62 protein-coding genes and 3 tRNA genes (2 of these 65 only partly in view) are annotated in these 56120 nt (G+C 69.5%); 34 read left to right on the top strand and 31 right to left on the bottom strand.

Going from position 1 to position 56120, the window contains the following annotated elements:
- The 11 genes from OG439_RS40615 to OG439_RS40565 all read left to right on the top strand — a co-directional run.
- Positions 1–1805 carry the 3' portion of a cell division protein FtsK gene (locus OG439_RS40615; protein ID WP_326945777.1) on the top strand. It extends 364 nt beyond the left edge of the window, so the window shows 1805 of its 2169 coding nt (coding positions 365–2169); the start codon falls outside the window, past its left edge; its stop codon occupies positions 1803–1805.
- A 278-nt stretch (positions 1806–2083) separates the two neighbouring features.
- Positions 2084–2257 carry a hypothetical protein gene (locus OG439_RS40610; RefSeq protein WP_247060150.1) on the top strand — a complete coding sequence of 58 codons (174 nt, stop codon included), beginning with the start codon at positions 2084–2086 and terminating at the stop codon, positions 2255–2257.
- A 61-nt stretch (positions 2258–2318) separates the two neighbouring features.
- Positions 2319–3410: a hypothetical protein gene (locus OG439_RS40605; RefSeq protein WP_326945776.1), complete on the top strand. Its 1092-nt coding sequence runs from the start codon at positions 2319–2321 to the stop codon at positions 3408–3410.
- Between the two features lie 74 nt (positions 3411–3484).
- Positions 3485–3943: an NUDIX hydrolase gene (locus OG439_RS40600; protein ID WP_326945775.1), complete on the top strand. Its 459-nt coding sequence runs from the start codon at positions 3485–3487 to the stop codon at positions 3941–3943.
- Positions 3940–4212, top strand: coding sequence for a hypothetical protein (locus OG439_RS40595; protein WP_326945774.1), 273 nt, complete (start codon positions 3940–3942; stop codon positions 4210–4212). The genes OG439_RS40600 and OG439_RS40595 overlap by 4 nt, the downstream gene beginning before the upstream one ends.
- Before the next feature lie 14 nt (positions 4213–4226).
- Positions 4227–5162, top strand: coding sequence for a bifunctional DNA primase/polymerase (locus OG439_RS40590; RefSeq protein ID WP_326945773.1), 936 nt, complete (start codon positions 4227–4229; stop codon positions 5160–5162).
- A gap of 34 nt (positions 5163–5196) precedes the next feature.
- Positions 5197–6228, top strand: coding sequence for an AAA family ATPase (locus OG439_RS40585; protein WP_326945772.1), 1032 nt, complete (start codon positions 5197–5199; stop codon positions 6226–6228).
- A gap of 134 nt (positions 6229–6362) precedes the next feature.
- Positions 6363–7067 (top strand): DNA methylase, encoded by a 705-nt coding sequence (locus tag OG439_RS40580; RefSeq protein WP_326945771.1) that lies wholly within the window; start codon positions 6363–6365, stop codon positions 7065–7067.
- Positions 7068–7118: 51 nt separating this feature from the next.
- The gene (locus tag OG439_RS40575) at positions 7119–8189 is read left to right on the top strand and encodes a DNA-binding protein (RefSeq protein WP_326945770.1); all 1071 of its coding nucleotides are present in this window, start codon (positions 7119–7121) and stop codon (positions 8187–8189) included.
- Positions 8190–8409: 220 nt separating this feature from the next.
- Positions 8410–8616 carry a helix-turn-helix domain-containing protein gene (locus tag OG439_RS40570; protein ID WP_326945769.1) on the top strand — a complete coding sequence of 69 codons (207 nt, stop codon included), beginning with the start codon at positions 8410–8412 and terminating at the stop codon, positions 8614–8616.
- 10 nt (positions 8617–8626) lie between these two features.
- Positions 8627–9952 carry a tyrosine-type recombinase/integrase gene (locus OG439_RS40565; protein ID WP_326945768.1) on the top strand — a complete coding sequence of 442 codons (1326 nt, stop codon included), beginning with the start codon at positions 8627–8629 and terminating at the stop codon, positions 9950–9952.
- A gap of 88 nt (positions 9953–10040) precedes the next feature.
- Here OG439_RS40565 and OG439_RS40560 read toward each other — a convergent pair.
- The 5 genes from OG439_RS40560 to OG439_RS40540 form a co-directional block, all read right to left on the bottom strand.
- Positions 10041–10114 (bottom strand) — tRNA-Phe (locus tag OG439_RS40560).
- A gap of 31 nt (positions 10115–10145) precedes the next feature.
- Positions 10146–10219 (bottom strand) — tRNA-Asp (locus tag OG439_RS40555).
- 37 nt (positions 10220–10256) lie between these two features.
- Positions 10257–10329 (bottom strand) — tRNA-Glu (locus tag OG439_RS40550).
- Positions 10330–10430: 101 nt separating this feature from the next.
- Positions 10431–11225, bottom strand: coding sequence for an SCO6745 family protein (locus OG439_RS40545; RefSeq protein WP_326945767.1), 795 nt, complete (start codon positions 11223–11225; stop codon positions 10431–10433).
- 163 nt (positions 11226–11388) lie between these two features.
- A complete protein-coding gene (locus OG439_RS40540) occupies positions 11389–11643 on the bottom strand; it encodes a hypothetical protein (protein ID WP_247060133.1) in 255 nt (84 codons plus the stop codon).
- A 626-nt stretch (positions 11644–12269) separates the two neighbouring features.
- On the opposite strand from OG439_RS40540, the gene OG439_RS40535 reads away from it, so the two are divergent.
- Positions 12270–12707 carry a hypothetical protein gene (locus OG439_RS40535; protein WP_326945766.1) on the top strand — a complete coding sequence of 146 codons (438 nt, stop codon included), beginning with the start codon at positions 12270–12272 and terminating at the stop codon, positions 12705–12707.
- Between the two features lie 177 nt (positions 12708–12884).
- Here OG439_RS40535 and OG439_RS40530 read toward each other — a convergent pair whose 3' ends face one another.
- A complete protein-coding gene (locus tag OG439_RS40530) occupies positions 12885–13088 on the bottom strand; it encodes a cold-shock protein (RefSeq protein ID WP_003097368.1) in 204 nt (67 codons plus the stop codon).
- Positions 13089–13558: 470 nt separating this feature from the next.
- Between OG439_RS40530 and OG439_RS40525 the strand changes: the two genes are divergently transcribed.
- The 4 genes from OG439_RS40525 (at position 13559) to OG439_RS40510 (ending at position 16280) form a co-directional block, all read left to right on the top strand.
- Positions 13559–14758: a L,D-transpeptidase gene (locus tag OG439_RS40525; RefSeq protein ID WP_247060131.1), complete on the top strand. Its 1200-nt coding sequence runs from the start codon at positions 13559–13561 to the stop codon at positions 14756–14758.
- Between the two features lie 172 nt (positions 14759–14930).
- Positions 14931–15233 (top strand): hypothetical protein, encoded by a 303-nt coding sequence (locus tag OG439_RS40520; protein ID WP_326945765.1) that lies wholly within the window; start codon positions 14931–14933, stop codon positions 15231–15233.
- A gap of 4 nt (positions 15234–15237) precedes the next feature.
- Positions 15238–15789: a SigE family RNA polymerase sigma factor gene (locus OG439_RS40515; protein WP_247060129.1), complete on the top strand. Its 552-nt coding sequence runs from the start codon at positions 15238–15240 to the stop codon at positions 15787–15789.
- The gene (locus OG439_RS40510; protein ID WP_326945764.1) at positions 15786–16280 is read left to right on the top strand and encodes a hypothetical protein; all 495 of its coding nucleotides are present in this window, start codon (positions 15786–15788) and stop codon (positions 16278–16280) included. Before OG439_RS40515 ends, OG439_RS40510 begins: the two co-directional genes overlap by 4 nt.
- Positions 16281–16348: 68 nt before the next feature.
- On the opposite strand, the gene OG439_RS40505 is transcribed toward OG439_RS40510, so the two are convergent.
- Positions 16349–17689, bottom strand: coding sequence for an MFS transporter (locus OG439_RS40505; RefSeq protein ID WP_247063881.1), 1341 nt, complete (start codon positions 17687–17689; stop codon positions 16349–16351).
- Between the two features lie 237 nt (positions 17690–17926).
- On the opposite strand from OG439_RS40505, the gene OG439_RS40500 reads away from it, so the two are divergent.
- Positions 17927–18514, top strand: a complete 588-nt coding sequence (locus OG439_RS40500) for a PaaI family thioesterase (RefSeq protein WP_326945763.1) — start codon at positions 17927–17929, stop codon at positions 18512–18514.
- Positions 18515–18615: 101 nt separating this feature from the next.
- Here OG439_RS40500 and OG439_RS40495 read toward each other — a convergent pair whose 3' ends face one another.
- The 14 genes from OG439_RS40495 to OG439_RS40430 form a co-directional block, all read right to left on the bottom strand.
- Positions 18616–21336, bottom strand: coding sequence for a serine/threonine-protein kinase (locus OG439_RS40495; protein WP_326945762.1), 2721 nt, complete (start codon positions 21334–21336; stop codon positions 18616–18618).
- A gap of 55 nt (positions 21337–21391) precedes the next feature.
- Positions 21392–22312 carry a glutamate ABC transporter substrate-binding protein gene (locus OG439_RS40490; protein WP_326951739.1) on the bottom strand — a complete coding sequence of 307 codons (921 nt, stop codon included), beginning with the start codon at positions 22310–22312 and terminating at the stop codon, positions 21392–21394.
- A gap of 47 nt (positions 22313–22359) precedes the next feature.
- A complete protein-coding gene (locus tag OG439_RS40485) occupies positions 22360–23790 on the bottom strand; it encodes a hypothetical protein (protein ID WP_326945761.1) in 1431 nt (476 codons plus the stop codon).
- Between the two features lie 95 nt (positions 23791–23885).
- Entirely contained in the window at positions 23886–24524 is a 639-nt protein-coding gene (locus OG439_RS40480; protein ID WP_326945760.1) for a response regulator transcription factor, read from the bottom strand.
- On the bottom strand, positions 24521–25642 hold the full coding sequence (locus tag OG439_RS40475; protein WP_326945759.1) for a sensor histidine kinase: 1122 nt from the start codon (positions 25640–25642) through the stop codon (positions 24521–24523). Before OG439_RS40475 ends, OG439_RS40480 begins: the two co-directional genes overlap by 4 nt.
- A 75-nt stretch (positions 25643–25717) precedes the next feature.
- A complete protein-coding gene (locus tag OG439_RS40470; RefSeq protein WP_326945758.1) occupies positions 25718–25897 on the bottom strand; it encodes a hypothetical protein in 180 nt (59 codons plus the stop codon).
- Positions 25898–25963: 66 nt separating this feature from the next.
- Positions 25964–27232, bottom strand: coding sequence for a GAF domain-containing protein (locus OG439_RS40465; RefSeq protein WP_326945757.1), 1269 nt, complete (start codon positions 27230–27232; stop codon positions 25964–25966).
- A 112-nt stretch (positions 27233–27344) separates the two neighbouring features.
- Positions 27345–28343, bottom strand: a complete 999-nt coding sequence (locus tag OG439_RS40460) for an alpha-ketoacid dehydrogenase subunit beta (RefSeq protein ID WP_326945756.1) — start codon at positions 28341–28343, stop codon at positions 27345–27347.
- A gap of 5 nt (positions 28344–28348) precedes the next feature.
- Positions 28349–29218 carry a thiamine pyrophosphate-dependent dehydrogenase E1 component subunit alpha gene (locus OG439_RS40455; RefSeq protein ID WP_326945755.1) on the bottom strand — a complete coding sequence of 290 codons (870 nt, stop codon included), beginning with the start codon at positions 29216–29218 and terminating at the stop codon, positions 28349–28351.
- Between the two features lie 16 nt (positions 29219–29234).
- A complete protein-coding gene (locus OG439_RS40450) occupies positions 29235–30248 on the bottom strand; it encodes an ATP-NAD kinase family protein (protein ID WP_326945754.1) in 1014 nt (337 codons plus the stop codon).
- 284 nt (positions 30249–30532) lie between these two features.
- A complete protein-coding gene (locus tag OG439_RS40445; RefSeq protein ID WP_326945753.1) occupies positions 30533–30757 on the bottom strand; it encodes a heavy-metal-associated domain-containing protein in 225 nt (74 codons plus the stop codon).
- 64 nt (positions 30758–30821) lie between these two features.
- Positions 30822–31025 (bottom strand): cold-shock protein, encoded by a 204-nt coding sequence (locus OG439_RS40440; RefSeq protein WP_247060113.1) that lies wholly within the window; start codon positions 31023–31025, stop codon positions 30822–30824.
- A gap of 204 nt (positions 31026–31229) precedes the next feature.
- The gene (locus OG439_RS40435) at positions 31230–31400 is read right to left on the bottom strand and encodes a hypothetical protein (protein ID WP_247060111.1); all 171 of its coding nucleotides are present in this window, start codon (positions 31398–31400) and stop codon (positions 31230–31232) included.
- A gap of 214 nt (positions 31401–31614) precedes the next feature.
- On the bottom strand, positions 31615–33273 hold the full coding sequence (locus tag OG439_RS40430) for a thiamine pyrophosphate-dependent enzyme (protein ID WP_247063879.1): 1659 nt from the start codon (positions 33271–33273) through the stop codon (positions 31615–31617).
- Between the two features lie 183 nt (positions 33274–33456).
- Here OG439_RS40430 and OG439_RS40425 point away from each other — a divergent pair, with 183 nt between their 5' ends.
- Positions 33457–34689 carry a hydroxyacid-oxoacid transhydrogenase gene (locus tag OG439_RS40425; RefSeq protein WP_442792248.1) on the top strand — a complete coding sequence of 411 codons (1233 nt, stop codon included), beginning with the start codon at positions 33457–33459 and terminating at the stop codon, positions 34687–34689.
- Positions 34683–35096, top strand: coding sequence for an acyl-CoA thioesterase (locus tag OG439_RS40420; RefSeq protein ID WP_326945751.1), 414 nt, complete (start codon positions 34683–34685; stop codon positions 35094–35096). The genes OG439_RS40425 and OG439_RS40420 overlap by 7 nt, the downstream gene beginning before the upstream one ends.
- Before the next feature lie 239 nt (positions 35097–35335).
- Here the strand turns inward: OG439_RS40420 and OG439_RS40415 are convergent, their stop codons facing one another.
- The 4 genes from OG439_RS40415 to lanKC form a co-directional block, all read right to left on the bottom strand.
- A complete protein-coding gene (locus tag OG439_RS40415; protein WP_326945750.1) occupies positions 35336–37633 on the bottom strand; it encodes an ABC transporter ATP-binding protein in 2298 nt (765 codons plus the stop codon).
- Positions 37630–39297, bottom strand: a complete 1668-nt coding sequence (locus OG439_RS40410; RefSeq protein WP_326945749.1) for an ABC transporter ATP-binding protein — start codon at positions 39295–39297, stop codon at positions 37630–37632. Before OG439_RS40410 ends, OG439_RS40415 begins: the two co-directional genes overlap by 4 nt.
- A 128-nt stretch (positions 39298–39425) precedes the next feature.
- Positions 39426–39569 carry a SapB/AmfS family lanthipeptide gene (locus OG439_RS40405; protein ID WP_155548626.1) on the bottom strand — a complete coding sequence of 48 codons (144 nt, stop codon included), beginning with the start codon at positions 39567–39569 and terminating at the stop codon, positions 39426–39428.
- A 37-nt stretch (positions 39570–39606) separates the two neighbouring features.
- Positions 39607–42171 (bottom strand): class III lanthionine synthetase LanKC, encoded by a 2565-nt coding sequence (gene lanKC / locus OG439_RS40400; protein WP_326945748.1) that lies wholly within the window; start codon positions 42169–42171, stop codon positions 39607–39609.
- A gap of 444 nt (positions 42172–42615) precedes the next feature.
- On the opposite strand from lanKC, the gene OG439_RS40395 reads away from it, so the two are divergent.
- From OG439_RS40395 to OG439_RS40385, 3 genes are all read left to right on the top strand, one after another.
- Entirely contained in the window at positions 42616–42981 is a 366-nt protein-coding gene (locus tag OG439_RS40395) for a hypothetical protein (protein WP_247060099.1), read from the top strand.
- A 22-nt stretch (positions 42982–43003) separates the two neighbouring features.
- Entirely contained in the window at positions 43004–43375 is a 372-nt protein-coding gene (locus tag OG439_RS40390) for a hypothetical protein (RefSeq protein ID WP_247063877.1), read from the top strand.
- Positions 43376–43544: 169 nt separating this feature from the next.
- Positions 43545–44249: a S1 family peptidase gene (locus OG439_RS40385; RefSeq protein ID WP_371827612.1), complete on the top strand. Its 705-nt coding sequence runs from the start codon at positions 43545–43547 to the stop codon at positions 44247–44249.
- Here the strand turns inward: OG439_RS40385 and OG439_RS40380 are convergent.
- Both OG439_RS40380 and OG439_RS40375 read right to left on the bottom strand, forming a co-directional pair.
- Positions 44246–44734 (bottom strand): SixA phosphatase family protein, encoded by a 489-nt coding sequence (locus tag OG439_RS40380; RefSeq protein WP_326945747.1) that lies wholly within the window; start codon positions 44732–44734, stop codon positions 44246–44248. The genes OG439_RS40385 and OG439_RS40380 overlap by 4 nt on opposite strands.
- A 515-nt stretch (positions 44735–45249) precedes the next feature.
- Positions 45250–46206: a NaeI family type II restriction endonuclease gene (locus tag OG439_RS40375; protein WP_326945746.1), complete on the bottom strand. Its 957-nt coding sequence runs from the start codon at positions 46204–46206 to the stop codon at positions 45250–45252.
- Between the two features lie 349 nt (positions 46207–46555).
- Between OG439_RS40375 and OG439_RS40370 the strand changes: the two genes are divergently transcribed.
- Entirely contained in the window at positions 46556–46804 is a 249-nt protein-coding gene (locus OG439_RS40370) for a hypothetical protein (protein WP_326945745.1), read from the top strand.
- Positions 46805–46990: 186 nt separating this feature from the next.
- On the opposite strand, the gene OG439_RS40365 is transcribed toward OG439_RS40370, so the two are convergent.
- From OG439_RS40365 to OG439_RS40350, 4 genes are all read right to left on the bottom strand, one after another.
- Positions 46991–47638 (bottom strand): hypothetical protein, encoded by a 648-nt coding sequence (locus OG439_RS40365; RefSeq protein ID WP_326945744.1) that lies wholly within the window; start codon positions 47636–47638, stop codon positions 46991–46993.
- Positions 47639–47641: 3 nt separating this feature from the next.
- Positions 47642–48301 carry a Panacea domain-containing protein gene (locus tag OG439_RS40360; RefSeq protein ID WP_326945743.1) on the bottom strand — a complete coding sequence of 220 codons (660 nt, stop codon included), beginning with the start codon at positions 48299–48301 and terminating at the stop codon, positions 47642–47644.
- Between the two features lie 783 nt (positions 48302–49084).
- Entirely contained in the window at positions 49085–49741 is a 657-nt protein-coding gene (locus OG439_RS40355) for an HAD family hydrolase (protein ID WP_326945742.1), read from the bottom strand.
- Complete coding sequence (locus OG439_RS40350; RefSeq protein ID WP_326945741.1) at positions 49738–50583, bottom strand: GntR family transcriptional regulator; 846 nt, start codon at positions 50581–50583, stop codon at positions 49738–49740. The genes OG439_RS40355 and OG439_RS40350 overlap by 4 nt, the downstream gene beginning before the upstream one ends.
- 140 nt (positions 50584–50723) lie before the next feature.
- On the opposite strand from OG439_RS40350, the gene OG439_RS40345 reads away from it, so the two are divergent.
- From OG439_RS40345 to OG439_RS40295, 11 genes are all read left to right on the top strand, one after another.
- A complete protein-coding gene (locus OG439_RS40345) occupies positions 50724–51065 on the top strand; it encodes a hypothetical protein (protein ID WP_326945740.1) in 342 nt (113 codons plus the stop codon).
- 463 nt (positions 51066–51528) lie between these two features.
- Positions 51529–51678 (top strand): hypothetical protein, encoded by a 150-nt coding sequence (locus OG439_RS40340; RefSeq protein ID WP_326945739.1) that lies wholly within the window; start codon positions 51529–51531, stop codon positions 51676–51678.
- The gene (locus tag OG439_RS40335) at positions 51675–52073 is read left to right on the top strand and encodes a hypothetical protein (protein WP_326945738.1); all 399 of its coding nucleotides are present in this window, start codon (positions 51675–51677) and stop codon (positions 52071–52073) included. Before OG439_RS40340 ends, OG439_RS40335 begins: the two co-directional genes overlap by 4 nt.
- A complete protein-coding gene (locus tag OG439_RS40330) occupies positions 52073–52348 on the top strand; it encodes a hypothetical protein (protein ID WP_326945737.1) in 276 nt (91 codons plus the stop codon). Before OG439_RS40335 ends, OG439_RS40330 begins: the two co-directional genes overlap by 1 nt.
- A gap of 50 nt (positions 52349–52398) precedes the next feature.
- Positions 52399–52614, top strand: coding sequence for a hypothetical protein (locus OG439_RS40325; protein ID WP_326945736.1), 216 nt, complete (start codon positions 52399–52401; stop codon positions 52612–52614).
- A 129-nt stretch (positions 52615–52743) separates the two neighbouring features.
- A complete protein-coding gene (locus OG439_RS40320; RefSeq protein ID WP_326945735.1) occupies positions 52744–54186 on the top strand; it encodes an FtsK/SpoIIIE domain-containing protein in 1443 nt (480 codons plus the stop codon).
- A gap of 23 nt (positions 54187–54209) precedes the next feature.
- Positions 54210–54629: a hypothetical protein gene (locus tag OG439_RS40315; protein WP_326945734.1), complete on the top strand. Its 420-nt coding sequence runs from the start codon at positions 54210–54212 to the stop codon at positions 54627–54629.
- Positions 54626–54859, top strand: a complete 234-nt coding sequence (locus tag OG439_RS40310; RefSeq protein ID WP_326945733.1) for a hypothetical protein — start codon at positions 54626–54628, stop codon at positions 54857–54859. Before OG439_RS40315 ends, OG439_RS40310 begins: the two co-directional genes overlap by 4 nt.
- Before the next feature lie 5 nt (positions 54860–54864).
- Entirely contained in the window at positions 54865–55176 is a 312-nt protein-coding gene (locus OG439_RS40305; protein WP_326945732.1) for a hypothetical protein, read from the top strand.
- Positions 55176–55394, top strand: a complete 219-nt coding sequence (locus tag OG439_RS40300; protein ID WP_326945731.1) for a hypothetical protein — start codon at positions 55176–55178, stop codon at positions 55392–55394. Before OG439_RS40305 ends, OG439_RS40300 begins: the two co-directional genes overlap by 1 nt.
- A 106-nt stretch (positions 55395–55500) precedes the next feature.
- A protein-coding gene (locus OG439_RS40295; protein ID WP_326945730.1) for a DNA methylase crosses the window boundary here: on the top strand, positions 55501–56120 show its 5' portion. It continues 43 nt past the right edge of the window; only the first 620 of its 663 coding nucleotides appear in the window; its start codon is at positions 55501–55503; its stop codon lies off the right edge, out of view.

The raw sequence follows: 56120 nt of genomic DNA, 5'->3' as shown, positions 1-56120 counted from the left end.
CGGAATGGCTGGAGCGCAAAGCGCGGGTGCAGGACGCCCGGCACCGCCGGGTCATGGACCTGCCGAAACTGCTGGTCGGGCTGGTCAAAGCCGGCGTCATCGGGCTCGCGGCGCTGGTGGTGATCGTGCTGCTGATCGGGCTGCTCGTGCAGCTGTCCGGCGCCGGCGAGTTCACCCGCGTCGTCGGCGGGGTGATGGACTCCCTGCGGTTCATCTTCACCGCAATCGCGTGGGCCTGGACCCCCCTCGCCCTGGTCGCGCCCTACGTGATCAGCATGGGTGTGGTGCTCGGGGCGTGGCGCGAAGGCCGCCAGCGGGGCAAGGTCCCGGGCTGGCTGGCCACGTCCTCACAGGACAGTGACGTCACGATCGACGAGACGACCATCGCGCAAGCCTTGGGGGCGCTGCGGATTCCGCAGATCACCAACTACCTCAAGGAAGGCTTGCCGATGCAGTACCTCACCCCAGCCCGCCGGGACGGGCGCGGCACCCACGCCGTCGTGCGGCTCCCGGCCGGGGTGACCGCGGAAAAGGTCGCCCGCCGGCGTGCTGACCTGGCCACGGGCTTGCATCGACTGTCCAAAGAGGTCTGGCCGACCACCGGCAGCGAAGCCGGGATCCTGGACCTGTGGGTGGCCGACAAGGGGGCCTTGTCCGAAGGTGCCGGCGCGTATCCGCTGCTGGAGGACGGTGCGGTGGACGTGTTCAAGGGTGTCCCGTTCGGACGGACGCTGCGCGGGGAGCCGATGTTGGCGCCGCTGCTGGAGCGCAACACGATCTGCGGTGGGATGCCTGGTCAGGGCAAGTCGTCCGCGGCGCGGGTCATCATGGCCGGCGCGGCGCTCGACCCGACGGCCGAGCTGCGGATTTGGGTGCCGGACGCGAACTACGACTTCGAGGTGTTCGTGCCGCGGTGCTCCCGCTACGTGATGGGCGCCGAAGACGAGAAGATCGCCCAGATCGCCGCTGACCTGCGCGAGCTGCACGCCGAAGTGCAGCGCCGCGGTGACCTGCTGGTCAGGTACGAGATTCCGGCGGTGACCAGGGAGTATGCGTCGAAGAACGTCGGGTTGCACCCGATCTTCGCGCTGCTGGAAGAGGCCCACGTGGCGATCCAGCACAAGAAGTACGGCGAGGAGATCGGTCAGCTGCTGGTCGACATCGTCCGGCTGGGCCGCAAGCGCGCCATCCACCTGATCGTCTCGACCCAGGCCCCCACCAAGGACTCCATGCCGAGGGACGTGACACGCAACTGCTCCAACGGGGTCGCGTTCGCTGTCGGCGACCACGTCGCCAACGACGCGCTGCTCGGGCAGGGCGCCTACTCCGCCGGGCACCGCGCCACCGAGCTGATTCCCGGCACCGACAAGGGAACCGCCGTGGTCAAGGGCTTCTCCGGGGAGCGGTCGGAGATCGTGCAGGTCTACTTCCTCGACGTCGCGAAGGAGCACGACCAGGTCACCCCGATCCTCGAACGCAGCCTCGCGGCGATCGCCAAACGCGGTCGCGTCCCCTGGTCCACCAGGGACAACGACCAGATTGAGGCGCCGCCGGCGCCGTGGAACCTGCTCGAAGACCTCGACGAAGTCCTCGGAGACGACCCGGCGCCCGCGGCGAAGGTCGCCCCGCTGCTGATCTCGCTGGCCACCGAGTACAGCGGCCTGACCGGCAAACAGCTGTGCGCCGACCTCGCCACGGTCGGAGTGAAGGTCCCCAGCTCGAAGAACGTCTACCCGGTCGACCCGGTCACGATCCGTAAGGCGCTGGCCGACCAGGCGACCGCCGACCTCGACGACGAGAACTAGCCGAACCGCGCCGGGTTAGCCCGCCACCGGACCGCACGCGGCCCCGGATTCCGGCCGGAAACCCGGCCGCCGGGAGCGGGCTAACCCACCTAACCCAGCTAACTTTCCGCAGGCCAGCGGCCGTACAGCAGCTCTAACCCGCGGGGTTAGAAACCTAACCCGGACTCGCTGACCTAACCCCGCCGATCTAACCCGCCACGCGACCCCACACCGGGTGCTCGCGCCGGCACCCCCTACCTCAAACAGGCACACACCGTCACCGATCGAAGGGAAGTCCGATGGCCAGCACACCTGTTCTGCATCGCGGCCGGAAGTCCTGGTGGTCCGGCAAGGTCACCACGCTCTGCGGGCTCGTGCTGGAGCCCGGCGAGGGCCGCTCGCCCTGGTTCTGGTGGTTCACCCCGAAGTGCCCCGGCTGCGAGGCGGTCCACCAGCTCAAGCAGCGGACGTAGCTGCGCAGGTCAGCACGGGGACACGACAACTTCGACCACGCCGCAACGGGAAGGACTCGCCATGTGTCGCTCCACTTCGGACGGCGGACGCCGCTGCACCGGCAGCAGCCACGCCCGCACCCGCGCACTCGGCACGGCCCGCAAAGCCGTCGAACGCGCAGGCCGCGCCGTCGACCAGGCCCGCGCCGCCGGCGACCAGGCCGCGGTCGACGCCGCGAAGGCCCGGCTCACCGCAGCTGAGCAGCGGCTCGACGACACCCGTGCCACACACCCGCACACTCCCGCCGCTGGTCAGCCGCGGGGACACGACACCGCCGAGGAGACCGAGATGCCCGAAGACACCAGCCCTCGCCACGACGACGGCGCGGACGCCAGCGCACACCGTCCCGACGAAACGCCTGTTCATGACGGGGACACGACACCCGGTGTCATTGACCTCGCCCCCGGCGAAAGCTACCGCGTCGACGACAACGTCATCCACAACGGTGGCAGCGCGCCGACCCAGGTCTACCACTCCGGCGACGGCGACACCCACTTCACGGAATCGTTCGCACCGGCCAGGTCTGACCACGCCGATCGGGCAGACCGCACAGCTGATGCGACCGCATCAGAGCAGCAGAGCCCCGAGCTGAAGGCGCAGCTGAAGTCGCTGGCTCAGGCGCGACGCAACCTCGAAGACTTCGCCCAAGGGAATGCGAAGGCTCAACCCGAGCACCACTACTACGGCGACGGGCCTGTGTTCCTTCACGGTGGCACCGGAGACACCTTCTTCAACGGCGAACGGGTCGGCCCGAGCAGTTCCGACGAAGCACACGGCGCCGACCGCGACGGACCGCAGACCACCAGCCACACCACCACGTCGGACGGTACGACGTTCACCAACGTCAACAACGCCGCACCCGGCGCGGTCGTGGGAATACAGGCCCACACCGTCAACGGCGCGACCGTGGTCATGGGCGGCGGCCCCATCCCGGCGGGCCTGCCCGACCAGCTGCGCCAGGTGCACGAGCAGGTCCAGACCGCGATGGCCAGCGGCCACTACACCGTCCACCACAGCGACGACATCACCGAACCCAGCGGCCCGACCGCTCCGGGCGAACGCGTCGCCTTCCAGGTCGGCTACGTCCACCGGCGCGACAACCCCACCACCTGAGCCCGCCACACAAATGCCCTGCTCACGACAGGGACACGACAACCCCAGATAACTGTCTGGAAAGGACACACGCGATGGAACACACCGATGAGACGGTCCGGCTGACCTCCGACGTGCTCGCGTTCGCCCGCCACAACGACGTCTGGCACATCCTGATGATCCAGCGCCGCTGGGAGCCCTTCCGCGGTCAGTGGGCGTTCCCCGGCAGGCACGTCGACCCCGGCGAGACCTTCCGCGCCGCCGCGGCCCGCGAACTGACCGAGGAAACCGGGCTGCGCCTGTCCGACCTGCGTCAGCTCGGGATCTACGACCAGCCCGACCGCGACCCCCGCGGCCGCTACGTCACCGTCGCGTTCTTCACCGTCGTCCGCCACCAGGTCAAGCCCACCGCCGGCGACGACGCCGCGGCCGCCGCGTGGGTGCCTGTGCCGTGGCTGCTACGCAACCGCGAAGCCCTCGCGTTCGACCACGCCGACATCCTCGCCGACGCCGCCGCGACGCTGACCCACTTCACCCCCGGGGAGGTCCGATGACCACGGCAACCGGGCTGAGGGTCTGGATCGACGAGGACGGCAACTACAACGTGCTTGGGCCGTGCACCCGCGAGCAGGCACTGGACCTCATGCGCGAGTACGCCGTCGCGGTCGACGACCACGACGGCCCGACCGCGCAGAGCCCGGCGGACCTGGACACCGGGTGGGTGCTGAACCCGGTTCCCGGCTTCCCGGACGGAGACGTGATGTACGCGCCCGTCCCGGCCGGCACGCCCGGCGCCCTGCCCGTCACGACGTCGCTCTACTGAACGGGGGAACCACGATGGACACGACCACATTGGACGCCGCCCTGGACGCCGCGGCCCGCGGCTGGCACGTCTTCCCGCTGCGGCCGGGCAGCAAGCGCCCGGCCGGGCACCCGGAGGACCGGTGCCCCGGCACCGGGCGGTGCGCCGGCGGGCACCGGACGTGGGAGCAGCGCGCCACCACCGACCCCAGCAAGATCCGGGCCGCGTGGACGCACGCCCCGTACGGGATCGGCGTGGCGACCGGCCCGTCCGGGCTGTGCGTGCTCGACCTCGACACCGCCAAGCCCGGCGAGGAGATCCCGCAGCGGTGGGCTGCGGCCGGCGCCCGGTCCGGTGAGGACGTGCTCGCCGTCGTCGCCGACGAGGCCGGGCAGGAGCTGCCCGGGGACACCCTCACGGTTCGGACGCCCTCGGGTGGGCTGCACCTGTACTACCGGGTGCCGGGGGACGTGACACTACGGAACACCAGCGGGGAGCGCGGAAACGGGCTCGGCTGGAAGGTCGACACCCGCGCGTGGGGCGGCTACGTCGCCGGCGTCGGCACCACCACCCCGGCCGGGCGCTACGGCTTCCTGTGGGACGGCACTGTGGCGGAGCTCCCGCGATGGCTGGTCTCCCGGCTCACCCCGGCGCCGCTGCCCGCGGCGCCGGTGGTGCCGATTCGCCCGGCCGGCGACCGCCGCTCGCGCTACCTCGACGCCGCGGTGCGGGCCGAAGCCGGGAAGGTCGCCGACGCCAAGACCAGCCGTAACGCCACGCTCTACGCCGCGGCGGTCGCGCTCGGGCAGCTGGTCGAGGGGAACGCGCTCACCGAAGACGAGGTCCGTGCGGCGCTGATGACCGCGGCCGGGCGGCACATCGGCACGCGGCACTTCACCGCCCGCGAGGCCGAAACCGCGATCACGTCCGGACTTCGTGCCGGCGCGAACCGTCCCCGCCGGATCGCCTGACCTGCACGTTGTCACGTCCCTGGAGGTCCGAACCATGACCACGCCCCGGCCCTTGGCCGCCGTCCCGGCACCACCTGCCCGCCGCACCCGGTGGACGGACGCGGAGCTGATGCGAGAGGAGTTCCCGCCGCCGAAGTGGGCCGTGCCCGGCCTGCTCGCGGAAGGGCTGAACCTGCTGGCCGGCGCGCCGAAGCTGGGCAAGTCATGGTTCTCCCTCGGCACCGGCGCCGCCATCGCCAACGGCGACCCCGTGCTGGGCTCGATCGAGGTGGAGCGCGGCCCGGTCCTGTACTGCGCCTTGGAGGACACCGGACGCCGGTTGCAGCGCCGGCGGCGGCAGATGCTCGCCGCCGGCGGCCGGGCCGCGCCGCTGCTCACCCTCGAAACCGCCTGCCCCACCATGACGAACGGCGGGGACGCCGTGCTGGTCGAGTGGCTGGAGGAGAACCCGCACGCCCGCCTGGTCATCATCGACACCTTCGAGAAGATGCGCGGCACGGACGCGGCCGGGTCCTCGGCCTACAGCGCCGACTACGCCGCGGCCGGCCGGTTCAAGCAGCTGGCCGACCACTACAGCGTCCCGTTCCTGCTCATCCACCACGTCCGCAAGCAGAGCGCCGAAGATTGGCAAAACCTCGTCTCCGGCACCGCGGGCATCACCGGCGCCGTCGACGCCACGCTCGTACTCGAACGCGGCCGGGGGCAGGCGGACGGGGTGCTGCACGTGACCGGCCGCGACGTAGAAGAAGCCGACTACGCCATGTCCTTCGACGCGACCGCCGGCGCCTGGACCAAGCTCGACGGCCCCGCCGCGGATCACCTGGTCGCCGACACCCGAGCGGACATCCTGCGCCTGCTGCGCGAGCACGGACCGCTCAAGCCCGCGCGGATCGCTGAAGCGCTCGACACCAACCCAAACACCGTCCGCAAGACCTGCACGCGCATGGCTGACGCGGGACAGCTGCACAAGACGCCCGCAGGCACCTACAGCGCCCCCGGCACCAGCGACAACAGGGACACACCCGAGGTGTCACACCTGTCACCACTGTCCCTCGACGGCACCTGACCAGCACAAACAGGTGTGACAGCAGGTGTGACACCCCGCAGGCCTGTCACACCCCGAGCCGTCACCACCGCTACCGGCCGCCCGCCTGTGGGGACGTGACAAACCCCAGCTCACCGCATCGAGGAAGGACCACAATGGACACGTTCACCCTCCCGGCCCGGCTCCCGTGGACCGGTCCCGGGTCGCGGCCCTGCATCCTGATCGGGTTCTGCTGCCAGGGCGGGGAAGCGATGGGCTACTGGCAGGCCGGGTTCGACGTCACCGGCGTCGACTGCAAACCCCAGCCCCGGTTCCCGTTCACGTTCGTGCAGGGCGACGCGATCGCCTACGCCCGCGAGCACGGCCACACCTACGCCGCCGTCGCCGGCGGGCCGCCGTGCCAGGGCTACTCCCTGACCCACCGCATCCACGGCAACGACCACCCGCGCCTGATCGCCCAGTTCCGCGAGGTGGTGGCCGGGCTCGGGAAGCCGTACGTGATCGAGAACGTCGAAGAAGCCCGCGCCGAACTCCGCAACCCCGTGCTGCTGTGCGGTGCCATGGCCGGGTTCGGGCTGCGCACCTATCGGCACCGGCTGTTCGAGACCAACTGGCCGCTCACCGCCCCCGGGCACGCCGCCCACGGGGACCACCTGGTCAAGATGGGCCGCCCGCTGGAGCCCGGGGACTGGTATCACGCGGTCGGCAACTTCTCCGGCGTCCCTTATGTCCGCGCCGACATGGGCGTCCCGTGGATGAACCGCAACGGCATCCGCGAGTGCATCCCGCCCGCCTACGCCCGCCACATCGGCACCCAGCTGCTCGCGCACCTCGCCGCCACCCGCGCCGCGGCCGCCTAAGCAGGCAGGGACGTGACAAAACCCAGTTCACCAGACCGAAAGGAGACCCGGATGTGCCGTTCATCCGCTGAAGGTGGCCGCCGGTGCAGCGGACGCAGCTGCGGAGCCGCCGACGCCCGCGCCCGGCAGGCCCGCTCCCGCGCCCGCCGCGGCCTGGACGCCGCCTGGGCCGCCGGTGACCCGGACCAGGTCGCCGCGGCCGAAGCCAAGTACACCGCCGTCACCGGCACCCCGCCACCCGCACCCAATGTCGTCGGCACCTTCGCCGGGCAGCTGCCTGCCACGCCCGAACCGACCGCACCGGAGAAGCCCATGCCGAAGCCCGAACCCCAGCCCAGCAAACCGGAACCGGCCGACGCGCCGTCCGGGTCGACCGAGGACCGCGTCCGCGACGCGGTGGCCAAGCTGGCCGCGCAAGGCGAATGGGTCGGCATCATCGACGTCCGGAAAGCCCTCGGGGACGTCGACCACGACGAAGTGAGCCGCGCCCTGAAGGAGCTCGCGCGCACGAACCCCAACGTTCACCTCGTGCCCGAAGACAACCGCAAGGCTCTGACCAGTGAGGACCACGCCGCCGCGGTCGACTACTCCGGAGAATCTCAGCACCTCATCGCCATCGAGCAGCCACGCGACACCAGCGCGAAGGACCGCGTCCAGACCGCCGGCGTCGGCAACGCCACCGACGACGACCTCGCCCAAGTCCTGCGAGATCCGCTGACCCCGTCCCGGACCTATGACGAGATCCGAGCCGAGCAGAAACGCCGTGAGCAGCAGGTTGTCACGTCCCCGACCCCAAGCGACGCGACGCCGGTGGCCGAGACGGCACGCGCCGAATCCCGACCGCCCGCAACGGCCGAGCAGCGCGTCCGCGACGTCTACCGCGAGTTGGCCAGCAGGCCTCAGGGCTGGGTGCGCCTCAGCGACGTCCGCGAGCGACTCGGAGCCACGCTCCCGCGGGAGGAGGTCGACAAAGCCCTGCAGGCCATGACGCGGACCGGGCGGGTCCACCTCTCCCCGGACTCCGACCGCCGTGGCCTCACCCAGGTCGACCACGACTCCGCCGTGCGGATCGGCCGAGAAGACAACCACCTCCTCGCTATCGAGCCAGAAGACGACGAGTAGCCACCTGACCTGCACGTTGTCACGTCCCCGACCGGTGTGACACCCGAGACCACCCCGCAGGTGTCACACCTGCCACTCCGTCACTCAACCCACCCTGACCAGCACAAACAGATGTGACACCACCTGTGACACCCCTAATCGCCGATCACATCGACCGACCGAAGGAGAACGCCGTGTTCATGCCCCGTCGCCTCGCCCGCCACGCCACCTGGAGCACCCCTTGGACACCGCCACGCCTACCGGCCCCCGGACCCTCCTGACCGTCGAAGCCGCCGCGGAACAGCTCAGCATCGGCCGAACCACCATGTACGCCCTGATCAAGGCCGGAGAAATCGCCACCGTCCGGATCGGTCACCTGCGGCGCATTCCGGTCGTCGCACTCGCCGCCTACGTCGACCAGCTCGGCGCCGTCTCGACCGCCGCCTGAAAGGAACCCAATGCCCCGCAAGAACCGCGCCGAAGGCACTCGCGCGCCGAACGGCGCCAGCACCATCTACCTAGGGAAAGACGGAAAGTGGCACGGCCGCGTCACCATGGGCGTCCGCGACGACGGATCCCCGGACCGACGACACGTCGAACGCAAGACCGAAACCGAGGTCATCGATCGCGTCCGCGAGCTGGAAGCCGAGCGCAAGGACGGGACTGCCGGCAAGCCCGGTCAGGGCAGGTGGAAAGTCCGGCAGTGGCTCACGCACTGGATTGAGGACATCGCGCCACTGACCTGCCGATACAAGACCCTCCAGGGCTACCGCACTGCGGTGTACCGGCACCTCATCCCGGGACTCGGTGAGCACTGGATGGAACTCACCGAGCCTGGCCACTTCGAAAAGCTCTACGGCAGGATGCTCGCCACGGGCCTGAAGCCAGCCACCGTTCACCAGGTGCACCGGACCGTGAGGACCGCGTTCGGCGAGGCCGAAAATCGGGACGTCATCAAGCGGAACCCGGTCGCGCGAGCCAAAGCGCCACGGGTCGAAGACGAAGAGATCGAGCCGTACGACGAGGACGAGATCGAGCGCTTGCTGGTGGCTGCCCTGGCTCGCCGCAACGGTGTGCGCTTCGTGGTGGCGCTGGTCTTGGGCACGCGCCAGGGCGAGACGATCGGCTTCAAATGGGACCGACTGAACCGGAAGACCAAGCGCCTGCGGGTCGCGAAGCAGCTCCAGCGCCAGACGTGGCAGCACGGCTGCAGCGACCCGCACGCGTGCGGCGCGAAGTACCACAAGACGAAGCCGTGCAAAGAAGGCTGCAAACGGCACCACCGCAAGCCCTGTCCGTCGCCGTGCCCGTCCGGCTGCACGACGCACGCCCGCTGGTGCCCACAACGGCATGGTGGGGGCCTGGTCGAAGTCGAGGTGAAATCGAAGGCCGGGCGGCGCGGGTTCGCTGTCCCGGACCAGCTGTTCGACCTGCTCATGCTCCACGAACAGCAGCAGGCGGCAGAGCGAGAGCTCGCGGGGTCAGAGTGGCAGGAAGGTGGGTGGATGTTCACCCAGCCCACCGGTAGGCCGATCGACCCGCGCCGCGATCTCGACGAGTGGAAGGCCCTGCTCGAAGCCGCCGACGTCCGGGAAGGTCGGTTGCACGACGCACGCCACACCGCGGCCACCGTGCTCCTGCTACTCGGGGTGCCCCAGAGGATCGTCATGGAGATCATGGGCTGGTCCAACAGCAGCCAGGCGAAGCGCTACCAGCACGTCACCGAGGCGATGCAGTCGAACGTCGCGCAGCAGATCAACAGCTTCTTCTGGAAGGCCGCGTAGGCCGGAACTGAGACGGAAACTGAGACGGGCCAACAACGAAACAGCCCCCGCCGTGTCCGGTGGGGGCTGTTTGTACTGCTCAGAGCGGTGGCCAGGGCCGGGGTCGAACCGGCGACCTTCCGCTTTTCAGGCGGACGCTCGTACCAACTGAGCTACCTGGCCGGGAACGCCGGCCTGGAGCCGAACGATCTTGCGACCCTGACGGGACTCGAACCCGCGACCTTCGCCGTGACAGGGCGACGCGCTAACCAACTGCGCCACAGGGCCTTGCGTACTGCTTTCGTTCCTTTACTACTGTACTGCGTACTCCCAACGGGATTCGAACCCGCGTTGCCGCCTTGAAAGGGCGGAGTCCTAGGCCGCTGGACGATGGGAGCCCGATCAGTTTCGGCTAACCGACCGACCGCGCTCTCAGGTTGTCCCCCGGGAGCGATTACAAGCATAGGGCACGCCACCACCCCTTTGCACCGGGGGTTCCTTAACCCCTCGGCAAAGCCGGGACCTGCGCAAACTCCGCCAGCTCCACCAGGCGACGGCCGAACTCGGCGCGCTCGGGCTCCGTCAGTGCCGGCGTCAGCAGCTCGCCGACGCGCTCGTCGGTCAGCGCCTCGGCTCGGTGCCAGCGATCACGCAGGTCCGGCTTGCGCGCCGCGGACGCCACGAGCTCGTCGGCCGCCTCCGCGGGCCACGCCGTGCGCAGCAGGCGCTCGCGGCCGCCCTCGGGGTCGGCCACCACCGCTTCCGGCACCGACAGGCCCACGGCCCGCAGCGCCGCGAAGTGCAGGCCGCCGCGCAGCTCGCGGAAGACCACCAGGGCGAAGCCCAGCCGTTCCGCGTCGCCCTCCGGGCGCGGGGCGTTCTTCCAGCCGGCGAAGAGCGCGAGGCCGCTCGCGTCCGCCGTGTCGACCACGCGGAACAACAGCTCCGCCAGGCGACCCGGCTCCGGTGCGGCCGAAAGGCTGACGCGGGACCAGCGCGCCGATGACTCCGCGTAGGCGCGGACCGCGGCGGGTGCGTCCAGGGCCGCCGTCGCCGGCGGCAGGACGAAGTCGAACAGCCAGTGCGGGAAGATGCCGAACAGCTCCGCGGCCACCTTCGGCGGGACGTCGCCGAGCACCGCCGAGCGGCCTCGCACGTACAGCGAACGCGGCGGCAGGCCCACCTCGGCTTCGACCGCCGCCAGCTCCGGCGACGTCATGAACCTGCCGCCCAGCACCTGCACCACCGGGCGGATCCGGTTCGCCAACCCGGCCGCTTCCTCGATCGCCAGCATGTCCGGCCCCTTTCGACGCAGCAAACGTAACACTGTTACGAAACCAGCGTCAAGGATCCTGCGAAGACCTGGGATTCATTGCCCGAAACGGGCGGCAACCTGCACGAACATCACCGGAAAGGCCCGGCGGCGACCACCTGGGCCGCCGGACCCGCCGACCACCTCACCGCTGGACCGGCGCCTGCCCGTCTTCATCCAGGTTCAACCCGAGCATCTCCAGCAGCTGGACGCAGTCGTCGACCCCCAGCGCACCGTTCGCCACGGCCAGCCGCGCCCGCCGGACCTGGTCGTCCGACACCCGCTGCGTATCAGCGGCACCACTGCGCTGCGCCGGCAAACCCCCGGCGAGCGCGGCACCACCCCCATCGGCACCTTCGTACCGAAGGAGGAACTCCCGCACTTCGACAGACCCGCTCATAGCCCCTCCACACGGCTCACAACAACTTGGCCGCGAGGCTAACCAGCGCCGGGCGCCACACACAGCCCCCCGGAGAGTGAACCTGAGGCCACGCTCCGCTCAACGCAGCGCAATCAGCACGACCGGAGAACAACACCACCCGAACGAACGTCACCCCAGCGCAAAGTGACACCCCACGCGGAAATTTCCCGCTGTCCACTCGCCCAACCACGCAACTCGTGCAACAATCGAGGTGCTGACACACCCCCGGTCAGCGCCTGTGGAGATCCCCTCCGACCCCCGCGTTCCTCCCCCTGGCGCGGGGGTCCTCCATTTCTCGGGGGGCTTCGGGCTTCGGGCTTCGCCCTTCGCTCCCCGGTCATTTCGGCGTATCTCCCGGGGGGCCGAGCCCCCCGGACCCCCCACGGTGCGGCCGCCGGACTTCCAGCGTTTACCCGGTCACCAAACCACCCTTATTTTTGCGTTGTTTCTTTGGGTGATCGACTCGTACTGTTAGTGACTGATTGCGGTGCGTTTATCTAGGGTTGGGCTGTTCAGGTGGGGGTTGGGCTGATCGGGTAAATAAAGGGGCGTGTCGTGGCTCACAGTGGTTTGTGTGGTGAGACCCAACCGTTATCGTGTGGCTCGTGCCCCTTCCCTCACTCGGCCGCTTAGGCAGCCGCACGAACCTCAAGGCAGTGTCCTCCGGGCGTCACCGCGGTGCCGCCAAGACCGCCGACGACGGTGTTGTCGAGGACAAGGAACTCACGAGCTACCTGGCCGCCCTGGCGCCTGATGCGGACAATGAGAGCACCGGGACCGGCAAGCGCTTCGGTGAGGCGCAGGTGTTCCAGCTGCGCATGAGCCTCATCGCCAGCAAGCAGCTCACCGACGTCGCCGAGGCCCGCGGCATCTCGCCCCAGGCCCTCGCTCAGGAGTGGATCCTCGAGCGGCTCAACTGGGAGGGGCAGGCCGCCTCCCTCCAGGACCAGCGGCAGGTCGGGGCCGAAGAGGTCACCGACCTCACCGACGAGTTCCACTTCCCCGCCGACGCGTTCGACGCGCCGGCCGTCGGACGGCGCTGACCCGCTAGAACTCATGAGAAAGGGCCCCCGGCGGAAGCCGGGGGCCCTTCACTCAGGCCTTGAGAGACGCAAAGGGCCTGCGAGACTTGTTCAGCCGTCGCCCGCCGCAAGGGCGTGCGCACGAACCAGCGGGTCTGTGTGCGGAGCGCGGTGGGCTGACCGGAACAAGCCTCGGTCTCAGATCGCGCGGACCTTCTGGGCCTGCGGGCCCTTCTGGCCCTGGCCGACCTCGAACTCCACTCGCTGGTTCTCCTCGAGGGTGCGGAAGCCGCGGCCCTCGATCTCCGAGTAGTGCACGAACACGTCGCCTTCTCCGCCGTCCTGCGCGATGAAGCCGAAGCCCTTCTCCGCGTTGAACCACTTCACAGTGCCTTGCGCCACCGCTGTTCTCCTCGTTGCACAGATCCGCTTCGAATGCCACCGAAGCGGCACCCCGGCCGTCCCGGGCGGTTCCAACGAGTCGAGTCAAGAGCGTGTCGGCTCCATGGCTCGCGTCAGAAGTTCCGCGAGTGTGAAGCCACGAACACGCAAAACGACGGCCTCCGAGCAGACTACCGGGATCTGGCCAAAGTTGAACCCCGTGATCGAGGCGAAAAACGCCTGCACGGGCCAAGGTCACCGGAACGTCGTAGGGCTCCGCACCCGCTTCTGTCGGACCCACCGGTTAGTCTTGCGCGGCACATCGGCTCCGTGATCACCGGATACGGCTCGGAGTCGGTCGTGCCCCCTCTGTATAAGCCCCTCCGGGCGAGTGTGACGCTCGTCACTCGAACACCGCTCAACGTTCGAGGTCCGCGAGGCGTCTCGTAAGAGGGGAAGCACCAAAGGGGCAAAGGGGATTGGCAGTGACGGTGAGGACTTCCACGCGGCGCCGGGGCGCGGCTGTGGTACTGGGCTTGGTCGCCGTGCTGGCGCTGGGGGCGTGCAGCAGTGAACCCACGGTGTCGGCGAGCGGGACGTCGGGCGGGGGCCCGACACCGGCGCCGGCGCCCGCCGCGCAGCCCGCGAAGCTGGCGGTGACACCGGCCGCGGGCGCGCAGGACGTCGCGCCCGGCGAACCGGTCGGCGTCAAGGTCGACAGCGGCACGATCCTGTCGGTCACGCTGACCAACCCGGACGGCAAGCAGGTCCAGGGGCAGACGTCGGCGGACAAGAAGACCTGGAACACCACCGAGCAGCTCGGCTACGGCAAGACCTACACCTGGTCCGGCCAGGCCGCGGGCGCCGACGGCAAGAACGTGCCCATCGGCGGCACGTTCACCACCGTCAAGCCGAAGCGGCAGACGCAGGCCAGCCTGAACGTCGGTGACGGCCAGACGTACGGCATCGCGATGCCGATCGCCCTGAGCTTCCCGAGCCGCGTCACCGACAAGGCCTCCGTCGAGAAGGCGCTTTCCGTCGAGACGACGCCGAAGACCGAAGGCTCCTGGGCCTGGCTGGACGGCGACACCTCGGTGCACTGGCGGCCGAAGGAGTACTTCAAGCCCAACACGCAGGTGAAGGTCAACGCCAAGATCTACGGCGTCAAGATCGGCGAAGGCGTGTACGGCAAGCAGGACGTGTCGGCCAGCTTCGCGATCGGGCGCTCGCAGATCGTCAAGGGCAACACCACGCAGCACACCATGCAGGTCATCCGGGACGGCCAGCAGATCGCGGACTACCCGGTGAGCTACGGCCTCGACTCCGACCCCGGCCGCGTCACCCACAGCGGCACGCACGTCGTGATGGGCAAGCAGTCCACCTACGCGATGAGCAACCCGAAGTACCACTACGAGAACGTCGTGGTGCCGTGGGCGGTCCGGATCTCCAACAACGGCGAGTTCATCCACGGCCTGGCCGCGTCGGTCTGGGCCCAGGGCAAGAAGAACATCTCGCACGGCTGCCTGAACCTGTCGCCCGCGCGCGCCAAGGAGTACTACGACGGCGTGCTCACCGGCGACCCGGTCGAGATCACCGGCAGCACCCAGACGCTGACCGCCAAGGACGGCGACTACAGCGACTGGACCTACGACTGGGCGAGCTGGCAGAAGCTGTCGGCGCTCGCCGGCTGAGAAAGACCTTCGAGGAACACCGGGCGGCCGGGAAGTCCAGTGCGGACTTCCCGGCCGTTCGTGCTTTCCGCGAAACCCGGGAATCCGATGCAACCCCGGTGAGCACCCACCGCATGACTACGGGCAGAGGCGCGGCGATCGACAGCCGCGTCCGCGAGAATGAGGAGCTGTCTTGCGTATCCGCATCGCCCTGTCCCTCGGCGCGCTCGTGCTCGCCGGTGGCGCCCTGACCGGTGGCGTCGCCATGGCCCAGTCGCAGCCGACCGCGCCGCCCCAGGCGACGACCCGGCCGGCCGAGCCGCCGACCCAGGCTCCGGTCCCGCCCCAGTCCACCCGCAAGCCCCTGCCGGCGCCGAGCGCCGTCCCGGCGACGACGAAGGCCCCGCGCGCCGAGCAGGCTCCGCGCGTCCCCCGCGCCGTTCCGGCCGGCCCGACCGGTGATCTGCACCTGCCGGCCATCGGGGTGACCCGGTAGTCAGGTGATCACCCGCTCCCGTCCGTCGACCGGGCCGGGCTCGCCGTGGGACGGCGAGTTCGCCCGGTACTTCGGCGAGCGCGCGCACAGCCTCCGGTCCACGGCGTACCTGCTCTGCGGTGACTGGCACCAAGCCGAAGACCTCACGCAGGCGGCCCTGATCAAGCTGTACCTCGCCTGGCCGAGGCTGTCGCGCCACGACACCCTGGACGCCTACGCCCGCAAGGTCGTGCTGCGCACGTTCCTCGCCGAGCACCGGCGCAGCAGGTGGAAACGGGAGCGGCTCACCGACACCCTGCCGGAGCTCCCGGCGGAAGCCGGGAGCGAGCAGGACACGCTGGTCCGGCAGGCTTTGGCCGTGCTGGCCCCCAAGCAACGCGCCGTGCTGGTGCTGCGGTACTTCGAGGACCTGAGCGTCGAGGAGACGGCGAAGGCGCTCGGCTGCAGCACCGGCACGGTGAAGAGCCAGGCCTCCCGGGGCCTGGCCACCCTGCGCAACCGGCTCGGCCCGCACTACACCGCGCTGACGTTCAGCGCACCCACGGAGGGGAGGTGACGAACGTGGACCCCGAAGACGACGTCCGCGTGATCCTGACCGGCGCGACCGGTGACACGCCGCCGATGCGGCTGGAAGCCGCCGACGTGATCGAACGCGGCGGCCGGATCCGGCAGCGGCGCAAGCGCCTGGCGGTCGTGGGCACTTCGACCGCGACGGCGGTGATCCTCGCGGTGGCCGGTTTCCTGGCCGGCCACCGCCTCGGGCCGCCGGACCCGGTGCAGCCCGCCGACCCCGGCCTGTCCACGATCGGCACCACCGCTCCCCCGTCGCCGCGGCCGATACCGTCCCAGGAGGAGGTGCCGGCGACGTCCATCGCGCCGCCGGAGGCCCAGCCGGGTCGCTCGGTGCCGAGCACGCAACGGCCGTCGAGCCCGCCGGTCGCCGCGACCACCCGGAAGTCGAAGCAGCCCTCGTCGGTCTCGCTGCCGCCGCCGTCCGCGAACCCGACCGAGACGGCCCCGGAAGCACCGCGGACGACGTCTCGCTGACCCACGACGCACGTGTGCCCCGCCCGGTGATCCGGACGGGGCACACGTATTTCGAGGCGCGGGACCGCTCAACGCTGAGCGGACGCGCCGGTCAGGGACTTGCCGCCCCCGCTGTCCTCGGTGTCGATCTGCTCGATCGGCACCTGCGACGTCTCCGGGATCTTGATGATCGGGATGATCGCGATCAGGGCCGCCGCCATCAGGTAGTACGCGGGCCAGTCCGGGTTGCCGGTGCTCTGGATCAACGCCGTCACGATGACACCGCAGGTACCACCGAACAGCGACGTCGAGATGTTGTAGCCGATCGCGAACGAGCCGTACCGGACGCGGGTCGGGAACATCGCCGGGAACGTCGAGCCGATCACCGCGAGCATCAGCACCAGCAGGATCGCCACGATCAGGAACCCGACGAAGAGCCACAGGATGCTGCCGGACTGCATCAGCTTGAGCGACGGCCAGCTCAGCACCAGGAACCCGATGGCCGCGGTGAGCAGCAGCGGCTTCCGGCCGATCTTGTCGGACAGTGCGCCGAGCGGCACGATGATCGCCATCTGCAGGACCTCGACCGCGATGATGATCAGCGTCGACGTGTTGTCGTTGATCTTCAGCGTTTCCGTGAAGTACGTCGGCATCGTGGTCAGCAGCAGGTAGTCCGCGACGTTCAGCAGCAGCACGATGCCGATCAGGTTGAGGATCATCCGCCAGTTGCGGGTGAAGATCTCCTTGAGCGGCGCCTTGCGCGGCTTCTCGCCGGAGGCCTCCAGCCGGCGGAACTCGGGGGTGTCCTCGAGCTTGTTCCGCAGGTAGAGCCCGACCAGGCCCAGCGGCAGCGCGACGAAGAACGGGATCCGCCAGCCCCAGGCGTCGACCTGGTCGGCCGACAGCGAGAGCGTCACGGCGAGCACCACGAGGTTGCCGAGCACGTACCCGGCGAGCGTCCCCAGTTCGAGGAAGCTGCCGAAGAAGCCCCGGCGTTTCGTCGGCGAGTACTCGGCGATGAACGTCGCCGCGCCGCCGTACTCACCGCCGGTGGAGAAGCCCTGGATGATGCGCAGGAGCAGGATGGCGATCGGGGCCGCGATGCCCATGCTGTAGCCGCCGGAGTAAGTCGGCAGGACGCCCACCAGGAACGTGCAGCCCGACATCAGCAGGATCGTGATGGCCAGGACCTTCTGGCGGCCGATCTTGTCCCCGAGCGGGCCGAAGAACGCCCCGCCGAACGGCCGCACGATGAACCCGACCGCCAGCAGGGCCAGTGACTTGAGCACGGCGTTGCCGTCGCCGGGGAAGAACTCCGAGCCGATGCTGACGGCGATCGCGCCCGACGTGAAGACGCCGTAGTCGTACCACTCGGTGGCGTTGCCCATCGCGGACGCCCACACGGCGCGCTTGACGGTTCTCTCGTCCACTTCCGGTTTGCCCGTCGTAGCTGCTGGTTCGCTCATGCCGGCGACGACCTCCTCCGTAGCGTGCCCGTTGGGCCGTTCGAGCTCATCCAGCCAGTCTCGACCGGTTGCCGCAGGTCGGCAGTCTGAGCCGGAGAATCTCTACAGTGGGGAACTTTCCGGCTACTGAGAGGTGTAGGTTGCCCGGTCACGTCGCGGGCCGGACGAAGCGGACGACTACCCGCGAGTTAACGTCAGCGCATGAGTCGTGTTTCTCAACCCTGGCCGCCGGTACCGGTGGAGCCGGCGGTCCCGCACCCCAAGGCGCCGGAACCCGGCACCGAGCTGGGCGTGCACTTCGGCGAGTGCTTCGGCTGCGGTGACGAGGCCGACGCCGGGCTGCACCTGCGCTCGACCGTCGGCGAGGGCCAGGTCGTGCACTCGCGGTTCACCGTCACCGCGGCCCACCAGGGCGCGCCCGGGCTCGCCCACGGCGGTCTCCTGGCCTGCGCGTTCGACGAGGCGCTCGGCTCGACGGTGGGCAACCTGATGCGCCGCCCGGCGGTCACCGGGAAGCTGGAGACGGACTTCCGCCGCCCGGTGCCGGTCGGCTCGACGCTGTTCATCACCGCGCACCTCGACGGCATCGCCGGCCGCAAGATCTACGTCAGCGCGGACGGCCGCCTCGACGCCGAGGACGGCCCGATCGCGGTGAGCGCCCGCGCGCTGTTCATCGTGGTGGGCTTCGACCACTTCTCCAACCACGGCGACCCGCAGGCGCTGGAGAAGCTGGCCGCCCAGCACGAGAAGAACCAGCGCGAACGCGGCGACTGGGAGATCAACCCCTGACGCGCGTCACTCTCCCGGAGAAAGTGCCCCGTACGTATCTTTCCTAGCGAAAGTGACGCCCCAGGGGCCCTCCGGCGCACCTTTCCCGGGGAAAGTGACGCTCAGGTGAGGGTGCGGGGGCGGATGGCGTTCGCCTTGTCCACCAGCTCCACGCGCTGCTCGACCGTTGCCGCCAGCCTCGCCAGGGCCCGGTAGCAGCGCTCCAGGCCGAAGCGCAGCTCACGCTCCTCCAGCGGGCAGCCCAGCACCCGCGCTCCCGGCGTCGGCGGGCCCTGGCGAGGGCCGCGAAGCCACTCGTACGCGGCTTCGAGCACGCCCGCCGAGAGGCTCGTGCGGCGCTCGGCGTCCAGGCGGAGGCGCTCCAGCCGGGCCGACGCGTCGAGCAGGTCGTGCTCGGCGACCAGTGCTTCCTTGCCCGCCGCCCGGGTCGCGGTCGTCTTGATCTTGATCGCGGCGACCTGCGCGTCGACGTAGTGCGTCGACGACGACGGCACCATCTCGAGCACCTCGACCGCGCTGGTCCGCGCACCCTGCGCGAGGTACACCCGGGCCAGGCCGAACGCGGCGCTGACGTAGCTGCGGTCCGTGCGCCAGACCAGCTCGTAGAACCGCGCGGCCGCGAAGTAGTCACCGACGCCTTCGGCGCTGACGCCCAGCGCCAGCTTCGGCGCGATCTCGCCCGGCAGGTCGTCGTACACCGCTTCGAACGCGACGTGCGCGACGCGCGAGCGGCCGCCCGCCAGCTCGATCAGGCCGCGGTACCAGTCGATCCGCCAGTCGTGCGGGAAGCCGTTCTTGATGGCCAGGTACTGCGCCGCCTGCAGCTGCCGCTGCGCCTCGGACAGCTCGCCCAGCTCGATACGGGCGCGGACGATCCGCAGCCGCACCTCGATCGACTCCCGCGGCGCGCCGGCCAGCGCTTCGATCGCGCCACGCGGTTCGAGCGACGTCGTCGTGGCGAGCACACCCGCCGCCGGGTCGTCCGTGTCGACCTGCGGGATCGGCAGGCCGGCGACGACCTCGGCCGCGCCCGGCAGCGGAACACTCCCGCCGGCCTCCGGCACCACCAGCTGCACGCCGAACGTGCGGCTCTCCGGGCCGAACACCGTGGACGCGCCGGGTCGCGGCTTGCCGGTGCCGAGCGCCATGATCTCGCGCAGCACGCCGGTGAGCTGGTCGGCCATCTCCTCGGCGGAGAGGAACCGCCGGTCCGGGTCGGCGTGCGTCGCGCGCTTCAGGAACCGGTGGTACGAACCGAACAACGCGAACAGCGGGACCGCGTCCGACCCGGGCAGTGTCGTCTTGAACTTGCTCGTGTAGCCGGTGAACTCGAAGCTCAGCACGGCGAGCGTGCGCCCGACGGTGAACAGGTCCGACGCGATCGACGCGCCCTGCGTCGCCAGTTCCGGTGCGCTGTAACCGGTCGTGAAGAACAGCGGGCTCTCGTAGTCGTCGAGGCGCCGGACCGCGCCCAGGTCGATCAGCTTCAGCTGCTCGTTGGTCTGGATCACGTTGTCCGGCTTGAGGTCGCAGTAGAGCAGGCCCTGGCTGTGCAGATAACCCATGGCGGGCAGGATCTCCAGCCCGTACGCGAGCACCTGGCCGATCGGCAGCGGCTCCGGGCGCCGGCTTTCCCGGTGGTGCGCCAGCGCGAGCTGCCGCAGCGACTGGCCGCCGATGTACTCCATCACGATGTAACCGACGGTCGTGCCGCTCTGGCGGTCCGGGTGCTGCACGAAGTTGTGGATCTTGACGATGTTCGGGTGCTCGACCTCGGCCAGGAAGCGCTGTTCGTTGGCCGCGGCCGCCATCGCCGTCGCGTCGCCGGTGTCGATCAGTCCTTTGAGGACGACCCAGCGGTCGGACACGTTGTGGTCCTGTGCCAGGTAGATCCAGCCCAGGCCGCCGTACGCGATCGCGCCGAGGACCTCGTACTGCCCACCGACGAGCTCGTTCGGCTGCAGCTTAGGCACGAACGAGAAGGACGTGCCGCAGTTCTCGCACTTTCCTTCCGCCGCACCGGGTTTGCCGTCCTTGCCGCGACCGACCTTCGCACTGCAGCTGCCGCAGAAGCGCTTTTCCTCCGACACCATCGGATTAGTCAGCACCGCGGACGCCGGGTCGCGCGCCGGGACCGGCGGGACCTCGACCAGGCCGGCGCCGAGCCGGCCGCGGCGCGAGCGGGACGTGCGCGACGACGTCCGCCGCGAAGTGCCGGGGAACGGTCCGGAGCCGGAAACCGCGGCGCTGCCACTGCCGGTTCCGGTACCCGTGCCCGTTCCGGTGCCCGTGTGCCGCCCGTCGCTGCTGCGCTCGGGCAGCACGCTCTCGGTGCCCGGGTCCGGCAACGCGCCCGGTCCGGGCTCCGGCCGCGGGGCCGGCGGCATGATGCTCTGGGTCTCCGGGGTCGGCACCGCGAGCACGCTCGTCGGCTGCGGCGCGTTCGGATCCACCCGGACGGCCTGCGTCGGCTCCACCGACGGCGCGACGGGCGGCGCGACCTGCGGCGTGCCGGGCGGCGGGGTCACCGGGCTCATCCGGCCCGGCGGCCGGGTCGGGTCGTCCGCGCCCGGGATCTGCCCGCGCACGAAGGAGGAGGATGACTGGCCACGCGGCGGTGTCGGCGCAGTCGGCGGACGCCGGACCGGCGCGTGGAAGACGGTGCGCTCGGCGGCGGGCGGTTCGGTGTCGTCGAGGCGGCCGGAGATCGACGGCTCCGGCGTCTCCCACCGCACCGGTGGCGGCGGCTGCCAGCTCGGCGCGGCCACCTGCGGCTCGTCGTCCGGCGCGGCGTGCCGAGGACGGCGCGGCTCCTCAGACACTGCTACCTCCCAGATCCCCGACGACGTACGAGGACCGATCCTAGCCGCGAGCGGCTCACTGGTACTGCGGCGACGGCGGCGACGCCGGCCCCAGCGAGGGCTCCACCCATTTGCGGTAGCTGTCCTGCCAAGCGCCGCTGTTGCGGATGTTGTCGAGCACGGCGTTGACGTACTTGACCATGTCCGTGTTGTCCTTCGGCACGCCGATGCCGTAGTCCTCTTCGGTGAACTGGTCGCCAACGACCTGCAGCGTCGGGTCCTGCGCGGCCATCCCGGCGAGGATGGTGTCGTCGGTCGAGACGGCTTCGACCTGGCCCTGCTGGAGCATCACCAGGCAGTCCGACCAGTTGTCCACCGAGACCGGCACCGGCTTCGCGGGGTCCGTCGCGATCTTCGCCAGCGACGTCGACTTCTTCGTCGCGCACACCCGCTTGCCGCTCAGGTCGGCCAGCTTGGTCACCTTCGACTCCTTGGTGACGAGGATCCGCTGACCGGCCTTGTAGTACACGGAGGAGAACTGGACCTTCGCCTTGCGCGCGCAGGTGATGCTGTAGGTCCGGACCACGATGTCGACCTGGCCCTGCGTCAGGACGTCTTCGCGCTGCGACGACGGGATCGCGCGGAACTGCACACGCCCTTCCGGCGCGCCGAAGATCGCCCGGGCGATCTCGTTGACCATGTCGATGTCGAAGCCCTCGATGTTGCCCGTGGTCGGGTTGCGGAACCCGAACAGGTACGTCGTCTGGTCGACGCCGGCGATCAGCTTCCCGCGTTCCTTGATCTTCGCCATGGTCGAGCCGTCGGCGATGGACGTCCCGCTCGGCGCGAGGCTGGCCTGCGGGTTGCAGCTGGTGTCGGTGCCGCCGCCGGCCGTCGAGTCCGGGCCGCCGACGTGCGCGGGCTGCGGCCAGGCCGCGTTGCTCACCGGCGCCGGGTCGACCGGTTTCCCGGGGCTCCCGCAGGCCGCCGTCAGCATCGCGACGACCGCCAGCGCGCCGATCCGGACCGTGTAACCCCGCCTGCTCACCGGTACTCCCTCAGTCGCTCCCGGATTCCCATGGTGGCCCCCGCCGCGGCGACGATCGCCAGCACGGCCAGGCCCGGCGCGAGGAGCGTCAGCGCGCTGTCGCCGCCGTGGGTGCTGTCGAGGAACTCCTGCCGCCCGACGTCGATCGCGTCCTGGAGGGCGTCGTCGAGCCGCCGGAACGCCGGGGCCGAGCCGTCGGTCTTGTCCTCCAGCACGGCGAAGTCGACAGCTTCCTGGTACTGCCCCGAGTCGTCCTGGGACCGGACCGTCTTGTGCGCCTTGAACCAGTCGTTCGCGGCCTTCGTCGCGTCGACGACCTTCGCGGCGCCGTCACCGTCGGAGATCAGGCTGCGGGCCTCGCCGAGCAGGCCGCCCTGGCCGTCGGTCCCGGCCAGCTGGACGGCGTTGGTGCCGAAGTCCTTTTCGTAGGCCGCGCCGTCGCCGCGGGCGACCAGCGTCAGCGTCTCGTCCGCGCGGGCCTGCAGCGCGGCGATCCGCGCGCGCACGAGGACGTCGACGCGGTGCGAGCCGTCGTCCTGCCCGGCGCCGACCAGGCTGCCCTGCACGACCAGCGCGACCGCGCCCCACAGCAGCGACAGCACGACCGCGACCGTCGCGACGACGAGCCCGACGTTGAGCAGCCGGTTCGTCCGCCGCGTCAGGTAGATCTGGGCGACGACGAGCGCGGCGAGCAGGGCGACCACCAGGATCGTGGCGAGCCACGGGAAGCCGGTGGCGCTGTCCTGCTCCTCGATCAGCTTCTCGGTGTCGACGCGGTAGAGGTCCTGGGCGGCGGGCAGGATCTTCGCCCGCATCAGCTCGGACGCCTCGCGCAGGTAGGACGCGCCGACCGGGTAGCCGAGCCGGTTGTTCGACCGCGCCGTCTCGACCAGGCCGGTGTAGACGGGCAGCTGCTGGTTCAGGACGTCGACCGGACCGGCGGCGTCGGCGACGTCACCGGAGTCCGAAGCGGCCTTCGCGAGCGCCGCGCCGGCCTCGGCGATGTCACGCTCGTAGCGCTGGCGGAGTTCGGGCGGCTCGGTGCCGATGGAGAGGAACGCGCTCGCCGCGGTCGCGTCCGCGTCGGACAGCGAGCGGTAGACCTGCTGGGACGCGGCGGCGAGGGGCTCGCGGTGGTCGATGACGCCGGTGATCGTGTCGTCGCGGTTCTGCACCGACAGCGTCGCGACGAGCCCGGCGACCAGGGCCAGCAGCACCAGCCCGACGGCGATGACGGTGAGCCGGCCGGGGGTGGTCGCGGCGGACCGGATGATCGCGCGTATCCCCTGGCCAGGCAGGTCCAGCAGGCCCAGGAAGCCGCTGCGGCCCCCGGCCCGGTCGCGGCCCTCCGGCGCCGGCGGTGGCTTCGGCGGCGCGGGTCCGGACGCGGGCGCCGGGGGACCCGGCGCCGTCGCAGTGCTGGTCATCCCCGATTCCTCCCCATGAGCCGTACCCGCAGAAAGGTAGCCGAGTCGCCGTGCGCGCAGCCACCGGCACCGCCCGCTGTCATCAGCACGTGATCTCAGAGGTGATGGGCGAGGGCGTACCGGACGGCCTCCGCGCGGTGCCGGGCGCCGATCTTCGCGAAGGCGTTGTTGATGTGGGTTTTGACGGTCGCTTCGCCGATGAACAGCTCGCCCGCGATCTCCGCGTTGGTCAGGCCCCGCGCGATCAGCCCGAGGACTTCGGCTTCACGGGCGGTCAGGCCGTCCGGCAGCTCGGCTTTGGCACGCGACGCGGGCCGGCCGTCGAGCGCGGCGACGAGCCGGTCGGAGACCGCGGCGGTGAAGATCGCCTGCCCGGCGGCCGCGGAGCGCAGTGCGGCGGCGATCTCGGTGCGGCCGGCGTCCTTGGTCAGGTAACCGCGGGCCCCGGCACGCAGCGCGTCCGCGATCGACGTGTCGTCGGCGTACGTCGTCAGCACGACGACGGCGGTGCCGGGGTGGTCGCGCCGGATCAGCCGGGTCGCGGCGACGCCGTCCAGCTCCGGCATCCGCAGGTCCATCAGCACGACGTCGGCGGGGTGCGTGACCAGCGTTTCGACGGCTTCGCGGCCGTTGCCCGCCGAGGCCACGACCGTGATGTCGTCGAGCAGGCCGAGCAGCGCGACCAGGCCTTCGCGGACGGCTTGCTGGTCGTCCGCCACGACCACCCTGATCAACTCCGCACCTCCGCGAGCACACGCCACCGGCCGGCTTCCGGGCCCGACGCCAGGGTGCCACCGGCGAGCGCGAGCCGCTCGCGCATCCCGGCCAGCCCGAAACCTTCACCTGTTCGAGTGAAGTCGCTCGTTGTGTTGACGACGTCCAGCCGGACGACGCCGGGTTCGTACGTCAACCGCATCCGGACGTCCGCACCGGGCGCGTGCTTGCCCGCGTTCGTCAGCGCTTCACGCGCGGTGCCGACCAGCGCGACGACGGCGGCCGACGGCAACGGCCGGGAAGCGCCTTCGGCGGCGAAAGCCACGGAAACCCCGTGGTCACGGGCGTGCGCGGCCGCCACCGCGGCGAGCGCGTCGGCCAGCGGCAGGACGTCCCGGCGCAGCGCGGCGACGGCGTCGCGGGCTTCGGCCAGGCCGTCGTTGGCCAGGCGCCGGGACCGCCGGACGGTCGCGAGCGCACCGTCCACATCGGACTTCTCGGCCAGCAGCACCTCGGCCAGCTCGAGCTGGACGCCCAGCGCCCCCAGCGAATGCGCCAGGACGTCGTGCAGCTCGCGCGCGATCCGGGTGCGCTCGTCGAGCGCGGCGGCCCGGGACTGCTCGGCCTGCGCGAGCCGCGTCTGCTCCAGCAGCGCTTCCGCCTGTTTCGCCTGCACTTCGTACTGCCGCCGGTTGAGCCCGAGCAGGACGAGCAGCAGCATCACGCCCAGGTCGACGAGCCCGAGGCTCTTCCCGGCGATGGCGTACGACGCCACCGCCAGCGCGACGTCGGCCACACCGATGGCGACGATCGCGGCGACACCCACCGTGACCAGCGTCGCGAGCCGGCCCAGCGCCACGACGGACAGCACGATCGCTGACGAGTCCCCGGCCCACCCGAGCACGGCCGCCGGCACCGCACTGGCCACCGCGAGCAGCACCGCCGCCGTCCGCGGCAGCCGGTACGCCAGTACGACGAACCCGAGCCAGCACGCGGCGGAGACGCCGTAACAAGCCCAGATCCGCGCGTCCAGCTCGCGCGCCGTCAGCAGCGTCGCCGCGATGAAGAGCGTGCCGAGCGCCTGCACCACCAGCCAGGACGGCGCGATGGTGTCCGGCAGCAAGGGCCTGCGCCGCATTTGGGGGGTCCAGGGGGGCTTGTCCCCCGGCTGGGGTCTGGGGCTCGGCCCCAGAGATTGCGGCAACGCTCCCCCTTACTTGTGGGACAGGCTGGTGATCAGCTCGACGAGGATCAGCCGGTAGGCGATGAACGCCACCAGCACCACGACGCCGATCACGGCCAGTGCGAGCACGGTCTTCCCGGTCATCTTTCCCCCACGGTTGTGTTCCGTCGCCTTGGCCAGCGCCAGGCGGATGAGATCCGACTTGTCCATGGCGCTGACGCTACGAACGAACCGGGGTGGACCGGGACCGTCGGCGGGTGGAGCCGGGGGTGGAGTTCAGCCGCGGATGGCCGGGGCGAGCGAGTGCGGCAGCACGGCCTCGGCGTTGTCCGGCCGCCGGACCAGCACCTCGACGTCGTCGGCGAAGCGGTAGGGCTTCGCGCCGAGGATGCCGCCGAAGTGCCGGCGCAACCGGGACATCTCGGCGCGGACGGTGACCGTGCGGCCGGCGTCGCCGAACAGGTCCAGCGACAGCTCGGACGCCGAACGGCCGGCACGGCGGCTGGCCAGCACGTACAGCATCTCGGCGTGGCGCGGGCTGAGCCGGTGCGTCCAGGTCCCGGCGCCGCCCGAGACGGTCAGCTCGGGCTCGCGCGCCGACCGGACGTCCAGGACGACGCGGGTGGCCGGGGCGGTCTCGGCGTCGGACTCGGTGAGCCGGATCAGCCAGCCGCCCGGCACCGGTTCGACCGCGACGGTGCCGTAGGCAGGGAGCCACGCCCGGCCCGGCGCGAGGCCGGCCGGCAGGGCGATCCGGTCGACCGGTGCGAGCCCGGCGGCCGCGGCGACCCAGCCGTGCTCGTCGGCCACGACGGCCGGCTCGCCGACCTTCGCTAGCACCGGGACGGCGAAGCCGCGAAGCCGTTCCAGCTCGGTGAGGTGGGTGGTGCGCAGCTGCGTCTCCGCCAGCCGCGTCACAGCGTCGACCAGCGCCAACGTCGACGCGTGGACGGTCGGAGCCGGGCCGGAAAGGTCGACGACGCCGAGCAGCCGGCCGTCACGCGGGTCGTGCAGCGGCGCGGCGGCGCAGGTCCAGAAGTGCTGGGACCGGACGTAGTGCTCGGCCGAGTACACCTGCATCGCGCGGCGCGCGACCAGTGCGGTGCCGATCGCGTTGGTGCCGACGGCCTCTTCCCGCCAGTCGGCGCCTTCGACGAACCCGAGCCGGTCGGCGTGGCGGCTGACCGCGGTGCTGCCGTCGCGCCAGAGCACCGCGCCGTCCGCGTCGACGATGACCATGATGTGCGCGGCCTGCTCGGCGAGGCTGATCAGCCCACCCCGCAGCGTCGGCATGGCCTGGACCAGGCCACTCGTGCGGCGACGGGCTTCGAGCTGCTCGAACGTCAGCACGGGCGCGGCGGCCCGGCCCTCCGGGTCGACGCCGAGCTTGCGCATCCGTTGCCAGGACGCGTGGATCACCGGCCGCAGCCGCGCGGGCAGCGCCCGGCCGGCCACCGCCGCTTCGTGCACCTTGGCGAGGGCGCGTGCGTGCTGCCGGGGGTCGGCCCCGGCCGGCAACGCTGCCTCGAGGTCCCGTTGACCCAAACCGCCGCTCCTCGCGCTCGACCGGCCCCAGTGTGCCGTTTCGATCCCGTGATCGGTAGGTGGGGACGATCTCGCCCTTCAGGTCTTGCTCTCGGCGGCCGCGGTCTCCCGGCTACCCCGCGCCCCCGCCGTCGAGTCCACTGTGGACGGCAGGCGAGCTGCGGCGGTACTCCACAACCGCCTTCGCGGCGTTGAGGACCTTCTGCGCGTCCGGGATGTAGAGGTCTTCGAGGGCGTCGGAGAACGGCACCGGTGTGTGCGGCGGGGTCACCATCTCGATCGGCGCCCTCAGCGCGCCGAACGCCTCCTTCGCGACCAGCGCGGAGATGTCCGTCGCGAGGTTGCAGCGCGGCGAGGCCTCGTCGACGACGACCAGCCGGCCGGTCTTCCCGACACTCGCCAGGATCGTTCCGGTGTCGAGCGGGCTGGTGGTGCGCGGGTCGATGACCTCGGCCTCGATGCCGGTCGCGGCCAGCTCGCCCGCGGCCTGCCGGGCCATCGCGACCATCCGGCCGATCGCCACGATCGTCACGTCGCCGCCTTCGCGGACGACGTTCGCCCGGCCGAACGGGATCGTGTAGCTGTCCTCCGGCACCTCGCCGCTGGTCTCGTAGAGCGCCCGGTGCTCGCAGAAGACCACCGGGTCGTCGTCCCGGATCGACCGGATGAGCAGGCCTTTCGCCTCGTACGGGCTCGACGGCACGACGACCTTGAGGCCGGGGATGTGCGTGAAGATCGGGTACAGGCACTGGGAATGCTGGGCCGCGGCCCGCAGCCCCGCGCCGTACGCCGTGCGGATCACCACCGGCGTCCGCGCGTTGCCGCCGAACATGTACCGGAACTTCGCCGCCTGGTTGAAGATCTGGTCGATGCCGGCGCCCATGAAGTCGATGGACACGAGCTCCGCGACCGGCCGCTGCCCGCGCGTCGCGGCACCGATGGCCGCGCCGACGAACGCCGACTCGGAGGCCGGTGTGTCCAGGACACGCCCCGGGAAGAGCCCCTGGGCGGCGCCGGGAGCGCCGCCGAGCACGATGACCGATTCGTCGCGGGCCATCTCCTGCGCGAGTGCCTCGTCGATCGCCTCGCGGTAGCTGATCGTGCGCGCCACGGCGGTCAGTACGACGCGTAGACGTCGGTTTCGAGGTCCGCCCGGGTCGGTTTGGGCGCGGCCTTCGCCTCGGCGACGGCGTCTTCGACGAGCTTCGCGACTTCGGCGTCGATGTCGTCCAGGACGATTCCGGGCAGCTCGCCGCTCTCGGTGACGCGGGCGCGGAACCACGCGAGGCAGTCGAGTCCCCGCTGGTAGCGGGTGAACTTGACCTCGATCAGCGTCGGGCCGCCGCCTTCGCGGGCACGCTCGATCGCCTCGCCGGCGGCTTCGTGCACGGCGAAGAAGTCGAAGCCGTCCACGATCACGCCCGGCACGCCGAAGCCGGCGGCCCGGTCGGCGATGTTGTCCGACGCGACGGACCAGCTGCTCGACGTCGCCTCGGCGTACCCGTTGTTCTCCGCGACGAAGATCGCCGGCAGGGTCCAGGCCGCCGCGAGGTTCAGCGCCTCCAGCGTCGTCCCCTGGTTGCTTTCACTGGAGAAGGACACTCCGACACCGCCGGTGTCCTGCTGTTTCGCGGCGAGCGCCGTGCCGCAGATGAGGGGCGGACCGGCGCCGAGCACGCCCTTCGAGAGGTCGGCGATGTGCGTCGAACCGCCTTTGCCGTGGCAGGAGCCGGTCCGGCGGCCGTAGACCTCGGCCATCATGCCCTTGACGTCGACGCCCTTGGCGATACTGTGCCCGCGGTGGCTGCCGGCGATCGCGTCGCGGTCTCCGAGGTGGGCGCAGACCCCGGCGACCGAGGCCTCCTCACCGGCGTGGAGCTGCATGGACCCGGGGATCTCGCCGGTCGCGAACTCCGCGCGCACCCGCTCTTCGAAGGCCCGGATGGTGCGCATCGTGCGATACGCCGCCCGCAGGGTGTCCGTCATCGTCGGAGCTCCTTCGCTAGTTCGGTTCGCTGCGCAACAGCCCTTTTCGTGCCGCTTCGGCCATCGTGGCCCGGACGTCGACGCACCACGGCCCGTCCGGCTTGAGCTCGACGAACGCGCTCTCCCCGAGCTTCAGTTCGAGTTCGCGCTCACCGTCGAGCGCGATCACCCCACCCGCCGCGGCCAGCTCGACCCGCATGCCCGGCTGCAGGACGCCCCAGCCCCGCACCCCGACCGGGCGCACCAGTCCGGGCGCGATCGGCGCGTGCACGACGTACGGCGTCTCCCCGACCGGCCCGAGCTGCAGCGCGACGCCGTCCGGGCTCGAGCGCGGGCTCGGGCAGAGCTGGCCGGCCACGCTGGAGAGGCCGATGCCGTCGGGTTCGGCGAAGGTGCAGTACAGCTCGGTGAGCGACGCCGGATCCCACAGCGCCCGCGCGCCGATGTGCCTGCTCAGGGACACGCAGACGTCGACGAGCGCGATCTCGCGGCGGGCCTTGGTGACGACTTCGAGCACGCTGACCCGGTGCGTGACCAGGTCGGGGTCGATCTGCCCGGTGGCGATCAGCCCGGCGGCGAGCCCGGCGACGGTCGCCTCCCGCGTCTGCGGGAAGGCGTTGTTGGTCCCGGTTGAGAGGGCGAGCAGCGGGACGTCTTCGCAGGCCGCGGCCGCGACGCGCGCGGTCCCGTCACCCCCGAGCACGACGATGACCCCGGCGCCGGCTTCGACCATCCGGCGCACGGCGTTGCTGGTGTCCTTCGCGGTGCCGCTGAGCGGGTCCTCGTCGAGAAAGTCGACGTGCGGCCAGGTCCCACCCCGCCCGAGCGCGCGCAGCACCGCGGCGGAGATGCCCCCGAGATCGGTCGAGACCATGGCCCGATCGACCCCGGCCACGGCGAACGCGGCCAGCAGCCGCTGGACCATGTTCGCCTTCTCCGCGGTGGGGAAGACGGAAGCCTGCGCGACCAGCCGGCGGATGTCCCGCCCCGACGCCGGGTTCGCGACGATCCCCGCCACCGACTCGCCCAACCTGACCTCCCGATTCCCGCGTCGGGTACCAGGAGACTCCTTCGGGTGTGCCGGAGGGAAGGGTTGCAGGGCGTTGCATGTTGCGGGCTGCGTGTAACAAGGCGCGGCGAAGATCACAAAGTGGGCCGCGGGCCCGGGCGTGGCGGGGTGTGCCGCCGTCCTCAGGCCCGACAGATCAGTGGATGCGGCCGATCAGCCCAACGGACGTCTGAAGTGAGCAGTGTGGACAGTCCAACCTGGAGCCACACCGCCGGAGAAGAACCAACCGGCCCTCGGCGTCGTGCTCACGACACCAGGCTGGCCACACCGACGTAGGTGAAACCCGCTTCTTCTATCGCGGTCCGGACGTCGCCCTCCGCCAGCGCGGCGTCGGCGCGCACCACGACCCGGCCGGTCGGGACGTCGACGTCCACTTCGGTCACTCCGGGCAGAGCGGTGATTTCCTCGGTGACCAACTGCGCGCAGTGCCCGCAGCTCATCCCGGAGACGGTGTACCCGTGCTCGATCATGGGGCGGAGCATACGAAAAGGGCCGCCACCCCGAACGGGTGACGGCCCTTTCCCAAGATCAAAGTCAGATCAGGTTGACCGACGTGGCCTGCGGGCCCTTCTGGCCCTGGCCGATCTCGAACTCGACGCGAGCGTTCTCTTCAAGGGTCTTGAAGCCGTTACCCTGGATCTCGCTGTAGTGAACGAAGACGTCGCCGCCACCGTTGTCGGGGGTGATGAAGCCGAACCCCTTCTCGGAGTTGAACCACTTCACAGTGCCCTGAGTCATAAAAAAGTCTCCATGTGTAACACAAAACAGGAAGCCACTTCGGCGACCCGGGTCAGCACCCGGACGGTTTGCTTCCTCGGCGAGGAGACACTACGCCCGCGGAATTCTGCGAGCGTGAGCTAACACGAACACAAAAATCGACCATCTGAAGTAAAGCACAAGTCGACCTGCGCGGACAACCCGTCTTCACCCGGGAGAGGTGAGCTATTCGCCACTCGCCGGGCGCAGGCCCTCGGCCGAGAACGGCGAACGCCAGGCCGTCTCGTGCTCGGCGACGACGACCGCGTCGTCGTGCGCCTCCGCGCTGGCGCTGAACAGCACCGGTACGACGCCGGACTTCCGCGCTGCTTCGGTCGCGTGCTGCTGATCGGCCACGTCGAAACTCCCCTCGTTCCCTGCCCGCTGCAATGCGGGTCATGACCGTGATGGTGCCATGCGGCACCGACAGAAACCGGTTGTCTCCCGCCGGGACCCGGCCGGGAAGGTTCAGCGGCGAACCACCACCGGAACACCGCCAGATTACCTCAGCCAGGGGCCTGCTACCACTGAACATTCCCGGCGTTTCCCGGAATGAAACAGTCCGAAACCGTTACTGGGCGGGAGGTTGCGGGCGCGCTTGACCCAGGAGCGCCGACAACCGCACGTCGGGCGTCACCACATCGGGGTCCGTCCGCACGTCGATGACGCACGGACGCTGCCGCACCAGCGCGCTGGCGATGATCGGCTCGAGCTCCTCACGATCGTCCACCGTGTACCCGGCCGCGCCCAGTCCACGCGCCCACGAAGCGAAGTCCGTCAACGGGATCGACACCCCGGACAACCGGCCGTGGGTACGGGCCTGGTGCATGGCGAGCCCGCCGTGCAGGCCGTTCTGGAACACCACCACCATCACCGGCGCCCGGTAGCGGACGGCCGTCTCGATCTCCTGGCCGGTCATCAGGGTCCCGGCGTCCCCCACCATGGCTACCACGGTCCGCCGCGGTTCGGCCAGTTTCGCCGCCACGGCCGCCGGCACGGCGTAGCCCATCGCGGCGTTGGACGGGCCGAGCTGACTGCGCGGCGCCGTGAAGCACCAGTACCGGTGCATGAACTGGGCGAAGTTGCCCGCGTCGCTGGTCACGATGGTGTCTTCCGGCGCCAGTTTACGCAGGGCCCGCACGACGTCCACTGGGTGGACGCGGGTGTTGCCGCTGGTGTCGGGCGGGGTCATGAAGGTGTGCACCGCGGCGTTGGCCGCCGAGGCCCGCCGCGTCCGGGGTGACGCCACGGCCCGCAGCTCCCGCAGGAACGGCTCGACCTCGGAGTCCACCCGGAACGTCAGCCCGCGCCGCCGCATGCTGACCTCGATGCCGGTGCCGACCATGACCAGCGTCTGCTGGGCCGTCGGGTAGCGGTAGGCCTGCGTCGTGACCTCGTCGAGCTGGGTACCGAGCGCGAGGACCAAGTCAGCACGTTCCAAGGCGTCGAGCTGCCGGGCCGGGATGCCGAGCCCGAGGTGCCCGGCGTAGCGCGCGTGGTTCTCGGGGAAGGCGTCCTGGCGCCGGAAGGCGTTGTAGACGGGCAGCGCGAGCTCGTCGGCGACCGCGATCAGCTCGTCGCGCGCCGACCGCGCCCGCCCGCCGACGATGACGACCGGGTACTTCGCCTCGTCCACCAGCTGCGCCACGGCGTCCGCCGAACGGCCCAGCGTGCCGGACGCCGGCGGCCGCACCCGCGCCATCGGCTTCGCCGCGTCGTAGGGCATGCCCCAGATGTCGCAGGGCACGCCGAGCACGACCGGCCCCGGCCGCCCTTCCTGCGACGTCGTCAGCGCGTGCGCCAGCAGGCTGGGCAGGCTGTCCGGGTCGGTCACGCTCAGGGTCGACTTGGCGATCGACTCGAACATCGCCGTCAGGTCCGATGTCGGCAGCTCACCGGAGCTCCACACCGTCGGGTCGGTCGCCGGCGTCTCCAGCAGCACGACCATCGGCGTCTCGTCCTGGTAGGCCGTCTGGACACCGATCGCCAGGCTCGCCGCGCTCGGCCCCCGGCTCGCGAGGAGCACGGCGGGCCGTTCGGTGAGCTTGCCCTCCGCTTCCGCCATGAACGCCGCGCCCGCGTCGTGACGCGCCGAGACGAGCGTGATCTCCCGCTCGCGTTGCAGCGCGTCGAGCAGTTCCAGGAAGGACTCACCGACCACCGCGTAGACACGGCGGACACGCGCCTCGGTCAGGATCCGTACGGCCGTCTGGGCGACGGTCGCTCCCAGTTGGTATCTAATGAGGAGAGCTTATGCGGGCACCGTTCAGTGCAGTCAAGTGATCTTCGCCGAAACCCGGCAAGGTTGGACCTGAATGTCCGCTTTGACCGACTGGATCCGATCAAGGGAGCGAGGACCCCAGCCTTGGCCGCGACCGAACATGAAACCGTTTTTACTTACGGCGCACCGGCATTGAAGTACGGCACCGGCGCCAGCGACGAGATCGGCTACGACCTGACGCAGTACGGCGCCCGCCGGGTCCTGGTCGTGACCGACCCGCAGGTCGCCGCCACCGGCTGGCCGCGCCGCATCGCCGACGGCATCACCGGTTACGGCATCGAGACCGAGATCTTCGACGGCGTACACGTCGAACCCACCGATGTCAGCATGCAGAAGGCGGTTGACTTCGCCCGCGGAACCGGTCCGTACGACGCCTTCGTGGCCGTCGGCGGCGGCTCCTCGATCGACACCGCGAAGGCCGCGAACCTGCTGACCAGCAACGACGGCGACCTGATGGACTACGTCAACGCGCCGGTCGGCGGCGGCCGCGCACCCGACCGACCGCTGAAGCCGCTCGTCGCCGTGCCGACGACCACCGGCACCGGTTCGGAGAGCACCACCGTCTGCGTCCTGGACGTGCTGTCCCTGCGCGTCAAGAGCGGGATCAGCCACCTGCGGCTGCGCCCCACCCTCGCCGTCGTCGACCCGCGGCTCACCGTCAGCCAGCCCGCCGGCGTGACCGCCGCGAGTGGCATGGACATCCTGTGCCACGCCGCGGAGAGCTACACCGCCAAGCCGTACACCGAGTTCGACCGCAAGCGCCCGGAGCAGCGCGTGCCGTACTGCGGCGCGAACCCGCTGGCCGACATGTTCGCCGAGCAGTCGCTGCGGCTGCTGTCGTGGGCCCTGCCCGCCGCGGTGCGCGACGGCTCGGACCTCAAGGCACGCGAAGCCATGGCACTGGCCGCGACGTTCGCGGGCCTCGGGTTCGGCAACGCCGGCGTGCACATCCCGCACGCGAACGCGTACCCGATCGCCGGGCAGGTCAGGGATTTCCACCCGGACGGCTACCCGGGTGACGAACCCTTGGTGCCGCACGGGATGGCCGTCTCGCTGACCGCGCCCGCCGCGTTCCGCTTCACCTTCGACGCGGCGCCGGACCGCCACCGGCAGGTCGCCCGCCTGCTGGCGCCCGACTTCGAGTGGTCCGGTGACGCCGCCGGCCACCTGCCCGCGGTGCTGATCGACCTGATGCGGAAGATCGGCATCCCGGACGGCATCGGTGCCGTCGGCTACGCGGAGTCCGATGTGGACTCGCTGGTCGAGGGAACCCTGAAGCAGCAGCGACTGCTGGCCACCGCACCCCGCGAGGCGTCCGAGGAGGACCTCGCCGGCATCCTGCGCGACTCGGTGTCCCTGTGGTGAACGGCTACCCGCACTGGCAGACGATTCCGTTGCGCTGGAAGGACAACGACGTCTACGGGCACGTCAACAACGTGGTGCACTACTCGCTGATGGACACGGTGATCAACACGTGGCTGATCGAGCAGGGTGGTCTCGACATCGAGAACGGGGAGGTGATCGGGCTGTGCGTCGAGTCGCACTGCGGGTATCACTCATCGGTGTCCTTTCCTGGTTCGCTGCGGGTCGGTTTGCGCGTGGCACACCTGGGGAAGTCGAGCGTGCGCTACGAGATCGGGATGTACGCCGCGGATGAATCACTGGTCGCGGAGGGCCACTTCGTGCACGTGTTCGTGGACCGCGAGTCCCGCCGGCCGGTTCCGGTGTCCGGCAAGCTGCGTGGAGCGTTGGAAGCACTGCAACCCGAATGACGTGCCCCGCCGGCTGATCACCTCCCTTCTGGCGACGCGGTAGTCGGAGTCGCGTTCCTTCCGTGCTTCCGATCATGCACGACGACGCCGACACGAGTCGACGATCGGCGCGAGTTATCCACAGCTGGTGACAAGACGGCGAAGTTATCCACAGATTCGCGGCGACGGGTTCCGCGGCGCTTCGACGGCGGTAACGTGGACGGCATTGAAATGTCCACAGTGGACGGGTAAGCAGGTGGTCAGCCGGCCCGTGCGGTACGCGGAACCGGCGACGGCCGCCAAGGCGTTTCGGAGCCGGCGGTTGCTTCGGAGGGTGCGCTCGCGGCAGCTGCCGCGCTACCACCGGCGAGTTCTCCGGCGGTTGTCGCGGCACCACCCACGGCGGCAGCGGCAGTTGTGGCACCACGGACCGGGCCATCCGCGGCAGCTGGCGCGGCACCATCGGCGAGGTCACCCGTGAAAGCACCGGAAGTCGCGGAACTACTGCCCGAACCACGGGCAGAAGCGGCAGCCGCGCCGCCACCGGCGGCGGCTGGCGCGGCACCACTGACGAGGTCACCGGTGAAAGCTGCGGCAGTCGCAGGGTTACTGGCCGAACCGCAGGTGGAAGCGGCAACCGCGCTGCCACCTGCGGCAGCTGGCGCGGCACCACTGGCTGCACCGCCAGCAGCAACTGTCGCGGCACCACGGGCGACAGCAGCTGTCTCGACGCCACCAGCAGAACCGGCGGCGGCGACGGCAGCACCGGCCGGACCACCCGCAGCTGCAGCCGCGGGATCCGTGCCGGCGACCCGAACCGCCGCGGGCCCAGCGTCTCCGGTGGCTGCTCCCCCGGCCACCGGCGTCGCCCAGGCCTGCATCAGCTCCGCGTAGCGCGGCGACCTGGCCAGCAGGTCGGCGTGCTTGCCCACGGCGGTCTCGCGGCCGTCCATGACCAGGACACGGTTCGCGCGCAGCGCGGACGACAACCGGTGCGCGATCACCACCAGCACACCACCCCGCGCGGCGAAGGCCCGCTCCGCGCGGGCTTCCGACACCGGGTCGAGATGGGAGGTTGCTTCATCGAGGATCACGAACCGCGCCGAACCGGCGTACACCCTGGCCAGCGCGAGCAACTGCGCTTCGCCCGCGGAGATGCCTTCGCCACCGTGGCCGATCTCGGCGTCGAGACCGCCCAGGCGCTTCAGCAGCGCGCCCGCGCCCACCGCGGTCGCGGCGGCGGCGAGCGCGTCGTCCGAGGCTGACGGTGCGAACAGGGCGACGTTGTCACGAACCGTTCCCGCGAAGACGTACGCCTCCTGCGGGATCAGCGCCACGAGCTCGTGGCGCAGCGCCCTGGGCACGTCCCGGACCGGGACGCCACCCACCAGGACCCGGCCTTCCTGCGGCGTGAGCATGCCGGTCAGCAAGCCGGCCAGTGTCGACTTGCCGATCCCGCTCGGGCCGACCACGGCGAGGTGCTCCCCCGGCCGCAGCCCCAGGTCGAGCCCGCGGACCACGGGTTCGGCCGTCGCGCCCCAGCCGAACGTCAGGGCGCGGACGCGGACCTCGATGCTGCGTGGGGTCGCCGTGCCGTCCGGACGTTCCGGCAGCTCGGCCGTCTCCGCGAGCCGGCGGAGTGCGACCAGCAGGCGGAGCACGACGGTGCCGGCCGTGGCCGCCAGGCCGCGCAGGGCCGGCTGCATCGTCGTGGCCAGGTAGACGAGCGCACCCAGGGCCGCGCCCGCGGTCAGCTCGCCGGTGGCCACCAAGCCCGGGGCCAACCACAGGGCGAGCAGCAGCGGCGCGAACCCGCCGAGCGAGATCACCAGCGACCGGAGGGCACTTGACCGCGCCACCCTTATCGCGGCCGTGGCCTGGGCGTCGACCGCGTGGTACATCGCCAGCGCGGCGATCGGCTCGGCGCCGCAGGCGACGACGTCGCGCATCCCGGCCAGGGAGGCGCCGGCCGTCGCGGCCGTGTGCTCGTCGGCCAGGGCCAGCGCGCGCTGACGACGAGCCAGCGAAGGGAGGAGACAACCGAACACGACCAGGGAGGCGACCACCGGCACCGCGACCGGGAGCACCAGCGCACCGGCGACGGTCACCAGGCCGGCGAGCGCCGAGGTCGTCGTCACCAGCATGGCCCGGGCCTGCACCAACAGGCCCGCGGTCGCGTCGCGGACCACCTCGACGTGCTGCGTGATCCGGGCGACGCCGCTCGAGTCGGGCTGGTTGCGCGGCGGGGACTCGTCGTGCAGCACGCCACGCACGACGGCCGTCACGAGCGCGTCGCGCAGGGGTTCGACGACCTTGCCGAGCTGGTGCCAGACCATCCGCGAGCCGAACGCGCCCAGCACCGCGGCCAGGCCGAACAGCGCCAGCCAGCCGAGCCCGGTGCGCGGGTCGCCGACGGCGAAGCCGCGGTCCACGGACAGCTCGACCAACCGACCCGAAAAGAAAGCAGGGAGCCCTTCGAGCACCGAACACACGAGCAGCACGACGCCGCCACGCCACTGCCCGGTGAGCGCGGACCAGTACAACCGGCGCAGGCTCACTCGTCGTCCTCCGTGAAGACGCCGCGGTACCCCGGCTCCTGCCAGAGGGCCGCGTGCGGAGCGACCGCGCGGACCCGGCCCTCCTCCAGCCAGACCACGAGGTCGGCGCGGGCGGCGGTGCCGGCCCGGTGGGTCACGACGACGCGCGTCCGGCCGGGCAGCGCGCTCGCGAGCGCACGCTCGACCGCGGCCTCGGTGACGGTGTCGAGGCTGGCCGTCGCGTCGTCGAAGATCAGCACGCGCGGCTGGTGCACGATGGCCCGGGCCAGCCCGAGGCGCTGGGCTTCGCCGCCCGACAACGGCGTCTCGGCCAGCGGGGTGCGGTAGCCGTCGGGCAGGCGGACGACGACCTCGTCGACCTGCGCGGTCTGGCAGGCGTCGCGGATCGCGGACTCGCCGGCCCACGTGCCGTAGCCGACGGCGTCGGCGACCGTCGCGCCGAGCAGCGCGGGGCGTTCGAACGCGTAGCCGATCACCGCGCGCAGCTCCTCGCGGCGGACACGGGCAAGCGGACGTCCGTCGAGCAGGACCTGGCCCTCGTCGGGCGTGACCAGCCCGCCGAGCACGCCGGCGAGCACGGACTTCCCCGCGCCCGAACGGCCGACGACGGCGAGGCACGTCCCGCCGGCGATGGTCAGGTCGACCTCGGCCAGTGCGCCCGTGACGCCGACGTGGCGCAGGTCGAGGGTGCCGTCGCCGGGCAGCAGCGGGAGCTTGCCGTGCGCGGGTTCGGGCTCGTCGAGGACTTCGGCGAGCCGTTCGGCGCAGCCGCGCGCCCGCGACAGCATCGTGAGCAGCGGGATCTGGGTGACCAGGCCGAGGGCGAGCGCGACGTAGCCGAGCACCGCGACGACGTCGCCGACGCTGAGCCGGCCGGCGAGCACGCCGAACCCGGCGGCGGCCAGCACGGCCAGCTCGACCGCCGGCGTGAGCAGCCCGGCGCGCCAGACCATGCGGGCCTGCGTGCGCCAGATGCCCATCCCGGCCAGGGTCAGCTTCGGCAGCGGGCGCAGCACGCGTTCGGCTTCGCGGTCGGCGGTGCCGGACGCGGCGATCGTGCGCAGCCCGGCGACGGCGTCGACCATCCGGGCCGCGAGCTCGCCGGAAACCTGTTGGTAGGCAAGAACATCGTCGGCCGTGTGCTTGAGATGACTGCGAGCGAGCAGCAACGCGAACGGGATGCTGCCGAGGAACACGAGCGCGAGCCGCCAGTCCAGGAACGCGAGCAACACCACCGCGCCCGAGGAGATGACCAGCATCGAGCCGCACTGGACGACGATCGTGACGATGCCGCCGGCGCCGACGCAGTCGCCGGTGAGCCTGCTGATCGCGTCGCCCTCGGCGAACTTCGATCGCGTGCCGAGCGCGAAGAGCTTGTCCGACAGCGTGCGGCGCAGCCACGCGGACGCGGTCGCCGTCACGCGGGTGGTCAGGATCCCGCCGACGACGTCCGCGGCGATTTCCGCGCCGCCGACCAGCAACAACCAGGAGACTTCAGGCCAGCTGGGACGGCCCGCGACGACGGCGTCCACCGCGGCCGCGAGCGCACTGGGCAGGAGCAGCCCGGCCGCGGTGGCGACCAGGGCCGTGACGACGATGGCGGCCAATCTCGGTCGATCGAGGCCGGCCACCCGGGCCAGCAGCCGATCGGCGGAGCCGCGCATCTCACTCCTTCGGACGAGGTTCCGCGAAGGCGGAACCGGGGCCACAATGAACGTGCGGGAGCGGCGCACTTGGCCTGTGCCGCTCCCGCACTGTTCACCTAGGCACTACTTGCGTGCGATCCGCCAGGTCAGTGGCAGGTCAGCAGCGAGAGCGTGCTGTTGGTGCAGGAGGCCAGCAGGCTCAGGTTCGACGGCGCGCCGCCGCCGCCACCGTGACCACCGTTGAGCACCTCGGGGGTCTCCAGGGCCTGCAGCTCCAGAACGAGTTCCATGGTGTTCCTTTCGATTGTTCTTCGATTCCGCCGGTCCTCAGCGACCGGAGGTGTGGGGGGACGGCGTGCTGCCCAGGAAGGGCAGCACCTCCTTGCCGTCCAGGAGGCCGGCGAGCGAGAGGAGGATCCCCGCGCCGCCGGTGGTGACGTCCATCGACAACCGCAGCAGCTGGTTGCCGGGGAAGGCGAGCCCGCCGCGGAACGGCACCGCGTACCAGGCCAGCCGGGCCAGGTGCAGGTCGATCGCGTCGCGAACGCGTTGCTCGGGTTCGGCGCCCATGCCGAGCGCGACCGCGAGCCCGGACCGGCCGTAGAGCAGGCCGGGGTGGATGACGAACTCGCCGCGGCACGACTGGCGCAGCTCGGGCAGGCTCTCGCAGGCGTCGGCTTCGGGCCGGTGCCGCGCCAGCTGCTCGGCGACCATCAGGATCCCCGCGCTGCCGATGCCGGCGTACGGGAGCGTGCGCGTGGCGCCGTCACGGACCTGCAGTGACGCGTCGTCGGCGAGCACGCATTCTTCGAGGTCACGGCTGAGTGCCTGGTCCGCGAACGCCAGCCAGGCGGGCTCGCCGGTGCGCTCGAACAGCCGGATGAACAACAGCGCCGGCCCGGACCAGCCGGACAGCAGGCCCGCACGGGCGAACTTCCCGGGCGGCGCCGCGGTTTCGAGCGCCTCCGCCAGCCGGACGGCGGTGGTGAGCGCCTGCCGGCCGAACTCGTTGTCCTGCCGGGCCGCGGCGAAGTGCAGCAGGGTCAGCCCGATGCCGGCCAGCCCGCCCTCGAGCGCGTGGTCGGTGGTCTGCTCGACGAGCCGCGCCGACGACGCCAGCAGCCGGCTCGCCTCGTCGTGGTGCCCGAGGTTCTCCAGCACGTAGGCGATGCCGTAGCTGCCGTCGTAGAACCCGGGCCGGGTCGGCGGGTCGCGGCGGACCGACTCGATCAGCCAGTGCTCGTGCTCGGGGAACCGTCCGACGCCGGTGACGTCGAGGGCGTGCAGCACGCCCGCGGCGCCGACGCCGAAGCAGGCGCCGCCGACTCGGAACTGCTCGATGTCGCCGGGGAAGAGCCGGTCCTGGCGCTGCGGTGTCGCGCTCGCGAGGATCGCCTCGGCGATCTGCTTGCGGACCAGCGGCCAGTCGGGTTTCTCCTGGTCGAGCTCGGTGTGGACCGGTGCCGGCTCCGTGGATTTCGCACGCGGAGCCAGCACCGCGACTGCGGCGTCGGCGTAGCCCTCGGGCAGGCCGAACCGGCGTTCGACGAAGTCGGCGATGCCGCGCAGCTTCGCCGGCGCCAGCTCCAGCAGCGCGGACAGCGGCAGGAAGAGCCACAGCCGCAGCGCCGCGAGGGCGTGCTCGTCGATCTCGAAACCGACCCGGTCGGCCGGCGCACGGAAGCCCGGCGCGCCGAGCGCGGGCCGTTCGCCGGACTCGACGTCGGCGGCCATCTCGAAGTCGATCAGTGAGACGCGGCTCTCGTCGTCTTCGTCGATCAGGATGTTCAACGCGTGCAGGTCACCGAAGACGAAGCCGCGGGCGTGGATCGCCTCGACTGTCTCCTCGACCTTCGCCAGCACGGCCAGCGCGCGTTCGGCGTAGGCGGTGAGGTCGGCTTCGGTGGTGTCGCGCCTGGTCAGCGGGTAGTTGCGGGCCAGCCAGTTGCCGAGCGACGTGCCGGGCATGTACTCCATGGCGAGGTAGTGGTGCTCCCAGACGGTGAACTGTTCGATGGTGCGGGGCACCCCGGGGATGCCGGTGAGCTTGTCGAGCACGTCGTGCTCGCGCCGCAGCCGTTCGACGGCGTCGATCTGGGCCCGGTCCAGCCCGGCGTGGGGCCGCGCTTCCTTGAGGACGACCTGGTCGCCGCCCGCTTTCGGGTCCGCCAGGTAGACGCCGCCACCGTTGGAGAAGTGCAGGGAGCTCGTCACCTGGTAGGGGAACTCGGCCGGGTCGCCGGCCTTGCGCGCCGTGATACTGCTCTGCAGACAGGCCGGAATCTTCACCCAGTCGGGGACCGAGAACGTGGGTTCCCGTTTGTCCGGGACGAGCCTGCCGTCCGGCTTGCGGATCGCCAGGACGCGGTTGCCGTCGTGTTCGACCCACTGCTCGGCGAATCCACCGTAGCGGACGTACAGCGGGCCCGCACCGTAACGCAAGTCGCTCAGGATATAGGCCCCGTGCTCGCCTTCAAGGCGCACCGAAAGATCGTCGAGCACCCGCTTGAGCTCGTCTTCATTCGCGGGATAAATCGTGATCAGTTTCCCGCTGCCGTCACGGGGCGCGTATTTCGAGTTCCGGGCGAGCAGGATCAACGGGGAGCGCAAGTGCTTGTAGGCGACCCGGTACTCCAGACAGTACTCGTGCACCCGCAGGAGCACCCGCCGAGCGTTCCCCAGGCCGGCCGAAACGTGGATTTTCCAGCCCTGACCGGGAAGTTCCCGGCCTTCGGGGTGGAGGACCCGCCACACGCCGCGCTGGGCCTCGATCCAACCGGCGTCCGGTGCGGGCAGGGCCGTGGCGTACTCGTCGACCGACGCACCGATTTCCTGTTGTTCGTCGTAGAACAACGGATCGGCGAAGCAAAATGCTTCGTAGCGCAGGTCCATCGAGATTGCCCCTCTGTGCGTTCCCCGGTGCGGCGTGGCCCGGGACGAGGAATATTCCCCCATGCCGAGCGGTCCCGCGCCAATCCGCCAACCCGGGGGTTCAACTGGGCTATCCGAGGTAGGCAAAAGAGACACTTACCACGCAGTAGCTGAACACTGCGTGATTTCCACCAGGCAACCAACCACCCTGTCGGGGTGTAACACGAAGGTTTTTCGTCATTCCTGCAGGTCCGAACAAGGGGCCGCCGGAATAAACCACCGAATTGGCAGAATGCCATCAAGGACACCTGGTGATCAATTTTCCCGGTATCGCGAGGTCAGGTTGGTTGTCCGGTCCACTGTGGATCACCCGGACGTGGCCCGCGCCACGCCCGCGGCCCTCGCTCGGCGGGCCGGCCGGTACCCCGGAGTAAGTTGACGCCCGCGGACCGGAAGGAGGAACTGGTGATCTTCGGATTCGCCGTGACGGTCGCCGTGGCGGCCACGCTCGTCGCGCTCTGGAGCTTCGTCCAGTCGGCCCGCAACCGGGAGCCGGACAACGCGCTCCTGATCGCGCTCGCGGTCATCGAGGTGCTGCTGGTCGTCCAGCTGGTGATCGGGATCGTGCTGCTCGCCGGCGGTGAGCGCCCCGGCAGCCTGGCGACGTTCCTCGCCTACCTGATCGGCTGCCTGGTCGTGCTGCCCGCCGGCGCCGCCTGGGCACTGGCCGAGCGGAGCCGGTCGAGCACGGTCGTGCTCGGCATCGCCTGCCTGGCCATCCCGGTGATGGTGCTGCGACTGAACGAGGTGTGGAGTGGAGCAACAGCGTAGGACGGCCACCGGCCCCGGACGGGTGCTCGTCGCCGTGTACGCGATCTTCGCGCTGGCGGCGACGTCGCGAGCGGGCGTCCAGATCAGCACGAAGTTCCACGAAGCGCCGCTCGCGTACATCCTCTCGGCGTTCGCCGCGGTCGTCTACATCGTCGCGACGATCGCCCTGGCCCGCCGCGGTGACGGCTGGTGGCGCGTGGCCCTGACGGCCTGCTCGATCGAACTGCTGGGCGTCCTGACCATCGGCACGCTGAGCATCGTCGACGCGGCCGCGTTCCGGCACCCGACCGTCTGGTCGGTTTACGGCGAGGGTTACCTCTTCATCCCGCTGGTCCTGCCGGTCATCGGCCTGTACTGGCTGCGCAAGACGGCGCCGACGCGCGTCACGGCCTGACGACGCGGTCGAGCACGGGAACAATAGGTAGCCCTCCTCCCGGAAATAAATGAGGGTTCGCCGGACGACTTTCGTCGGTTCCGGAAATTACCCGAACAATCGGACAATCCTCACGTTCGGTCCCCACCGGCCTTTCCGTGCGGGTCTCCCGCACCCATGAGGAGTGAGCGTGAAAGTACGCTTCGGCAAATTGGTCCTGCTCGCCGCCAGTACGGCATTGGCGGTGGTCGGTCTCGCCGGCCCCGCGACGGCCCAGACGTCGATCATCGGCGGCAGCAACGCGTCGAGCGGCCCCTGGGCGGCGCGGCTGTTCGTGAACGGCCAGCAGAACTGCACCGCGACGATCATCGCGCCGCAGTACATCCTGACGGCGAAGCACTGCGTCAGCAGCGCCGGCACGTACACGTTCCGGATCGGCAGCCTGGACCAGTCCAGCGGCGGCACGACGGCCACCGGGTCGACGATCACCCGCTACAACGGCGTCGCCGACCTGGCGATCGTCCGCCTGACGACGTCGGTGAGCGCAACGTACTCGCCGCTGGGCAACGTCGGCGACGTCTCGGTCGGCCAGAACGTCTCGGTCTACGGCTGGGGCGCGACGAGCCAGTGCGGCTCCGAGATCAACTGCCAGTCGCGATACCTGAAGGTCGCGACGGTCCGGGTGAACTCCATCGGCTGCAGCGACTACACGGGCGGCGTGGCGGTGTGCGCCAACCGCGTCAACGGAATCACGGCAGGCGGCGATTCGGGCGGTCCGATGTTCGCCTCGGGCCGTCAGGTCGGCGTCGCCTCGACCAGTGACAGGTCGAACAACACGGCGTACACGAACATCACGCGTTACCGCAGCTGGATTTCCCAGGTGGCCGGAGTTTAGTTTCCCGGCAAATCCCGCGGCCGGAAGAATGCGGTCAGCTGGGCCCGGTCGAGCCGGGCCCAGCTTTCCGCGACTTCGAATACCGCGACGGCACCGGTCGGGAACGCGTCGACCGCAGTTCTTCCGGCGAGCTGGAAAGTCACTTCGCTGACACTGGGCTCGTGCCCGACGAGGGCAAGCCTGGTGACGTCGTCGGGTGTTCGACGCGCGATGTCCAGGTAGTCACCGCCGTAGAGCTCATCGTCGTACTCGACCGGCGGCTGCTGTTCGAACTCCCCGGAGACGAGCTGCCAGGTCTCACGCGCCCGGCGGGCGGTGGAGCAGCGGACGCGCTCGGGCAGGTAGCCGTGTTCTCTCAGCCAGCGTCCGGCCTTGGGAGCGTCCTTGAGCCCCCGCGGCCCGAGAGGACGTTCGTGGTCGTCAACGCCTTCCGGCCAGGCCGACTTGGCGTGCCGGAGGACGAGAAGCAACCGGGTCTGATCCACGTCACGCCCCTCCCACAGGCACCGGCCGCGCTCGACGGCTCGCGTAGAGACACCAGTGACGGACGGCGGAGACGCTGAGCAACCCGGCCCACAGCCATGAAGTCCACGCGCTGGTGAGCAGGCCGAGGGCGAGGAACATGACGGTCCCGGCCGTGGTCACGATCGCGGTGGCGAGAATCCACCCGCGCTGCCGCGAAGTCAGCTGATCAGGCCAGTCGGCCACCAATCGGTTCCGGTCCACGCGCGAAGCCTCCCACGCAACCGTGCCCGCCGGCGACGGGATAGCCGCCGACCAGCGAACTCGAGTGGGCCGCCTGGGGCTCGAACCCAGAACCTACGGTTCAGCCGTCAGCGGATAGCGTCGCTTGCGAACACTAGTCGATATTACCCATCACCTGCAGATCTTTACTTGATCGGACTGGCTTGACCCATCCACGTCTGCCATTGTTGATCACTGAATTCCGGGAGTAAACCGGGCTGATGATCTTGATCCTCGGAGCTGAGCTGACACTCGATCAACTTTGCCCCTTCGAACGACTTGGCTTTGGCCCGAAGTCGTCTGGGCTATAGCCGAGTTTAGCGAGCTTCCACCGGGGGATCGCAACCCAACCTTCGTCGGTGATGTCGTGCTCGAACTTGGCCGCAGCCGCGCGGTCTGGACTCCACGTTCCGACGAGGACAACCAGGTCGTGCTCCTCGAGAACGGCCGACTTGGCCGCCCGGGCCCTCCTGGCCGGATCACGGAGGGTAGCTCCCACAGTATCGATTGTGGCCCGCGGAATCACTATCTCAGGCAGATACCCAAACAGGGCCGCCATGCGTTTTTCTAAACCAGCAGTCCGGCTAAAAACCACGCGAAGTTGCGCGTCTGTCAGCTTACGCAAAGGCTCTGGTGGCAAGTCCGTCCATGGCACTACTTCAAGCGCATACGCAGTAACGGCCGGCGCGCGCGGTGAACGTTTCAGGTCGCGATTCCCTTTTCCGCCGGTAAGCCATGCGCGATGCGTACGCATGAGCAGCGCCCGGAAGCTATGCTTCGCCGCGTTGATCTGGATCATGAGCGTGATCTCGCACTGCCCCTCGCTTGGGATCATCCAAGTGCCTCTGACCGTGCCTTTGATTTCGACCGGAATGTCCGAGATCTTCGTATCGAGGGGCGGCTCTTTCAGCAGCTCCAGACGCTGGATCACGTGGTACTGGAGCTTCGTGCCAACCGACGATCGCTCGTCGCGGTCGACTTCGGCGCTCATCAGGTCGAAGCGGAAGGTGCGAGGGCCGTCCAACACGTAACGGATGGCGTCGTCCACGGCGTCTCGGAGCAACCTGTCGATCGGCTGGAACCGCAGCCAGCCATACACCGCCCTCAGGTCATCATCTTCCGCAAAAGGCTTGATTTCGTGACTCGGAGGGGTGCCCGCCTTGCGTGCATCGGGCTGACAGAGATCGCCTGGACCGGGGAGTGACTCGACCATGAGGTCTTCATAGCCGGCTGAGCTATGTGACTCACCTTCCACGGCGCCCCTGCCGACTTTTCCGTTCGCTGGCCGTACCGAGCTCGGGTCCTTCTGGTCCGGAGTCGACGACTGGCGTTGTCAAGCAACCCTGATCAAGATAGGGCATGACCTGCGCAACCATCAGTCAGGCCATGGCCATGCAGGGGCATAGCTGATCGTCAACGAGCATCGATTCCTGGCAAAAGACTGGCAAGTTGACACCGCTTAGACCGTGCCCAGGCGGCCCTTGGCGATCAAGCAGCGCCGAACACAAACAGGTCGGTTGCCGTACACGTCGGACACCTAGAAGGCATCTAGACTGAGTGACATGAGTCACACCGTAGCTTCTGAACTGACCGGAGAGACGCGCAGCAACGGCACCCGCGCAGTCAAGACGATTCGGAACACCCACCGAGCACCGGCCGGCGTCTCTCACGCGCTTGCGTCAGGTGACGACGTGACGCTCTGCGGCGTCCCTGCCGACTCCCTGCACCTGTTCCCGGACCTGATCTTCGAGACCTTCTCCTTCGGTCACCGTTGCCGTGACTGCTCCGGGAAGGTGGCGTCGCACACCTAACGAAGTCGGCACAACACTCCCGACCACCTCGATCACGCGCTGTCGATGATGGCCAATGCGATTGGCCAGCAGTCCCAACGTCCAACCCCGCCGCTGCCACCCACCGCCGACCGCCTGCGAATCAGCGGGATCACGCGAAAGCCGCGATCGCAGCCACCCCGGAAAGAGTGATCAACTACAAACGAGTTACGGCTTCATCTTTTGCATTGCATACTGCGCCCGCGCCTGCCGCATAAAGGCCACAAACCGAGAGGGCCTCATCACGTAGGCAACGTCTCCAAGACGACCCGCCTCGTAAGCGGCAATAAAGCCATTGTCGCGAGTCACGCAATATATGCGAGCAAGTGGATCTTCGCTCGCCAACGCTCGACACGCCCCGAACACCATTCCGTCTTCATAATCAAGAGGCGGATGGCCATGAGGGTAGTGCTTTCCAAGGGTTCCACCATTTGACGATTCAACGACACCCCAGACAAGATCGTCCACAAGAGCGTCCGCGTCTTCAGGATCCCATCCAAGCCCGCAATACCCCGCATCATCGGGAGTGGTCGCTTCTTCCGCCTTACCGCGAACCATTCGGTCGATATGAGCATTCGTCCATACTTCGAGAGTTTCACTCCCGACGAAGAGACCCGAAGTACACGTGGCGATCGCCCGCAACGAATCATAAGATTTATCGGTAGGATGCGGAACCTTTACCTTTGCTAGCCTAGCCACCTCTTGGTCGAAGTTATCCCAAGAGAAGGGTGCCACCAGCAAACGTGCAACGTCCAGATAGATGTTGCAATCGAACACGACGAGGTGTCGTTGCGCATCGCTCTCGCCCGCAGCCATCTATCACTGTTCCGCGTAGGCTCTGCGGCGATCGGCAACGATGCCGGCAGATCTGTATTGATCCCCGGGGTCCAGACTGGCTCCACCCCAGCAGTCGTCGCCGAGATCGTCGTCCTCCGGTATGGCTGCTAGTAGCGAGTCCACATCAATCGGACCGCCGTCGGTCCGGTGAGCTCGAACGTAGATGCCTGCAGCAGCGAGGTCAGAAGCCGTTCGACCGCCAAGCTTGCGGTTAGCCCTGTAGAACCGAGCCATGGTTTCAGCGCTAATTGGATCCCGACATTCCGCGTTCTCAGGCAAGTCACCGCGCGCTTCAAGCCAGGGCTGCTCGACATGAGTCAGGGCGCTCAGTTCCTCACCTGACATCGAGCCATAACTGGCAAGCACAAGGTCAATGAGGTTGGACGTCGTCTCGTCCAATTCAATGTCTTCGACGCTTTGGACGTCGGCACTTCTTGTGGCTTGATCCTTACGTTCATGCCACACCTGAGGTACCACGGGCCCGTCTTTCCAGGCCTTGATTTGCTCAGCGAAGAGCGGCTCATCGGTCACAGCAAGATGCCACGCCTGGACGTAGTACAGAAGCTTCTGCAGACGCATGGCGTCCATCCAGGTGCCAGAACGAGCCAAGACGACCGATGCAACGTCGTTCGCTTCCAGCAACCCGCCCACCTCCAGACACCCAGTTGAAGCCCACTTGACCACCGGCGGTCACCCCCAGAGTTGCGTCTTCGAGAGTGAACAGGACCTGGTAAGCCGTTCACTGCAGTCTACATCGGTAGCGGAGCACTGTCCTGTAACACCTCAGCACGATGTCACCTTAAGTGACCAATCACACTGAAGAACTGCCTGCTCATCGTCACACTGAACACGGAAAGTGATATCGCCGAGGGGCGACTGCCGAACTTCAAGCCTCCCTCATGCGCCCTAGGGACTACCTCGCCGCCTGCAGCCCCTCAAAGTGGCGGCTGACCTGAACTCAATAAGCTTAGAACATACGTTCGACAGGCGCTAGAGTCTTACAACTCTGACTGCAAGTGGGTGGCCTCTTCGCCATCTCGTCGACCTGGCGAAGCCCCGATCACGCTGCGTCAAGGGGGCCCCTGTGCGGTAGTCAGCAGGCGCACATTCTGCCCCCTTGACGCAGCGTGATAGCCCCTGGGAGGTCGACGAGATGGCGACAGGCCACCACGAACGCAACACCCGTGCACTGCCGCCATCTCGGAGACCTGCCCGTCCGGCGAGGACATCTCTGGTTCGGCGTGACGTTCGTGGCCCCGCCGGTGGGTGGTCGCTGAGTTGCTTTTCCGCGGGCGACCGCCGGGGACCGGGCGCCAGCCCGCACGCCCCGGCGGTGCTTGCCCGCGGGCAAGCACCGTGCTCAGCGGCCCCGGAGGGGCCGCCTTGAACAAGTAAGGAAACTCTGAACACGGCGTGCCTGGCCGCTCAGAGATCGACCAGACTCTCCACTACTCCGTCCGGCGAGAGTTCCTCGAACCGCTGCCGCTTCCCGGGCTTGTTCGCGTACGCGATCACCTTTGTGCCGGCGGCCTGCGCCGCCTCGATATCCGTCACAGAGTCGCCGATCATGACGCAGTCCCCTGGGCTTGTACCGGTCTCCGCCATCGCTTGTCGCAGCAGGAACGGCGACGGCTTCAAGTGCTCGATCACCGCGTCACTCCGGGCTGCGATCCCTCGAACGAACGACGTCAACCCCGCGAGCTCAAGGTACTGCCGAACGGCCGTGGAGCTGTTGTTGCTCACGATCGTCACGAGCTGGTCGTTCTCGGCTGCTCGCCGAAGTAGGTCGGGTGTCCCGTCCGTCGCCAGGGCTACTCGCACCGCGCTCGATTCGCTGACCCGGAAGCTCTGCTCGACCAATGTGCCCACCTGTTGATCCACCCGTACGGCGAACTCCAGGACTTCGAAGGGGTCGCGGGTCCGCGCAACAGATTCCGGGTACGCGACGCCCGCGGAGGTCAATTCGGCGCGAAGAGCATCGGCCGCCTGGCGATCGGAGATGCCGCTAAAGACAGCACAGACCGGCCCGTCAAAGTCGAGGAGAATATGACGGGCGGCTCGAACGATCTCCCTCGGAGTCACCGAGTTGGCTCGCCTGCAACGGTGGTCCAGATGCTGTTGAACCACATCCGCGACTGGTTGACGTACTGCGACGCGAGCGTGTCGTCATCAGCATCGGCGCTGTGGTGGAACAAGATTGTGTCCTTGCCCATGAGGTCCCAGATCGGAGTGGGCGCGCCATCCAGCGTGACCGTGTGCTCCTGTACTGGGTAGTACCCGAAGAAGGCTTCGGCATCGTTGATCAGGTAGAGCTTGAAGAGCGGGACCGTGGGGCAGGTCCGAATCTCTGCCCGCGCTTCAGCGACGAGTCCGAGTTCACCCAGCTCGTTGACCGCCTCCACGATCGCCTCCGTGTGGCGCTGCATGATGCCCCGAGCGCGCTTCCGAAAGGCTGGGCTGTCCTCCAACCCGTTGACGGTCGCCGGCAGGGACCACGGCACGTCTGGATTCGGAACGAGTAACCGAACGGCGAGAGACTCCGGCCGCAGTCGCCCGGCGCGGATCTTGTCAAGTGGCTCGGAGATAGCACCGTGCAGCGTCTCACCCGAGAACCCCGCGAAGTCGACGGACACATGGGGCTCCTCGAAGGCGCGTTCGAGATGTGGCCTGAGGCCAACCGGGCGCTCGGTGCGCTCACGGACGTAGACGCCGCTGCCCTGACGCGAGACGACTAGCCCTTCGTCCCGGAGGATGCGGATCGCCTGCTGGACCGTCATACGGGCAACGCCGAAGTACTTCGACAGCTCTGGCCCCGAGGGCAGCTTCTCCCCTGCAGCAAACTTGCGTGTCAAGATCGAGGCTCGAAGGCTGTTCGCGACTTGCTGGTACGGCGGGCGCGGATCGTCGGGGTCGAGTGCATCCATACGTGCAGGTTAGAGGTACTTGTCCAAGATTTCTAGCCAGCCTAGACACGTGTCTTGACTTGGCTAGCCATGCTGGGCTACTTTGGTCATGGCTAGCCAAGCTAGACCGCTTTAAAAGCCCCGACGACCAGGAGGTCGACATGAAGAACATCCCGGTGAACCTCTCCGGCTACCGCCTCACCGTCTCGGAGGACCCCGAGATGAAGACCCGCAAGGAGAACGGCGTCGAGACCGTCGTCACCGACCGGGACGGCGTCACGAAGTACACGGTCGCGCTGATGGTGAAGGCCAAGGGCCAGAAGGGCGAGGAGATCCGCGTGACGCTGGACTCCGACCCCGGCGAGGGCTTCTCCGAAGACGACATGACCCGGGTCGAGCTGATCGACCCGCGGGTGACGCCCTACTCGTTCAAGAACGACCGCGGCGAGACCGTCTCGGGTGTCGCCTGGGGCGCCGCCGGCATGAAGCCGCTCGCCGCCTGACCACTGCCCACCGCTTTCGCCCATTCGGGCACGCAATTCCTTGTTGTTTGAGAATTTCATAGTGAGCCCAACTATGCCCAAATCACGCCTGCCACGGCTACGCGACGGTGATTTCCGGCCCCATTTCGCCGGAAGTCGCCGGGCATATCCGTACAGACGATTCGGAGCACAAGTCATGGACGACGACGAGTTCTACGCGGCCCAGCTCAGCGCCTGGCCGTGGCTGCACCTGTCCGAGTGACCTGCACAAACACCCTCACCGGCGGACGAGATCCGCCCCGACCCATGGAGTGATCATGACGAACGCCGTCCGCATTTCGGGCCTGTCCTCGTTCGACCCGCACGGCCCGAAGCGGGGTTCCTGAAACCAACCACGTCTGCTCGGCAAGTTTCTGGCTCTCCCCCACTCGAATCGCGACCTGCACCGTCTGCGGTCGCCAATGGCAAATGTGAGGTACCGCGAATGTCGAACACCGCAAACCTGACCTTCTACCCGCTGTGGCTGACCCTCGTGGGCTGCCTCGCCCTCGCCGCCCCCGCCGCCGGCGCGCTCGCACTCGTGCTGGGCCTGATCGCACTGCTCAAGACCCGGGCACCGCGGGGGGCGCGATGACCGCGGAACCGCTGGACCTGTTCGGCAACGAGCTGACCAGCGCCCGCCACGTCCCGACCGGCCGGCCGCCGGTGAACGACATGAACCTGATCGAAAAGGTGCTCCACATTGCCGAAAACAGCGGATACGCGCTGGTCGGACCGGCGGAACGGGTCTACCGGATCGTCGCCAACGCCACGATCGAGACCGCCTCCGCCGACGAGACCGACGCCGTCCACCAGCTGCTCGACTCGAAGTGGCTGACGAAAGGAGGAACCCACACCTACACCTGCTACGGGCACACCGGCCCCGGCAACTCGGTCCTCGTGCCCCGCGCCACCAAAGAAAAAGCCCGCAAGTGGCGGTCACTGGCCGCCCACCCGATCACCGCCAGCCAGCAACGAAAGGTGAGCTGATGACCTCCCAGACGATCAACAACTTCAACAAGGCCAAGTTCGCGGAGTTCGAGTACGCGCTCGACCAGGTCCGCGTGAAGTTCGACGAGATCAGCAAGCTGGCCCGCAGCCTGAACGAGGGCGGCAAGTCCCACGAGCGGTTCGAGGGCTGGCAGGTCCCGAGCAAGTCCGAGGTCAAGTCCGCCGTCACCACCGCCTCCGGCGCGCTGGACGACCTGCGCACCGCGGCCGGCAAGCGCAAGGACGAGCTGATCGCCCGCGGCTGGCGCCCCTGACCCCCCCGTTCCGTCCGCCCCCTGCCGCCGAACGCCCGGAGGAGAAACCCGTGAGCAACCACCAGATCGACACCAAGCTCAACGAGCTGGACAAGGCCATGACGAGACTGCGCGACACCATGAGGGCCCTGCCCAACCGGCTCGCCGGCTTCGGCAAGCAGCACACCGAAGCTGCCCGCAAGGTCGCCATCGTGGTCACCACCGTGGAGGCCGCGAAGCCGCTGTTCAACACCGACCGCCGCGGCCCGAAAGCTCGCCGCCCCTGACCGGCAGAACCACCCTCCACCTGAACACCGAGTGATACCGCACCTGGACGTTGTTGGGCCGTGACCCCCGCCGTCCAGAAGCGCGTGAGGGTCACGGCCCCGGCGTCCGCTGACCGGGGAGACACCCTCATGGCACGCAAGAACAACCTGACCACCCGCCCGGGCACTCACAAGACCCGGACCGAGAAGAAGATCGCGCTGTGGCTGGCCCGCCACCCCGGCGTTCTCGCCACCCCCGCCAGCATCGGCACGAGCCTGATTGAGCTGGGACCGCTCACCACCGGCGGCATCGCCGGCGGACTGCTTGCCGCCGGGGCCGGTTGGTACCGCGCTCACCCGGACTCCTTCACCCGCGTGGCCTCGCCGCGGATGCGGGCGTTCCGCCGCCGCTGGACGCGCTACATCGGCCGTTCCTGGTGCGACTCGCTGGATCACTGCGGCCTGACGGTCCAGCACCGCCGCACCGGCGAACTGCTCGTGCCGCGCCTGGCGAAGGTGTCCTCGCCCACCCCGTCGATCGATGTCCTGCGGGTGGTGATCCGCAAGGGCCAGTCCCTGACCACCTTCCGCAACGCGCAGGAGGAACTCGCCTCCGCCCTCGGGGCCGATGTGATCGCGATCGAACAGGCCAAGCCCCGCGTCCTGACCGTCACGCTGGTGCACGGCAACCCGTTCGACGACGTCATCCCGCCCGCGGACATCCCTGGCGACGTTGACGAGGTCGACCTGACCGCGATCGAACTTGGGGACACCGAGTACGGGCAGGTCTGGACCGAACCGCTGCTCGGTCAGCACTGGCTCATCGCCGGCGGTACCGGCTCGGGCAAGGGGTCGCTGCTGTGGAACCCGTTGCGGGCGATGGGACCGGCGATCCGGGACGGTGTGGTGCGGGTGTCGGCGATCGACCCGAAGGGCGGCATGGAGACCGAACGCGGCCGCCCGCTGTTCCACCGCTACGCCACCTCCGCCGACGACGAGGTCGAGTACGACGTGGACGGCGACGGTGCCGAGGACATCGACGCGACGCTCGGGCTGCTCTACGAGTTCCGCGACGCGATGAAGGACCGGCAGGAACTGCTGCGCAGTGAGGGCAAGCGCAAGTTCACCGCCTCGATCGAGACGCCGTTCGAAATCCTGATGATCGACGAACTCGCGATGCTTACCGCCCTCGGAGGCCGCCGCGCCACCATCACCGCCGTCAACAAGGTTCTTGCCGAGATCCTCACCCAGGGACGGGCGTGCGGGTTCTCGGTCATCGCCTACGTCCAGGAACCCACCAAGGACATCGTGCCCGTGCGGGACCTGTTCACCCGCCGGATCTGCCTGCGCATCGGCTCGTCCTACTTCGTGGACGGCGTCCTGGGCGAGGGTGCCCGCGAACGTGGCGGGCTCGCCGACGAGATCCCTGAGACCGGGTGCGAGGGCATCGGCTACCGCACCTCGGAGAAGTCCCGCCAGCCGATCCGGGTCCGCGCCGGCTACAGCGACGACGAGGACATCGACGAACTCGTCCGCCTGTGCACCCCCCACTCCGACGACGACGGGCCTGCCCTCTACGCCGTCTCCGCCTGAACCCGTCCCGAAAGGACCTGATCATGACTGCTGCGCTCGTTCCGGTGACCGGGGTGGCCAAGCTCGCCGCGATCGCCGTCACCTACGTCCGCGACACCCCCGCACCCGAGCCCACGTACCTCTCGCTCGACCTCGGTTCCCACCGAGTCGACATCCAGCCGGACGTCAGCCGGACCAACCCGGTCACCGTCCTCGGGGCGCTGCTCGTGTGGGCACACCGACTCACCGGCGTCACCGGCGACTGGTGGCACACCCCCGGCGGAGACCTCCACATCACGCTCACCGGCCGCGGCCCGTGCGGAGTCTCCTTCGTCGTCTACAGCTCCATCGCCTACCGGGTCGCCCGCCGGCACGTCGCCCTCGCCGTCGGCGCCCGCGAATCCGTCACCCCGGACGAGCTGTACCGGCTCGCCCTCGAACTCCGCAAAGGACAGACGAAATGATCACGCTCAAGTTCCTCGCCACCTGGCTCAAGATCACCGGCCTCGCCGTGCTGGCGTTCGTCATCCAGGCCGTAGTCCCGATCGCATCCCTGTGGCACGGCATCGCCGCCGGCGCCATCGCCCTGACCTACTTCGGCTTGACGGTCGCCCTGTGGCGCGAGTGGACCGCGTTCCGCCGCGGTGACGGCGGCTACTCCTACCAGTACATCCGCTACACCAGCGACGAGTGACCACCATGGACACTCCCACGCCGATCCCGCCCGCCGATGCCGACACCTGGCACCGCGCGGTCTCCACGCTGGAAGACGGTCTCGCGATCTACCCGCTCAGGTCGCTGGACGGAGTGCGGTTCTGCCGGGCCACCGTGGACAACACCGCGGTGTCCGGCACCGCCACCGACGTGCTGTTGCGGGTCACCCGCACCGTCGCCGGCCGCGGCCCCCAGGTCTGGGAGATCTCCCTGCCGCCCGCGTTCGCCCGCTACCTGGCCGCTGCCCTCGACGCTCACGCCCGCTACATCCAAACCGCCCCCGAAGGAGCCTCGTAATGCGTGATCACAAGTCCAGCCTGGCCAAGCTCACCCGACTCCTGGACGAGTTCGAGGCCGCGAACCGATCGGTGATCAACCCGGAAGGTGGCCGCAACCGCGAGGCGCTGATGCGGCTCGCCGACGCGGCCGACGAGATGGCCCGCATCCACGAGGAAGAGGCGACTGAACTGCGACGGGTGGCGCGCGAGGCGTTCGACCTGTCCATCACCAAGTAGCCCTCCGGCATGAGTGGAGTCCTCGTGGCGCTGCGCCGTCCGAGATCTCCGCCGTGCCACACGCGCCCCGCGTGTCCACACCCCCGATCCAGAAGGAGAGACAGCCGTGCCCGCATACCGCCCGCTGCTGCTGGACCTGTTCTGCAAGGCCGGTGGCGCCGCGAAGGGCTACCACGACGCCGGCTTCGACGTCATCGGCGTGGACATCGAACCCCAGCCCCACTACCCCTACGCCTTCTACCAGGCCGACGCCCTCGACTTCATCGCCCGCCACGGCACCGAGTTCGACGCCATCCACGCCTCACCACCGTGCCAGGCATTCACCCTCGCCCAGCGCATCCAGCGCCGCACCCACCCCGACATGATCGTCCCCACCCGCACCGCCCTGGTCGCCACCGGACGGCCGTGGGTGATCGAGAATGTCGAAGGCGCTCCCCTGCACCAGCCCATCACCCTGTGCGGGGCGATGTTCCCCGGCCTCAACGTCTACCGGCACCGCCTGTTCGAGACCAGCTTCCCGGTCACCGCGCCGCCGGAACCGGCGCACCGGGAGCCGCTGACGAAGATGGGCCGCCCGCCCCGGCCCGGGGATCGGATGCACGTCGTCGGGAACTTCTCCGGCGTCCGCCAGGCCCGCGCCGCGATGGGCATCGACTGGATGGCCCGCAACGAGCTGTCCGAAGCCATCCCGCCCGCCTACACCCGCCACATCGGCACCGCCCTGCT

Source organism: Amycolatopsis sp. NBC_01307, assembly GCF_035975215.1.
Classification (GTDB): domain Bacteria; phylum Actinomycetota; class Actinomycetes; order Mycobacteriales; family Pseudonocardiaceae; genus Amycolatopsis.
Note: the sequence above shows the minus strand (reverse complement) of the source record. Positions and strands in the feature narration are given on the sequence as shown.

Coding starts and splice junctions, on each gene's coding strand:
- OG439_RS40365 (WP_326945744.1), bottom strand. CDS start 47,638: ATGGCTGCGGGCGAGAGCGATGCGCAACGACACCTCGTCGTGTTCGAT.
- OG439_RS40335 (WP_326945738.1), top strand. CDS start 51,675: ATGACCGCGGAACCGCTGGACCTGTTCGGCAACGAGCTGACCAGCGCC.
- OG439_RS40405 (WP_155548626.1), bottom strand. CDS start 39,569: ATGGAACTCGTTCTGGAGCTGCAGGCCCTGGAGACCCCCGAGGTGCTC.
- OG439_RS40595 (WP_326945774.1), top strand. CDS start 3,940: ATGACCACGGCAACCGGGCTGAGGGTCTGGATCGACGAGGACGGCAAC.
- OG439_RS40410 (WP_326945749.1), bottom strand. CDS start 39,297: ATGCGCGGCTCCGCCGATCGGCTGCTGGCCCGGGTGGCCGGCCTCGAT.
- OG439_RS40345 (WP_326945740.1), top strand. CDS start 50,724: ATGAAGAACATCCCGGTGAACCTCTCCGGCTACCGCCTCACCGTCTCG.
- OG439_RS40315 (WP_326945734.1), top strand. CDS start 54,210: ATGACTGCTGCGCTCGTTCCGGTGACCGGGGTGGCCAAGCTCGCCGCG.
- OG439_RS40330 (WP_326945737.1), top strand. CDS start 52,073: ATGACCTCCCAGACGATCAACAACTTCAACAAGGCCAAGTTCGCGGAG.
- OG439_RS40470 (WP_326945758.1), bottom strand. CDS start 25,897: ATGGACAAGTCGGATCTCATCCGCCTGGCGCTGGCCAAGGCGACGGAA.
- OG439_RS40540 (WP_247060133.1), bottom strand. CDS start 11,643: ATGAGCGGGTCTGTCGAAGTGCGGGAGTTCCTCCTTCGGTACGAAGGT.
- OG439_RS40485 (WP_326945761.1), bottom strand. CDS start 23,790: ATGACCAGCACTGCGACGGCGCCGGGTCCCCCGGCGCCCGCGTCCGGA.
- OG439_RS40605 (WP_326945776.1), top strand. CDS start 2,319: ATGTGTCGCTCCACTTCGGACGGCGGACGCCGCTGCACCGGCAGCAGC.
- OG439_RS40320 (WP_326945735.1), top strand. CDS start 52,744: ATGGCACGCAAGAACAACCTGACCACCCGCCCGGGCACTCACAAGACC.
- OG439_RS40310 (WP_326945733.1), top strand. CDS start 54,626: ATGATCACGCTCAAGTTCCTCGCCACCTGGCTCAAGATCACCGGCCTC.
- OG439_RS40590 (WP_326945773.1), top strand. CDS start 4,227: ATGGACACGACCACATTGGACGCCGCCCTGGACGCCGCGGCCCGCGGC.
- OG439_RS40545 (WP_326945767.1), bottom strand. CDS start 11,225: ATGCTGGCGATCGAGGAAGCGGCCGGGTTGGCGAACCGGATCCGCCCG.
- OG439_RS40370 (WP_326945745.1), top strand. CDS start 46,556: ATGAGTCACACCGTAGCTTCTGAACTGACCGGAGAGACGCGCAGCAAC.
- OG439_RS40440 (WP_247060113.1), bottom strand. CDS start 31,025: ATGACTCAGGGCACTGTGAAGTGGTTCAACTCCGAGAAGGGGTTCGGC.
- OG439_RS40455 (WP_326945755.1), bottom strand. CDS start 29,218: ATGACGGACACCCTGCGGGCGGCGTATCGCACGATGCGCACCATCCGG.
- OG439_RS40300 (WP_326945731.1), top strand. CDS start 55,176: ATGCGTGATCACAAGTCCAGCCTGGCCAAGCTCACCCGACTCCTGGAC.
- OG439_RS40375 (WP_326945746.1), bottom strand. CDS start 46,206: ATGGTCGAGTCACTCCCCGGTCCAGGCGATCTCTGTCAGCCCGATGCA.
- OG439_RS40445 (WP_326945753.1), bottom strand. CDS start 30,757: ATGATCGAGCACGGGTACACCGTCTCCGGGATGAGCTGCGGGCACTGC.
- OG439_RS40475 (WP_326945759.1), bottom strand. CDS start 25,642: ATGCGGCGCAGGCCCTTGCTGCCGGACACCATCGCGCCGTCCTGGCTG.
- OG439_RS40575 (WP_326945770.1), top strand. CDS start 7,119: ATGTGCCGTTCATCCGCTGAAGGTGGCCGCCGGTGCAGCGGACGCAGC.
- OG439_RS40500 (WP_326945763.1), top strand. CDS start 17,927: ATGAGTCGTGTTTCTCAACCCTGGCCGCCGGTACCGGTGGAGCCGGCG.
- OG439_RS40585 (WP_326945772.1), top strand. CDS start 5,197: ATGACCACGCCCCGGCCCTTGGCCGCCGTCCCGGCACCACCTGCCCGC.
- OG439_RS40565 (WP_326945768.1), top strand. CDS start 8,627: ATGCCCCGCAAGAACCGCGCCGAAGGCACTCGCGCGCCGAACGGCGCC.
- OG439_RS40305 (WP_326945732.1), top strand. CDS start 54,865: ATGGACACTCCCACGCCGATCCCGCCCGCCGATGCCGACACCTGGCAC.
- OG439_RS40490 (WP_326951739.1), bottom strand. CDS start 22,312: ATGCTGACGGCGGCCTGCGGGAGCCCCGGGAAACCGGTCGACCCGGCG.
- OG439_RS40610 (WP_247060150.1), top strand. CDS start 2,084: ATGGCCAGCACACCTGTTCTGCATCGCGGCCGGAAGTCCTGGTGGTCC.
- OG439_RS40350 (WP_326945741.1), bottom strand. CDS start 50,583: ATGGATGCACTCGACCCCGACGATCCGCGCCCGCCGTACCAGCAAGTC.
- OG439_RS40600 (WP_326945775.1), top strand. CDS start 3,485: ATGGAACACACCGATGAGACGGTCCGGCTGACCTCCGACGTGCTCGCG.
- lanKC (WP_326945748.1), bottom strand. CDS start 42,171: ATGGACCTGCGCTACGAAGCATTTTGCTTCGCCGATCCGTTGTTCTAC.
- OG439_RS40340 (WP_326945739.1), top strand. CDS start 51,529: ATGTCGAACACCGCAAACCTGACCTTCTACCCGCTGTGGCTGACCCTC.
- OG439_RS40580 (WP_326945771.1), top strand. CDS start 6,363: ATGGACACGTTCACCCTCCCGGCCCGGCTCCCGTGGACCGGTCCCGGG.